The 51920-nt window shown below is 35.6% G+C and carries 55 protein-coding genes; 31 read left to right on the plus strand and 24 right to left on the minus strand.

Translation table 11 applies throughout. The annotated features are described in order from the left end of the window. Positions 1 to 226: 226 nt before the first annotated feature. Positions 227 to 448, minus strand: coding sequence for a hypothetical protein (locus HR057_RS09430; protein ID WP_173731177.1), 222 nt, complete (start codon positions 446 to 448; stop codon positions 227 to 229). A gap of 179 nt (positions 449 to 627) precedes the next feature. Between HR057_RS09430 and HR057_RS09435 the strand changes: the two genes are divergently transcribed. Then, a complete protein-coding gene (locus tag HR057_RS09435; RefSeq protein ID WP_173731178.1) occupies positions 628 to 1488 on the plus strand; it encodes a DUF5667 domain-containing protein in 861 nt (286 codons plus the stop codon). A 133-nt stretch (positions 1489 to 1621) separates the two neighbouring features. Here HR057_RS09435 and HR057_RS09440 read toward each other — a convergent pair whose 3' ends face one another. Beyond that, complete coding sequence (locus tag HR057_RS09440; RefSeq protein WP_173731179.1) at positions 1622 to 1768, minus strand: FbpB family small basic protein; 147 nt, start codon at positions 1766 to 1768, stop codon at positions 1622 to 1624. 313 nt (positions 1769 to 2081) lie between these two features. Continuing rightward, positions 2082 to 2291, minus strand: a complete 210-nt coding sequence (locus HR057_RS09445) for an alpha/beta-type small acid-soluble spore protein (protein ID WP_173731180.1) — start codon at positions 2289 to 2291, stop codon at positions 2082 to 2084. Positions 2292 to 2634: 343 nt separating this feature from the next. Here HR057_RS09445 and HR057_RS09450 point away from each other — a divergent pair, with 343 nt between their 5' ends. Together HR057_RS09450 and HR057_RS09455 are read left to right on the plus strand one after the other, a co-directional pair. Then, complete coding sequence (locus HR057_RS09450; protein ID WP_329955864.1) at positions 2635 to 2889, plus strand: hypothetical protein; 255 nt, start codon at positions 2635 to 2637, stop codon at positions 2887 to 2889. 109 nt (positions 2890 to 2998) lie between these two features. After that, positions 2999 to 3259: a metal-sensitive transcriptional regulator gene (locus HR057_RS09455; protein WP_173731181.1), complete on the plus strand. Its 261-nt coding sequence runs from the start codon at positions 2999 to 3001 to the stop codon at positions 3257 to 3259. A 117-nt stretch (positions 3260 to 3376) separates the two neighbouring features. On the opposite strand, the gene HR057_RS09460 is transcribed toward HR057_RS09455, so the two are convergent. The 5 genes from HR057_RS09460 to HR057_RS09480 all read right to left on the minus strand — a co-directional run bounded on the left by HR057_RS09460 (position 3377) and on the right by HR057_RS09480 (position 9119). Next, a complete protein-coding gene (locus tag HR057_RS09460) occupies positions 3377 to 3583 on the minus strand; it encodes a hypothetical protein (protein WP_173731182.1) in 207 nt (68 codons plus the stop codon). A 312-nt stretch (positions 3584 to 3895) separates the two neighbouring features. Continuing rightward, a complete protein-coding gene (locus HR057_RS09465; protein WP_173731183.1) occupies positions 3896 to 4954 on the minus strand; it encodes a YheC/YheD family protein in 1059 nt (352 codons plus the stop codon). Between the two features lie 326 nt (positions 4955 to 5280). After that, the gene (locus HR057_RS09470; protein WP_173731184.1) at positions 5281 to 6654 is read right to left on the minus strand and encodes a YheC/YheD family endospore coat-associated protein; all 1374 of its coding nucleotides are present in this window, start codon (positions 6652 to 6654) and stop codon (positions 5281 to 5283) included. 6 nt (positions 6655 to 6660) lie between these two features. Then, a complete protein-coding gene (locus HR057_RS09475; RefSeq protein ID WP_173731185.1) occupies positions 6661 to 7728 on the minus strand; it encodes a YheC/YheD family endospore coat-associated protein in 1068 nt (355 codons plus the stop codon). A 14-nt stretch (positions 7729 to 7742) separates the two neighbouring features. Then, complete coding sequence (locus HR057_RS09480) at positions 7743 to 9119, minus strand: YheC/YheD family endospore coat-associated protein (RefSeq protein ID WP_173731186.1); 1377 nt, start codon at positions 9117 to 9119, stop codon at positions 7743 to 7745. A 96-nt stretch (positions 9120 to 9215) separates the two neighbouring features. Between HR057_RS09480 and HR057_RS09485 the strand changes: the two genes are divergently transcribed. From HR057_RS09485 to HR057_RS09505, 5 genes are all read left to right on the plus strand, one after another. Continuing rightward, positions 9216 to 10352 (plus strand): DUF445 domain-containing protein, encoded by a 1137-nt coding sequence (locus tag HR057_RS09485; protein ID WP_173731187.1) that lies wholly within the window; start codon positions 9216 to 9218, stop codon positions 10350 to 10352. 46 nt (positions 10353 to 10398) lie between these two features. Beyond that, complete coding sequence (locus HR057_RS09490; RefSeq protein WP_173731188.1) at positions 10399 to 10755, plus strand: YlbF family regulator; 357 nt, start codon at positions 10399 to 10401, stop codon at positions 10753 to 10755. Positions 10756 to 11215: 460 nt separating this feature from the next. Next, a complete protein-coding gene (locus HR057_RS09495) occupies positions 11216 to 12079 on the plus strand; it encodes a Cof-type HAD-IIB family hydrolase (protein WP_173731189.1) in 864 nt (287 codons plus the stop codon). A gap of 364 nt (positions 12080 to 12443) precedes the next feature. Next, the gene (locus tag HR057_RS09500) at positions 12444 to 13946 is read left to right on the plus strand and encodes a coproporphyrinogen III oxidase (RefSeq protein ID WP_173731190.1); all 1503 of its coding nucleotides are present in this window, start codon (positions 12444 to 12446) and stop codon (positions 13944 to 13946) included. A gap of 128 nt (positions 13947 to 14074) precedes the next feature. Next, positions 14075 to 14848 (plus strand): enoyl-CoA hydratase, encoded by a 774-nt coding sequence (locus tag HR057_RS09505; RefSeq protein WP_173731191.1) that lies wholly within the window; start codon positions 14075 to 14077, stop codon positions 14846 to 14848. Positions 14849 to 14917: 69 nt separating this feature from the next. On the opposite strand, the gene HR057_RS09510 is transcribed toward HR057_RS09505, so the two are convergent. Continuing rightward, complete coding sequence (locus HR057_RS09510; protein WP_173731192.1) at positions 14918 to 15103, minus strand: YhzD family protein; 186 nt, start codon at positions 15101 to 15103, stop codon at positions 14918 to 14920. 110 nt (positions 15104 to 15213) lie between these two features. Next, positions 15214 to 15354, minus strand: coding sequence for a YuzL family protein (locus HR057_RS09515; protein WP_173731193.1), 141 nt, complete (start codon positions 15352 to 15354; stop codon positions 15214 to 15216). A 161-nt stretch (positions 15355 to 15515) separates the two neighbouring features. Between HR057_RS09515 and HR057_RS09520 the strand changes: the two genes are divergently transcribed. Together HR057_RS09520 and HR057_RS09525 are read left to right on the plus strand one after the other, a co-directional pair. Next, complete coding sequence (locus HR057_RS09520) at positions 15516 to 16757, plus strand: metallophosphoesterase family protein (RefSeq protein ID WP_173731194.1); 1242 nt, start codon at positions 15516 to 15518, stop codon at positions 16755 to 16757. Between the two features lie 25 nt (positions 16758 to 16782). Beyond that, positions 16783 to 19515, plus strand: a complete 2733-nt coding sequence (locus tag HR057_RS09525) for an ATP-binding protein (protein WP_173731195.1) — start codon at positions 16783 to 16785, stop codon at positions 19513 to 19515. Here the strand turns inward: HR057_RS09525 and HR057_RS09530 are convergent. Then, positions 19508 to 20746 carry a hydrolase gene (locus HR057_RS09530; RefSeq protein ID WP_173731196.1) on the minus strand — a complete coding sequence of 413 codons (1239 nt, stop codon included), beginning with the start codon at positions 20744 to 20746 and terminating at the stop codon, positions 19508 to 19510. The genes HR057_RS09525 and HR057_RS09530 overlap by 8 nt on opposite strands. Before the next feature lie 172 nt (positions 20747 to 20918). Here HR057_RS09530 and HR057_RS09535 point away from each other — a divergent pair, with 172 nt between their 5' ends. After that, positions 20919 to 21119 carry a sporulation YhaL family protein gene (locus tag HR057_RS09535; protein ID WP_173731197.1) on the plus strand — a complete coding sequence of 67 codons (201 nt, stop codon included), beginning with the start codon at positions 20919 to 20921 and terminating at the stop codon, positions 21117 to 21119. Between the two features lie 138 nt (positions 21120 to 21257). On the opposite strand, the gene HR057_RS09540 is transcribed toward HR057_RS09535, so the two are convergent. Further along, a complete protein-coding gene (locus HR057_RS09540; RefSeq protein ID WP_173731198.1) occupies positions 21258 to 22124 on the minus strand; it encodes a peptidylprolyl isomerase in 867 nt (288 codons plus the stop codon). Positions 22125 to 22535: 411 nt separating this feature from the next. On the opposite strand from HR057_RS09540, the gene HR057_RS09545 reads away from it, so the two are divergent. Further along, positions 22536 to 22625, plus strand: coding sequence for a YjcZ family sporulation protein (locus HR057_RS09545; RefSeq protein ID WP_173731199.1), 90 nt, complete (start codon positions 22536 to 22538; stop codon positions 22623 to 22625). An 83-nt stretch (positions 22626 to 22708) separates the two neighbouring features. Here the strand turns inward: HR057_RS09545 and HR057_RS09550 are convergent, their stop codons facing one another. Both HR057_RS09550 and HR057_RS09555 read right to left on the minus strand, forming a co-directional pair. Continuing rightward, complete coding sequence (locus tag HR057_RS09550) at positions 22709 to 22891, minus strand: hypothetical protein (RefSeq protein ID WP_173731200.1); 183 nt, start codon at positions 22889 to 22891, stop codon at positions 22709 to 22711. Between the two features lie 163 nt (positions 22892 to 23054). Then, on the minus strand, positions 23055 to 23588 hold the full coding sequence (locus HR057_RS09555) for a DUF3267 domain-containing protein (protein ID WP_173731201.1): 534 nt from the start codon (positions 23586 to 23588) through the stop codon (positions 23055 to 23057). A gap of 138 nt (positions 23589 to 23726) precedes the next feature. Here HR057_RS09555 and HR057_RS09560 point away from each other — a divergent pair, with 138 nt between their 5' ends. Next, a complete protein-coding gene (locus HR057_RS09560) occupies positions 23727 to 24071 on the plus strand; it encodes a DUF1878 family protein (RefSeq protein ID WP_173731202.1) in 345 nt (114 codons plus the stop codon). A 2-nt stretch (positions 24072 to 24073) separates the two neighbouring features. Here HR057_RS09560 and HR057_RS09565 read toward each other — a convergent pair whose 3' ends face one another. The 5 genes from HR057_RS09565 to HR057_RS09585 all read right to left on the minus strand — a co-directional run bounded on the left by HR057_RS09565 (position 24074) and on the right by HR057_RS09585 (position 27634). Continuing rightward, positions 24074 to 24676, minus strand: coding sequence for an HTH-type transcriptional regulator Hpr (locus HR057_RS09565; RefSeq protein WP_173731203.1), 603 nt, complete (start codon positions 24674 to 24676; stop codon positions 24074 to 24076). A gap of 206 nt (positions 24677 to 24882) precedes the next feature. After that, complete coding sequence (locus tag HR057_RS09570; protein ID WP_173731204.1) at positions 24883 to 25236, minus strand: YtxH domain-containing protein; 354 nt, start codon at positions 25234 to 25236, stop codon at positions 24883 to 24885. An 86-nt stretch (positions 25237 to 25322) separates the two neighbouring features. Continuing rightward, positions 25323 to 25865 (minus strand): tryptophan transporter, encoded by a 543-nt coding sequence (locus HR057_RS09575; protein ID WP_173731205.1) that lies wholly within the window; start codon positions 25863 to 25865, stop codon positions 25323 to 25325. Between the two features lie 113 nt (positions 25866 to 25978). Then, a complete protein-coding gene (gene serC / locus HR057_RS09580) occupies positions 25979 to 27061 on the minus strand; it encodes a 3-phosphoserine/phosphohydroxythreonine transaminase (protein WP_173731206.1) in 1083 nt (360 codons plus the stop codon). A 150-nt stretch (positions 27062 to 27211) separates the two neighbouring features. Next, positions 27212 to 27634 carry an HIT family protein gene (locus tag HR057_RS09585; protein WP_173731207.1) on the minus strand — a complete coding sequence of 141 codons (423 nt, stop codon included), beginning with the start codon at positions 27632 to 27634 and terminating at the stop codon, positions 27212 to 27214. Between the two features lie 796 nt (positions 27635 to 28430). On the opposite strand from HR057_RS09585, the gene HR057_RS09590 reads away from it, so the two are divergent. From HR057_RS09590 to HR057_RS09620, 7 genes are all read left to right on the plus strand, one after another. Next, on the plus strand, positions 28431 to 29171 hold the full coding sequence (locus HR057_RS09590; protein WP_173731208.1) for an ABC transporter ATP-binding protein: 741 nt from the start codon (positions 28431 to 28433) through the stop codon (positions 29169 to 29171). Then, on the plus strand, positions 29164 to 30390 hold the full coding sequence (locus HR057_RS09595) for an ABC transporter permease (protein WP_173731209.1): 1227 nt from the start codon (positions 29164 to 29166) through the stop codon (positions 30388 to 30390). The genes HR057_RS09590 and HR057_RS09595 overlap by 8 nt, the downstream gene beginning before the upstream one ends. Further along, a complete protein-coding gene (locus HR057_RS09600) occupies positions 30391 to 31056 on the plus strand; it encodes a site-2 protease family protein (RefSeq protein WP_173731210.1) in 666 nt (221 codons plus the stop codon). 452 nt (positions 31057 to 31508) lie between these two features. After that, positions 31509 to 32561 carry a uroporphyrinogen decarboxylase gene (hemE, locus tag HR057_RS09605; protein ID WP_173731211.1) on the plus strand — a complete coding sequence of 351 codons (1053 nt, stop codon included), beginning with the start codon at positions 31509 to 31511 and terminating at the stop codon, positions 32559 to 32561. Positions 32562 to 32688: 127 nt separating this feature from the next. Then, the gene (gene hemH, locus HR057_RS09610; RefSeq protein ID WP_173731212.1) at positions 32689 to 33636 is read left to right on the plus strand and encodes a ferrochelatase; all 948 of its coding nucleotides are present in this window, start codon (positions 32689 to 32691) and stop codon (positions 33634 to 33636) included. Continuing rightward, complete coding sequence (gene hemY / locus HR057_RS09615) at positions 33633 to 35057, plus strand: protoporphyrinogen oxidase (RefSeq protein ID WP_173731213.1); 1425 nt, start codon at positions 33633 to 33635, stop codon at positions 35055 to 35057. The genes hemH and hemY overlap by 4 nt, the downstream gene beginning before the upstream one ends. Positions 35058 to 35484: 427 nt before the next feature. Then, positions 35485 to 35856 (plus strand): hypothetical protein, encoded by a 372-nt coding sequence (locus HR057_RS09620; RefSeq protein WP_173731214.1) that lies wholly within the window; start codon positions 35485 to 35487, stop codon positions 35854 to 35856. A gap of 191 nt (positions 35857 to 36047) precedes the next feature. On the opposite strand, the gene yhfH is transcribed toward HR057_RS09620, so the two are convergent. After that, positions 36048 to 36182: a protein YhfH gene (gene yhfH / locus HR057_RS09625; protein ID WP_173731215.1), complete on the minus strand. Its 135-nt coding sequence runs from the start codon at positions 36180 to 36182 to the stop codon at positions 36048 to 36050. A gap of 154 nt (positions 36183 to 36336) precedes the next feature. Between yhfH and HR057_RS09630 the strand changes: the two genes are divergently transcribed. The 4 genes from HR057_RS09630 (at position 36337) to HR057_RS09645 (ending at position 40127) form a co-directional block, all read left to right on the plus strand. Then, entirely contained in the window at positions 36337 to 37065 is a 729-nt protein-coding gene (locus HR057_RS09630) for an MBL fold metallo-hydrolase (protein ID WP_173731216.1), read from the plus strand. A gap of 211 nt (positions 37066 to 37276) precedes the next feature. After that, on the plus strand, positions 37277 to 38287 hold the full coding sequence (locus tag HR057_RS09635) for an ABC transporter substrate-binding protein (protein ID WP_173731217.1): 1011 nt from the start codon (positions 37277 to 37279) through the stop codon (positions 38285 to 38287). Positions 38288 to 38338: 51 nt separating this feature from the next. Next, the gene (locus tag HR057_RS09640) at positions 38339 to 39358 is read left to right on the plus strand and encodes an ABC transporter permease (protein ID WP_173731218.1); all 1020 of its coding nucleotides are present in this window, start codon (positions 38339 to 38341) and stop codon (positions 39356 to 39358) included. Then, positions 39333 to 40127 carry an ABC transporter ATP-binding protein gene (locus tag HR057_RS09645; protein WP_173731219.1) on the plus strand — a complete coding sequence of 265 codons (795 nt, stop codon included), beginning with the start codon at positions 39333 to 39335 and terminating at the stop codon, positions 40125 to 40127. Before HR057_RS09640 ends, HR057_RS09645 begins: the two co-directional genes overlap by 26 nt. Before the next feature lie 613 nt (positions 40128 to 40740). Here HR057_RS09645 and HR057_RS09650 read toward each other — a convergent pair. Continuing rightward, complete coding sequence (locus HR057_RS09650) at positions 40741 to 41463, minus strand: hypothetical protein (RefSeq protein ID WP_230474414.1); 723 nt, start codon at positions 41461 to 41463, stop codon at positions 40741 to 40743. 257 nt (positions 41464 to 41720) lie between these two features. On the opposite strand from HR057_RS09650, the gene HR057_RS09655 reads away from it, so the two are divergent. From HR057_RS09655 to HR057_RS09665, 3 genes are all read left to right on the plus strand, one after another. Beyond that, complete coding sequence (locus HR057_RS09655; protein WP_173731220.1) at positions 41721 to 43367, plus strand: glycosyl hydrolase family 18 protein; 1647 nt, start codon at positions 41721 to 41723, stop codon at positions 43365 to 43367. 696 nt (positions 43368 to 44063) lie between these two features. Next, positions 44064 to 44795 (plus strand): AzlC family ABC transporter permease, encoded by a 732-nt coding sequence (locus HR057_RS09660; RefSeq protein ID WP_196237908.1) that lies wholly within the window; start codon positions 44064 to 44066, stop codon positions 44793 to 44795. Further along, entirely contained in the window at positions 44788 to 45093 is a 306-nt protein-coding gene (locus tag HR057_RS09665) for an AzlD domain-containing protein (protein WP_173731221.1), read from the plus strand. The genes HR057_RS09660 and HR057_RS09665 overlap by 8 nt, the downstream gene beginning before the upstream one ends. A gap of 94 nt (positions 45094 to 45187) precedes the next feature. Here the strand turns inward: HR057_RS09665 and HR057_RS09670 are convergent, their stop codons facing one another. Then, entirely contained in the window at positions 45188 to 45568 is a 381-nt protein-coding gene (locus tag HR057_RS09670; RefSeq protein ID WP_173731222.1) for a FixH family protein, read from the minus strand. Between the two features lie 35 nt (positions 45569 to 45603). Next, positions 45604 to 46191: an SCO family protein gene (locus tag HR057_RS09675; RefSeq protein WP_173731223.1), complete on the minus strand. Its 588-nt coding sequence runs from the start codon at positions 46189 to 46191 to the stop codon at positions 45604 to 45606. Between the two features lie 212 nt (positions 46192 to 46403). Between HR057_RS09675 and HR057_RS09680 the strand changes: the two genes are divergently transcribed. Together HR057_RS09680 and aceA are read left to right on the plus strand one after the other, a co-directional pair. Further along, the gene (locus HR057_RS09680) at positions 46404 to 47675 is read left to right on the plus strand and encodes a M48 family metallopeptidase (protein ID WP_374723538.1); all 1272 of its coding nucleotides are present in this window, start codon (positions 46404 to 46406) and stop codon (positions 47673 to 47675) included. Between the two features lie 356 nt (positions 47676 to 48031). Further along, positions 48032 to 49315, plus strand: a complete 1284-nt coding sequence (gene aceA, locus HR057_RS09685; protein WP_173731225.1) for an isocitrate lyase — start codon at positions 48032 to 48034, stop codon at positions 49313 to 49315. 134 nt (positions 49316 to 49449) lie between these two features. Here the strand turns inward: aceA and HR057_RS09690 are convergent, their stop codons facing one another. After that, a complete protein-coding gene (locus tag HR057_RS09690; RefSeq protein WP_173731226.1) occupies positions 49450 to 49689 on the minus strand; it encodes an IDEAL domain-containing protein in 240 nt (79 codons plus the stop codon). A 715-nt stretch (positions 49690 to 50404) separates the two neighbouring features. Here HR057_RS09690 and HR057_RS09695 point away from each other — a divergent pair. Both HR057_RS09695 and HR057_RS09700 read left to right on the plus strand, forming a co-directional pair. After that, positions 50405 to 50944 carry a competence protein ComK gene (locus HR057_RS09695; protein WP_173731227.1) on the plus strand — a complete coding sequence of 180 codons (540 nt, stop codon included), beginning with the start codon at positions 50405 to 50407 and terminating at the stop codon, positions 50942 to 50944. A 126-nt stretch (positions 50945 to 51070) separates the two neighbouring features. Continuing rightward, on the plus strand, positions 51071 to 51673 hold the full coding sequence (locus HR057_RS09700; protein ID WP_173731228.1) for a TVP38/TMEM64 family protein: 603 nt from the start codon (positions 51071 to 51073) through the stop codon (positions 51671 to 51673). Positions 51674 to 51920 lie beyond the last annotated feature (247 nt).

The raw sequence follows: 51920 nt of genomic DNA on the forward strand, positions 1-51920 counted from the left end.
TTAAAAAGATAGTTCTCTCCTGAACAGATCATTTCAAAAAAATTTTTAAAATTACATCTATTTCTCTTGGTTTTATTATAAAAGTTTTTTCGTATTCTTAAAAATACATTTTTTGAATAATGAGTATGCCCTAAGGTTATAGACAGAAAGAAAGAGGCTTGCCGAAAAGTGTTTTATAAAAAAATTAGCCTAGACACTTGATCGACAGCCTCGTTATTCGACAATGTTATAAATCATGTTGAAATTCTCTTTTTTCGTGCTTGGTGAGCCAATTTTTTATATCAGTCAAAATGGCAAATGCTAATAATGAATTAATGAGCCAAACGGTAATAAATTGGCCGTTTGTCCCCAGTTTGATCGTATCGTAATTTTTAATTTCCATGACAATAAAAGCTTCTACTAAAATCAACCCTAGTCCCAACAAAAGAGCAGACCCTGCACGAAACAATAAAATTCCTTCCTTCCTAAAATAGTAATATTCATCTTAATATTATCTGAATATTTTCATTTTAGCATAGATTGTCCATTTGTTAAGACTTTAATCGTAATTTTTTGAACGTGCGTCAAAAATCTCTTTTGATTTGCGAATGAATAAGTAAAATACTTAAAAGGGAGAGAGCAATACATATGAATAGTAAGAAGAAGTTTTCAAAAACACTTTCCAAATGTATGGTTGCCGCGATGTTAACCGTTCCATTTGGAGCTAGTGTTGCATCTGCGGAGCAAACGGCAGCGCAGGAAAATATAGTGAAAAGTGAAATAAAAACAGAAGTTTCCGAATCGGTTGTATTGCCTGGGGATTTATTTTACTTTGCTAAAATATTAACAGAAAAAATTAAACTTGCTTTAGCCAATGAAGATCTCGAAAAGGCGAAACTGTTAGTTCAATTTACACAAGACCGGTTACATGAAGCAGAGCTTCTGTTTAAAAATGGAGATGAAAAATTAGCTTATGAAACATTAAAAAAGGCCGTTGAATTGCAAAACAAAGCGCTTGATTATAGCGGACAAAGCGAGAGTGGAAATACTGTTGACCAATCTCTGGATAAAAAAGAACATGGGGCTAAAAAAGAAGATTTATCGAAAAAAACTAAACTGAAAAACAGTGCAGAAATAGAAGCTGCAAAAAAAGAACTGGAAGAAGCATTTTCGAATAATGTTCATGGTTTACTGAATGCGATGCAGCATGTAAAAAATCCGAAGGCACTGAAAGAACTTACAAAAAATCTTGAAAAGCAAGCAAAACAATATGAAAAAAACTATGGGAAACTTTTAAAAGAAGAAGTGAAGTATGAGAAAAAGGAAACAGATGAATCAAAAAAAGGTGCTCCCCACAAATTGAAACATGAAAAGAAGAAGCAGAAAGATGAAAGGAAGAAATTGAAAGAAGAACAAAAACAAGAAAGAAAACTAGCCCATGAAAAGAAAAAACTAGAGAAAAAACAAAAGAAGGAAGAAAGAAAACAAGAAAAAAAGAATGAGCGATAATTATGTCTGAAAAGACAAGTGCTTGAAAAAGGTCTGAAAAAAATAATAGCAAGCGGTGAAAATAATCATTTTTACCACTTGCTATTATTTATATTTATTAGAGAATCCTTTGATCATAAAGGATACCTTATAATTAACGTTTTGAAATGGCAGCAAGCAATTCTTTTTCATGTCTTTTTTCTAATTTTAGCTCAATGCGGTCCAATTCTTTTTCGTTTTTCAAAAGCTCGCGTTTATTTTCTTTTACTAACTCTTCGAATGGTAACATACGTTTTTTCATTGTCAACAATCCTCCATTTATTTTTACCACTTTCAGTGATAATAATTTTTTTTATAGTTTTATTATAAATTCTCTTTAATTCGACAATATATGATATAAATCACATTTTCAATACTTTTGTATATAATTTCACAATATCTTAACAATTTTCTGAAATATTCTGCTAATATAATACCAAAACTTGGATAGTTGAGGGGGTTAGGAGGAAAAAAGTTGATTGGATGGGAAGTTGTGTGGATTTTACCAATTTGGAAATAAAAGGTCCCAAGCGGGGATTGCTTGGGACCTTGAAGCCATTCATATGAAATTTTTATTAAAACTGACCGCGAGTTCCAGCTAATTGTTGTTGAGCCATAGATACTAGGCGTTTTGTAATTTCTCCACCAACAGATCCGTTAGCACGAGAAGTTGTGTCAGGACCAAGGTTTACACCAAATTCTTGAGCAATTTCATATTTCATTTGGTCAAGTGCTTGTTGAACACCAGGAACTAATAATTGGTTGCTGCTGTTGTTGTTTGGCATAATCATCCACTCCTTGAGAATGTTCTAGTTGTAATGGTAGGGTTAGTTGGATTTGCACCAACAGTATTCTTTACTGCCTTGAAGGCTAACCCTATATTTGTATTTGATACTTTGTTGTATTCTTAAGTTATCCAGTTCTTTTTGTTGTATGAGTAGTAATTTTTGGTATTTATTATAATATCTTTTAGAGAAATTTTATTAAGTGTATTTTATGAACTCTTTCAAGTCCTATACATTTTTCAAGTGGTAATTATTGGTGCCCTATCGTTGTAGTAGTTTAAAGAAGACATACGCATACTTACAGGTAACAAAATATTTTTTAAGTAATCAAAAGGAGACTAGTATGATGTATGTATGTCCTCTTTGCAACAAATTAGGGCAAAAAAATTATCAATGTCCAACCTGCCTGACAAGTCTTGAAGATTGTGGAAGGTTAATGGATTATTTTGATAATTATAGTCCGTATTTAGAAATTGACGGAACGAAGTTAGTTGATGGCTATCCGAACGATCAAAAAAACCACCAATGTCCCCATGTTTTTTATTGTCCGAACTGCTTGACAGAACAGGTTTATTTAATTGATGAAATAATCTTCTAATCCCATAATTTTTTATGAGAATAATGTGTAATGATTTCTTTTAATGGAAATATATTATATAATTTAAGTACATGGTGGGGTAATTTGATTTATAAGGATGGTGTACAAAATGGAATATCCGCAAGATATGAAAAATCGTCTTAGACGAGTTGAAGGACAAGTTCGTGGTATCATTCGCATGATGGAAGAAGATAAAGATTGTAAAGATGTGATTACACAATTATCTGCTGTCCGCGCTGCCATAGATCGAACAATCGGCTATGTCGTTGCTAAAAACCTTGAGCATTGCATCCGCATGCAAGCGGAAAAAGGAGAAAGTGCAGAAGAGGTTATAAATGAAGCAGTTAAATTAATTGTGAAAAGCAGATAAAATATAGACGCCGATGTTAAACTCATTTAAAAAATATGCCGCCCATTTTATACTAATGGTTTACAAAAATAGGCACAGGGCAAGAAGCCAAGTTCACAATGCCCTGTGCTTAACTTTTTATGTCAATTCCAAAGGCGGTTCTTCCTCAAGCATATTTCGATCGTCGTCGATCGGTTTTTCCACTCCTCTAGTGATGACCGTTCCACCAGCCATTCCTTCATTAATCATACGATCGACATCCATAAAATAACGGTCGCGTCCTTCATATTTTGAGTCTTTAGCTAATAATGCTTGAATTTCCTGTTCTCTGTCGTTGTGTTCCATTGATTAGTTCCTCCTCCTTTTCCCTTAATTTGCACATATGTAAATGAACTATGCATGACGAATGAAAAAGGATAGGGAAGTGGAAGGGACTAAAGAGCATTTTATTAAACCTTAAAGCGAGCTTAGGCGCTTATAAATGTGATTGTATCATTTTTTTGGCAGGTCATCACCACATGAATATCCACAGTTTTTGGGAATAATAGAAGTTAAGCTGATCGATGTTGAAGAAATTCTAAAATCGATCATTTTAGTCCACTGAAAAAACATGCTCTGTAATTGTAAGTGGTGATGGACGAAAAAAAGAGGCTATTTTTAAGCCCTTTTTGTATCATATTCGAGAAAAATTTCGACTAAATGATTCAAGCCTTTTTCATAAATATCCGGCTCGTCAAATTTCATCGGTTTGGAATTGACATCAAAGATGAAAAATCGGTTATCGACTGTTTTTCCAATATCCATTGAAAATTCTTTAACAGCTCCTGGACGAAATGCTCTTTCCAAAACTTTTCCTGTCCGTCTGGCCAACAATCGGATGTATTCGAGGTCTTTCTCGTTCGTCACTTGGTCTACTTCGAGTAAATTTCCTCCCTTTAAAACATGTGTAGTAATGCCATTTCTTTTGCTTTGACGGATACCTATTCCTGATACAATCCAATTATTTTTTACGTGATGAACGAGAACGCGATAATCATACGTTCGTTCATTTTGCTGCAGTAGATCTTTTTTTTGCTGGATAATATATTCTCTTTTTTCAAGTAGTGGAGTGATTTTTCGGTCCCAAATATTTTGGAAAAAAGTTGAACCGTATATTTGCCCATGACCTTTTAATTGGAAGCTATCATTGTCATTGATTGAAAGGACAAAAATTCCATTTCCTTTGCTGCCGTCATTTGGTTTTAAATAAAGGGAGCGAAAGTCTTTTATTCGTTGTTCGAGTTGTTCTTTTGATTGAACTTTTTCGGTAAAAGGAAGATGTTTTTTTAATTTTGCATCTTTGTGTAAAATCGAATAAATATCCCATTTTTTAAAAAAACTGCAATTAAACATTGGAATGCGTTTGTTTTTGCACCAAGATGAAAAAGCTTGAAATTGTTCTGTCTGTTCATCTTTACGGTATGGGATGCGATTATATACGACCGTTGGTGTACCGATATTGCTGACGTAAGCCCAGCTATTTTTCTTCTCATAAAAAATATAGCCGCCATTGATTTTGTTATTTTTTAATGATGATAATGTTAAAACGACGACAGTTCTTCCTTTTTCGGCTAATTTCCGGGAAAGGTCACGGAAAAGTTCAAAGTTTCCTGTAATCGGCGCATTTTTTCCTTCCGTCGTTAAAATACCAAAGTATGGGTGGTTATTTTTTTTCATTAAAAACCGGCAAGGATACCCCCAATTTATTCGTGAAGAAGGGCAGTAACCCAACGAAAGAGTGGGGGAGGAATTGCCGTCAGATACCGCATGGTACTTGAAATTCGTACCCAAGTATCTGATATTCCACCTTGCCCCCTCCTTTCCTCATAAATGAAAACTATTGTTTACCTAATTGTATGAGGTTTGTTTTAAGAAATTGTTCTGTTTTAAAGTTTGCTATTAAAAAAAATGACCGTTGCAAACGGGGTGTCTTTCCCCTTCGTTGTGCAACAGTCGCTTTTCATATGGGTGGAGAAAAAACAATCGGATCGGAATTCGCGATTTTATTTTGTTCGTTGTTGATTAAAAAGAACTTCAGGTTCATAAATTGCTTTTTTCGTTAAATAGACGGCATAAGAGATTGGCAATGCCCTTGATTGTTGATCGAGCTCTCTTAATTTCGGGTGTTTGAAAATAGATCTGCCAGGTTTTGAATTAGCTTCAAATAGCCAAATTCGTCCATTTTTATCAATACCGACATCATAACCAATTTCTCCAAGAGGCCCTTTTATTTCCTTTTCTAAAATGCTAGACATTTTAAGAACGGCTTGCTCCAGCTTTGGGGCAATGTCAGTAGGGAGCGGTGCTAGTTTAATAATTTCATCAATTGTTTTAACAGTGCCTCCGCTAGCAACATGGGTGGTCACACTGCCAATGCCAGCAACTTTTGCAGCCATAGCACTTACTTTCCAATGTCCGGATTCATCTTTGTTTGTATGGATTCTAAAATCAATCGGTTTATCTTCATATCGAATGAGCCCGATTCCTTGTTGGGCTAGAAGCCCTTTTAGATGGGTGGTTTTAAATTGATGCCTAAGAAGCGCTTCAAGTGATTTATATTTTCGCAAGTAATTTTGGTCATCTTGGCGGAAACGGCAATACCATGCGTTTTCATCTGCAGGTTTTATGATATGATGAATTCCTAATCCAAGGCTGCCGTTGATCGGTTTTACATAAATATGACTATATTTTTTAAAAAGGGCTTCGATTTCCTCCATCGTTGGATTTGCGATGGTTTCCGGCAAAAAGTGTGCAACTTCAGGATGGGCACTGAAAATTTGGTGGATTTCCCATTTATTGAAAAAGCCAGGATTAAACCAAGGTATTAAATACTCTTGTTGAAGTTTTGTTTTGATTGATTTTAAGACGGTATGACTTTCCGTTTTTCGATTTGGCAGGCGATCATAAACGACATTAGGAAAAGGGACTTCAAATTGCTTCCATCCGTCACTATTATGAAATAGACCTTTGATTCTTCCCGATTCCCAATTGATATGATTGGCTCCGAAGACAAATGTATAAGCACCGACTTTTCGCTCCATCGATAAGAGTTTTGCGAAAAATAGAGACCGATCTCCGATTGGTCTTAGCAACGTACCGGTAAAGCCTGCTGTGAAAATGCCGATTAACGGTCCGATATGAAGAATGCCTTCATGGGCGATGACATGGACTTTGTTTTCATATGGAATGGTTAGTTTATTCCAAAGAAGTTCACCAATTGAAATAGTGGCAAATTCTTTTGAACGCCTCACTTTGCATTGGCTTAATTCATGTCCGAACGCTATAGATTCAAATTGATTGCATTCGGAATATAACGGCTCAGGGAGCCAAACATCGTTTGTTTGTTCAGGAATTTTTTTTATAAAAAATAGAGTCACTAAATATCAGCTCCTTTGCAAATCCATCTGTTTACAGAATGTAAGCGGTGCAGAGTAAAGCTGTTCTGAGATTGCTGGATTCGTTAATAAAATCGTTTTATGTCCAGGTTTTGAATTCGTATCTAGCACCCAAACAGAGCCATCCTTTGCGACACCAATATCAATGCCTAATTCAAATAACGGACCAAAACTTTGTTCAAGTGTTTGCGGGAGATGTGTCACAATCGTTTCGATATCTTCAAGCAAGAGTTGCCGTTTTTTTCGGTCAACCGTTCGCAGAAAATTTTCGAATTTTTCGACGGTGCCGCCGCCATGTAGATTTGAAATGATATACCCTTCGATCCCTTTACGAATCCCCCGGCCTAGTTCTTGCCAATTGTTGTTTTCCGTTTTTTGCATGAATATGCGAATATCAAACGGACGCATTTCTTCGTCATGAAGCGGCAAATATTCTTGAACTAAGTAGGAATGGACGTTTAAAAGTTGTGTTAACCATTTTTTTAGATCGTCCTTTTTTGAAAATATTTTCCGAATGATTTTTTTATGACGGGCAGTTATAAGTTCAATTTTTCTTCCTTTCATGGAAAGAGCAATAATGCCTCTTCCTTGGGCGCCATTTTCTGGTTTCAAAATAATTTTTTTATGTTTTTTTAACACATTGAAAATATCGTCCGCACTTTCTGCTTTTATTGTTTCAGGAATATAATACTTTAGGATCGGATGGGAAGAGAGTTCGTTGTAAATTTTCCACTTGTTCGGAAGGCCATGGCCGATGAAAAAAATATCTTTCCGATTTTTCATCCATTGGACGATGGGACCGTATTTTTTTAGTACATCTTCTGAAGAATAAAAACAGCGGTCGTAAATATATGTTGGAATTGGAAAAATAGAATGATCCCAGTTCTCTGTTTCTGGATTGTATTTTTTTCCGTGAACAAGTTCGGTTTTTGGATCAATATCTGCAGGAGAAAAGCAAAAAACTTCAAAACCGAACAGCCTTCCTTTTTTCGCAATTTGTGTAAAGTATTCACGCTCAATATTTTTGTTTAAAGTTAAACAGCCAAAAGTAAGCATTGACTAGAACCTCCTTATACTTTCCAACCTGAAAGACTGTGGCAGTAGTTAATAATTGCTTTTGCTGAAGGTCTAATTTTAGGAAATATACTTTCAGGATCATGGTTTTTAGAAGGCTTTGTATTGATTTCGATAAGCCAAGGCTTCCCGTCTTTATCAAGCCCGATATCAACGCCTAGCTCTCCATAGATGCCTTCTGTATTTATATCAATCGTATTGACCGCTTCAAGCGCAAGTTCTTTTAGCAGTTGTTCAATTTGCTTCATCATCTTTCGATCAAAATGGTTTTGCAAAACTTCATTTAATTTGAATATTTCACCGCCTCTGGCAACATTCGATACAAATCCATGATTGGCACTTACCCGGGCTACCATTGAGGTGACCATCCACTCTGTATCACTTTTGCGATGGCAAAGAATGCGAAAATCGAGAGGCCGCCCTTCATAAAGGAAAAGATCGATGCCTTGTTGAATAATATATCGCTGTGTTTGCAATCGGGGCTTTATAGCTTCATATAAATGTTGAATAGTAGAATATTCTTTTGCAATATCACCTGAGAATGTTGAGTAATCTAGAAGAAAATGATCTTCTTTACTTGAAATTTTAAAAATGTTTTTGCCAAGACTCCCATGGACTGGTTTCAGAAATAATTGGGGATATTTATAAACCATTTCTTCAATCGTTCTTTTCCCATTTAAAAGTTTTGTTTCCGGTAAATACGGTAATAAATGTTCATAGTTGGACAAAACGTCATAAACATGCCATTTATGCAAATATCTTTCATTAAAATAAGGAATCCCGTTTTTTTTCAACATCGAAAAAAATTCCAATGCTTCTTTCGAGCGCTCCTTTAGTCTGGAATGAATGCGATTATGAACAACATGAGGGGTTGGCAGTTTCGCTTCAATCCAGCTTTTTGCCTCGTTTGAATACATAAAACCATTTACATGGGTTTGTTTAAAATTTTCCATTGTAAAAACGTATATAAATAGGTGCAGCTCTTTTGCGTAAGTTTGCATTTCATCTATAAATGTATGAATCGTACCAAAGCTATTATGATGGATTCGATCGGTTAAAATACCGATAAAAGGACCAAGTTCCCATATTCCTTGAGCTTCATCAATTTTTAAAGATATAGAAAAGCGTTCATTCGGTAAGAATAAGTATTCGAGAATAGAAGGAGAACATCGGATGATATCATTTTCTTGTACCCGCGATTCATGTATAATACAATCGGTAAAACGGCTTCCGCTTTTCAATATGACTTTTTGTCCATTTGTCACATTTGTTTGCTTCATGAAATTAGAACTAATTATAATAGTAGGATGAGAAGGAAAATCTTCACTTTCTTGCTCCTTAGGTACAATTTCTATGTTGAATATTTTTTTCATTATGAACCCTCACATCGCCCATAGGCACTCGCTGATATCGTAGCATATGAAAACTTCATCATTAGTGTGAGGAATTAAGGAAGGTTGTTAGTTGGAATGGATGTAATTTTGATGATTTTTATTATGGGAATAATCGGTGCATTGATCGGAGGTGTGACGAATCATCTTGCGATCAAAATGCTTTTTAGGCCTCTTCAACCGATTTATTTTTTGGGAAAGCGCCTGCCGTTTACGCCGGGACTTATCCCGAGACGGCGCAAAGATTTAGCCATATCCCTCGGACGCACGGTTGTGGACCATTTGCTTACAGCTGAAGGAATCCGAAAAAAACTGCATGAACCGGCGTTTGTAAATGAAATGGAATTATGGGCTAAATCAGAAGCAGGAAAATTTTTAGAAAGTGAAAAAACTGTTTCGCAATTTTTAGAACAATTTGGAATCACAGATGTTGAAAACAAAGTGAAAGAGAAAATTGAAACCTTTATTGAGGAAAAATACGAAGAGTTAATTGGACAAGCTAGATCAAAAACATTGGGGGAAACTTTGCCGAAAGAGCTGCTTGAAAAAATCGATTCACAAATTCCACAGTTTTCCGCATACATATTAAAGAAAGGAATCGATTACTTTGAAAGCGATGAAGGCCGCAATCGCTTGCGTACAATGATTCAAGATTTTTTAGATAATCTCGGTTCTTTAGGCAGCATGGTGCAAATGTTCATCAGCTATGATTCGTTGATTAACATGATCCATCCTGAGCTCATGAAATTTTTAAAACATAAAGGGACTGAAAATTTATTGACTCAACTAATTGACAATGAATGGAAAAAGGTAAAAAATTGGCCGGTTAGCAAAGTTGAAGAAAAAATTGGCCGTGAGAATCTGCTCGCATTTTTAAAGAAAAATATAACGGATCAGCTGCCTTACAAAAAATGGTTATCTTCTTCTATTAAAGAACTAACAGTACCATTTAAAGACAAAATCGTGGAAACATGGATTCCGAAAGCTGTAAAAATGATGGTAGACTTCGTTGATGACCGAATTGAAGACATGATGGAAAAGCTGCATGTATCTGAAATTGTACGCAAACAAGTGGAAGCATTCCCTGTTGAACGATTAGAAGTAATCGTACTGTCCATTTCGAGACGGGAATTTAAAATGATTACGTATTTAGGGGCTTTGCTTGGTGGATTGATCGGCATCGTTCAAGGACTTATCGTCTTTATCATCGGTTAATGGTTTTAGGCTTGTGCCACATATTGAACTTACTGGAGGGACAAAAATGGCAAATGTATATGATGCCGCTTATAATTTAGAGAAGGCAATTCGAGAGTCCGATGACTATAAAAATTTAAAGCAGTTCTATGAAAATGTGATGAATGATGAAACATCCAAGCGTTTATTTAATGAATTTCGCGAAACCCAATTTCAATTGCAGCAAAAGCAAATGATGGGGGAAGACTTAACAGATGCTGATGTGCAAAAAGCACAGATGCAATTTTCGCTCATTCAACAAAACGAAGCGATTTCCAAATTAATACAAGCCGAAGAACGTATGGGGATGATTTTGAGCGATTTAAATAGAGTCATGATGAAACCGTTGGAAGACCTATATGGCATGCCAGGCGGTTTCCAATAAAAATATCATTGTTTAGAATAAGGACGCCTTTTTGGTCGAATTTTTGACAGAAGGCGTCTTTTTATTTTGAATTCTTGAATTTCAATAATTTTGCATGCTTTTCAAGAGCTTGTCCTAAAAATACAGTACCTTGTAATTATGAACTTAATAAATAGTTTGACTTATAAATGAAAAATCCTGATAGGATTAGTAGTGTTACTGGTACTATCTAAACTTTGGTAATAAGTGAAAGTGGTTTGACTGTTAATTGGGATAGCTCAAAAAATATATAAGTAACAATGCGTATGCAGTTGTTTTGTCCATGCCGTTTAAAATAGCGTTTTCAGTATGGATGGACAACCTTAATTTAGTTCTAATTAAGTCTTTCAGTTCATAGGCATATCATAAAGCGGAACTTGCATGTACATCGTTACATAAGGAGCAAGTTACGCCAGACACCTCAAAACTAAGGGGGGCTTTTATGATATACCGGTTACTTGCAATAAACATTGATGGCACATTATTAAAATCCAATGGGAAATTATCAAGGGAAACGAAAGAGGCGATTGAATATGTCCGAAATAAAGACGTCTACATTACGTTAGTCACAAGCCGAAATTTTCCTTCTGCTAAAAAGGTTGCGAAAGCATTAAAATTGGACAGTTACTTAATTACCCATAGCGGTGCTTTCATTGCAAAAACTTTAGATGAGCCTTTATTTGAAAGCAGATTTACAGAAGAAAAAACGTTTAATATCGTTCAAGTGCTTGAAACCTACAACTGTTCGATTCGCCTCGTACATGAACGTTTTTCGATCGGAAACCGAGTGAAACAAAAAGGAAACTTAATGGGTAAAATTATTGCTAATTCTAATGACCCGCTTTTCTATCCAATCCAGTTTGTCCAAAGCTTAAGCGATCAGCTTGTTGATTTCCCGGTAGCCGCACCAAAAATAGAAGTTTATTTTTCAACGAAAGAGGAAATGTTGGAAGTTAAAGATATAATTAGCAAATCATTCCCAGAAGTAAATATTGTTGAAGCATATGATGTCATGTTTGAAATTACCCCTGGTGTTGCATCGAAAGAGCAAGGACTTCGAAGGCTTTCTGATCATCTTGGTATTGCGCTTGAAGAGACGGTCGTGATTGCCGATTCGATGAGCGATATTCCGATGATTGCAGCGGCAGGATTGGGTGTAGCGATGTGGAATTCTCCGTTTGAAGTAAAAAAAGCTGCAGATTGGGTCACAAGATCGAACGACCATGATGGTGTTGCTTATATGATTAAAGAACATTTTCGGAAACAACAACGGATCGAATTTTTACGAAAAATCACGAAACAATAATAAAATCTCATAAGGCGCTGTCTGGAAAGTCAATATTTTTTCTCTTACTTTTCAGACAGCTCTATTTTTGCCTCAAGTCAAGAGTTGTTTGTCACCAACGCGCAAAATTCCGATTATACATTTTTAAATTTAGATTGCCCCAAAACTTTCCTCCCATTTCCACTTTTTTCGAAGCCCAAAAACTAGTACACATCCCTCAACCGAAGGAGAAAAATGATAATGAAACAATGAATTTCTTAATAAGCCTTTACCTTTTTTTAACTTTCAAAAATTTGCTTTTTTTGTTTGACCGTCTTATCAATGTTCAGTAAACTTGAAGCAGTGTGAATTTTTTAGTTTGTTATAAAAGCAGGTGAAAATTCAATTGAATATCCTGATTAAAGGATTAGATGAAACATTTGAATACCAGTTGCAGCTCATTGCAAACTTATTTTTCGAACAATGCACGCTCAACGTGAATGAATTGGATCAACCGGACTTAATCGGGTTTTTCACGATAAATGACGACGAAAAGATTGTCGTTTCAACGAAATTGGTGGATTTAAAAACAGACCAAGAGTACATCATCCATCATGAGAAAAAGAGCCAATTTACATCCGGTACAAAAGAATGGGAGAAAGAAAGAAGACATGCTGCTAGTTATGCTTTTTTATCAGCGCTCCAACAGTTAACCGGCATTGTTCAAAAATGGGGAACATTAACAGGCATTCGTCCGACGAAATTACTTCACAACCAATTAAAGCAAAAGATTACAAAAGAAGAAGCCCATTCGTTTTTAAAAACGAACTATATGATTCATCAGGAAAAAATCGATCTTATGCAAACGATAGTAGATACTCAGCTCCGTGCGATTCCTGATCTTTTTTCACTTCAAGATGAAGTCAGCATTTATATTGGAATTCCGTATTGTCCGACGAAATGTGCGTACTGCACGTTTCCAGCCTACGCGATTCAAGGAAGGCAAAGTTCTGTTTCTTCGTTTTTAAGCGGCCTCCATTATGAAATTCGTGAAATTGGAAAATGGTTGAAAGAAAACGGGATTAACATAACAACCGTTTATTTTGGCGGAGGAACACCGACAAGCATCACTGCTGAGGAAATGGATGTTCTTTATGATGAATTGTACAATGCTTTTCCAAATATGGAAAGTGTCCGCGAAGTGACTGTCGAAGCAGGTCGTCCGGATACGATTACAGTGGACAAGCTAAACGTTCTGAAAAAGTGGAACATTGACCGGATCAGCATCAACCCGCAATCGTATATTCAAGAAACGTTAAAAGCGATTGGGCGCCATCATACGGTGGAAGAAACGGTTGAAAAATTTAAACTCGCACGAGAGATGGGCATGAACAATATAAATATGGATTTAATTATCGGTCTTCCTGGAGAAGGGCTTAAGGAATTCGAATACACATTAAGTGAAACAGAAAAGCTCATGCCGGAATCGCTCACCATTCATACTCTTTCATTTAAACGGGCTTCAGAAATGACACAAAATAAAGAGAAATATAAAGTAGCAGACCGCCTGGAAGTTGAGCGCATGATGAATTTAGCATCCAAGTGGACGAAAGATAACAACTACACCCCGTATTATTTGTACAGGCAAAAAAATATATTAGGTAATCTGGAAAATATCGGTTACTCACAGCCTGGCCGTGAAAGTTTATACAATATTATCATCATGGAAGAGCAGCAGACGATCATCGGACTAGGCTGCGGCGCTGCCAGCAAATTGGTTCATCCTGAAACGAGAAAAATTACGAGATTTGCAAACCCGAAAGATCCAAAAACTTATAATGAGCGATTTATGCATTATACAACAGAAAAAATAAGATTGTTGACAGAGCTGTATAAACGAAAAATGTAGGAAGAATTACAATATTTATTCGTGATTTTTCAAAAATAAAAAAGGAATTATTTCTTTAATGAGGAATAAATCAAGTAGTGAAAATCCGCATCGGCGTTGACTGAAAAATAATTTAAGGAGTGTTCGGAATGTCCCAATCTGTTAAATTAACGGTGGATGGGTGTATAGCCACATTACAATTGAATCGTCCTGATTGTTTAAATGCGATGGATATCGAAATGCTGCAAAGCCTGTTAGAAAAACTGAAAGAAGTTGGAAATCTTGATGCTCCAATTTTAATTATTACGGGAAATGAAAAAGTTTTTTCATCTGGCGGAGATCTTCAAGCTTTATTACAAGACACAGACGAAGATAGTTTTGACCGGGCAATGAATATCATTAATGAAATGACAATGACTCTTTATACTTTGCCAAAATTAGTGATTAGCGCTATTTCAGGGCCTGCTGAAGGACTTGGATTCAGTTTCGCATTAGCAGCCGATTATGTGATCGCTGACAAAAGTGCGAGACTTTGCATGAATTATATTAACATCGGTTTAATCCCAGATGGTGGCGGGCATTTCTTCTTGAAACAAAGAATAGGAGAAAGAAGAGCGAAGGAAGTTATTTGGGAAGGAAAAATATATCAACCGGAAGAGGCATTGAATATCGGATTCATCAATGAAGTGACAGAGGAGCAAGCATACAGTCGAGCGAAAGCAAAAGCTGATGAATGGTTGAAAAAGCCAATTGGAGCGATGATTAAAACGAAAAAAATAATGGCTGACAGCAGCCGTCAGCATTTATTGGAAATTTTAAGAATGGAAAAACTAGGTCAAATTAAAATGAGAGAATCGCTTGATCATAAAGAAGGGCTTCAAGCAATGCTTGAAAAAAGAACACTAGAGTATTCAGGGAATTAATTGGAGAAGAAAAAAATAGGGTAGGAGTGGGAGTTGTGAGAGCAACTCCCTAATTTTTTGAAATGAATGTTATGAATGAAATAATAACAATTTGCCAGATGGTGAAACACAGCGATGGGTTTTTTCTAAATATTGCTGTTCACTTAGTTTTGCTTCCGCGATTTGTTTTGCTTCATTGTCGTTTTGCGCATCGAATCGTTCTTCCAAGAGCTTTTCTCCATTTTTCTCAAACACAGTTAATACATACTGCTTCATGAAAGCCCCTCCTTTATGACAATTCAAAAAATTCTTTCTATGTAAATGATAAAGTAAATGAATAAGATTGGCAAAAGAAAAGAGCGCTAAAGGTTGCGCTCTTTCTAAGGTTATTCTTTTTTGAACTGTTGATTTGTGTTTGATTGAAAAGCTTGTTCTACCAATTCTTTATGCTGTCCAGGGTTCATTTTTCCTCTAACACTAGCTGCGGCTTTCGCATTTTTACTTGGATTTGCTTTTATTTTAGCCATCGTTTTACCTCCTATGTGAAATGGGTGCAAAGATCAGTTTTCTATGTTAAGGCAGCGCCTCTTCTTGATAGCATGTCCTAAATTTGCGGAGTTATGATATTACGATCACTCGTTCGCTGTGGTAAAATAAGGGTAAGTATCAAGTAGAAAGATGTGGTTTCATGGAAAAAATAAAATTTATTCATGCAGCAGACCTGCATTTGGACAGTCCGTTCAAAGGTTTAAATCGTTTGCCAAAACCTTTATTTGACAAATTGAAAGAAAGTACATTTATTTCTTTTTTTAATATGATTGAAATTGCGCTTCGTGAACAAGTTGATTTTGTATGTATTGCTGGTGACTTGTTTGATGAAGAAATGCGAAGTTTAAAAGCGCAAATTAGTTTGCGGAATGGTTTTGAAAAATTAGCTCAAAGCGGAATTTCCGTTTTTGTCGTGCATGGAAATCATGATCATTTGGGTGGAAGTTGGGCACAACTTTCATGGCCGGAAAATGTTTATTTTTTTCCGAACCATGTAGAAGTCATGCCATTTATAAAAAATGGGAAAAAACTTGCTCATATTTATGGGTTTAGTTATGGAAAGCGTCAAGTAACTGAAAATATGGTCAAATATTATGAAAAGAAAGAAGGCGCCCCATACCATATCGCGATGTTGCATGGCAACTTGCAAGGTAAAGTAGATCACGATCCATACGCACCGTTTACGGTTTCTGAATTGGTCGATAAAAATTTCGATTATTGGGCGCTTGGACATATTCATAAGCAGCAAATATTACATAAAAATCCTTACATCGTTTATCCGGGCAATCTTCAAGGGAGACACTCGAAAGAAAGCGGAGAAAAAGGCTGTTTTATTGTTGAAATGGACAATGTCCATACAAATTGCCGGTTTGTTCCATGTGCATCTGTCGTTTGGGAAGAGTGGAAAATATCCATTGACAACTTTTCTACAATCGATGAATTTATTCGAGACGTCCATCGTAAGAAAGAAACATATCGTAATAGCGACAATGGAAGAAGGAACGCAACGATTTTAACGATTGAATTGTGCGACTCAGGTGCAATTTATAAAGAACTCCAAGACGAATCTTTATTAAAAGAATTGTGTGATATTTTGAATGAAGGCGAAGATGTTGAAGAACATTCCATTTGGATAGGAGCTATTCGCAACGAAACAACTGAGCAGTATGATCGTCAAATTTTAAAAAGTGAATCTCATTTTATTGGCGATTTAATCAAACGGATTGATGAATACGGAGACAATCAATATGAAGAAGCTCTAGCACAACTGTTAGAAAATCGAAAAGCAAGTATTTATTTAGAAGCGTTAAAAGATGATAAACAAGAAGTTTTGCAGCAAGCAGAACGGCTGCTCTTCAATGAATTATTAAAAGAAATGTAAGCGGTATGCGAGGTGATCGAACGTTATGCACATCCAATCACTCCATTTATACGGTTTTGGAAAATTTGAAAATACAGTCATAGAAATTGATTCTTCCCGTCCTTTAGCAGTTTTTTATGGCCAAAATGAAGCGGGCAAATCAACAATAATGGCATTCATCCATGCAATTTTTTTCGGTTTTCCAACAAGAAATCAAAATGAAAACCGTTATGAACCGAAAACAGGTGCAAAATTTGGAGGAAAAATTACGCTCATGCTACCTGATAGACAAGTTTTAACAATCGAACGGGTAGCTGGCCGATCGGGCGGTGAAGTGGCTGTCTATGATGAAAAAGGAAATGTTTACGGTGAAGAAATGTTGCAATCTTTGTTTCGAGGGATAGACCGAAATCTTTATCAAGCCGTTTTTTCATTTGGGATGAAAGGTTTGCAGTCGATTGAAAAAATAACAGCGTCGGATTTGAGTCATTATTTGTTTGCAGCAGGAGCGACAGGCGGTGAAACGCTCTTTGAACTTGAAAAAAAATTATCGAAAAAGTTGGAGGAACTATATAAACCAAAAGGCCGAAGTCCTCTTCTAAATGAAAAACTAACAGAATTAGAAGCACTCCGCAACCAATTAAAAAATTGGGATGGAAAAATAGAACAATACAATCAACTTGTGGCAGAAAAAGATGAATTAACGAAAAGAGCAATGGAACTAGAAGAAAAAACAAGCGAATTGCAAAGGCTTGTAAAAGAATATGAGAAAAAGCTAATGTTAAAACCTCATGTTGAAGAGCGCAGAAAATGGCAGATTAAGATGAAAAAAATCGGTGATTATGAACCTTTTCCTGTTAATGGCCTTGAGAGATTGCGTGAATTGCAGCATGAACTGAGACCATTAAAAAGCCAAGAGCAATTATTAAAAGAAAAAATGGCATCACTGAAAGAAGAGCTTCAGTCAATGGAAGTATGTAAGGAAATTCTTGCTCTTGAGCCGAAATTACGCACCTTAAAGGAAAAAGAAAAATTGTATGAAACGAAGCTCATTGAAAAAGAAAAAATTGAATTGTCTCTAAAAGTTGAACAAAAAGAGATTGATAGCCTTTTTGAAAAATTGGGACCGAACCTTTCAGAAGAAAAAATTCGTGAAGTTGATACAAGTATAGCCTCAAAAGAACGTCTAAAACAACTAACAGCGAAATTAGATCGATTGTTAGAACAAAAAAAATTGTTAGATGAACAATTTAATAAAACAAAAGCAGACCTTGAATTGGCAGAAAAAACAGTGGAAACAGTAAAGCGGGAACATGAAAAAGTACGAAAAAATTCTTTGGTTGTTGTGGTCCTAATGGCAGCAGTCATTGCTGCTCTTTTTAGCTTTTCGTTTATGAATGATCAAACTTTATTATTAATTGCATGTATCATTGTTGCTGGTGGATTTTTCATTTATCAATTTATGATGAATAGTGGAAAAAACCAGAAACTTGTAAAAGAGCAAACGGTATTTAAGCAAAAAGAAAAAATGTTTGAAGAAACCGTCAAGCAATTTGAAAAATGGGAAGTCGAGTATCGTAGAGCTGAACAAGAATTGTCTGCTTTTTGTGTAAACAATCATTTACCTAAAAATTGGAGTTCTTCTCTCATTGCCAATGCTTTTGATACGATTGAAGAATTGAAACGAAGAATTCGAGCGAAGGAGCATTTACTGCAAGAATTAAAACTGTTAGAAAATGCAATATCCGCTTTTGTTGAGGAAGTTAAAGAGTTAACAGAAATTTTTCAAATAAAAGTCGATTCCGCTCCCGATGCACTTCATCGAATGATGGAAATTGCGGAAGCTGAACGTGAAAAAGAAAGGCAATTGTCCCAACTTCATTCTAAACGTGAAGAATATAGCGAAGAAGAATCGTTATTAAAGCAAAAAATTTTATATATTGAATCTGAAATTCGCGGTCTTTTTTCATCTGCTCATGTAGACGATGAAGATGCGTTCCGATGGAAAGGCGCAAATTATGAAGAATATCTTCTTGTAAAAGGGAAACTAGAGGAGCTTAATAGTTATCTTCAATCTGTATTAAAAGCCGGTGAGGAGCATTACATAGATGAAATCGAAAACGAAAGCCTTGATTATGAAACAATGATTGAAAAAATAGATGAAAAAATTCATGAATATACTTTGGAATTGAAGCGAATTCACTCAAGACGGGCGGAAGTTGTTCTTGAAATTAAGAATTTAGAAGAAGGAACAGCCCACTCTGAACTTGTGCACCGTTTTGAAGCATTGAAAGATGAGTTTCAAAAAAATGCAAAACAGTGGGCTGTCTATAAAGTTGCGAAAGATTTAATTGAACGGACCAAATCGTATTACCGAAAAGTGCGGCTGCCGCAAGTGATTGAAACGGCGCAAAACTATTTTTCTTTTTTAACCTTTGAAACATATCCGATCATTTATGCACCAACGGAACAAAACGGTTTTGTTGTTGAACGAAACGACGGCATTCGTTTTATGCCTCAGGAATTGAGCCAAGCAACAACAGAACAGCTTTATTTATCGCTGCGCCTGTCTTTGGCTCATCGTTTTGATACAGAAAGAGCTTTGCCGCTATTAATTGATGATAGTTTTGTAAATTTTGATATCGAAAGAGCAAAGCGGGCTATTCAACTCATCCGGAATATATCAGAAGAGCGGCAAATTTTATTTTTTACATGCCATCAACATCTTGTGGATCTTTTTAATCAGGAGGAAATGATTCCTCTCCAATCAACTATTTAATTTTCTCTGTATTTTCATAGCGGCTGTCGAGAAAATCTACGAAATGGATAATATAGCCTTCCATCGTTTGCGGGCTTTTCACACAAGATCCCCATTCCGGCAAGCCGTGATGACAGAGGATGCAATGATGCATATGGTGAATATCTTCCAAAGAAATTTTAATATTCTCGGTTTCTATAATTTTTGTAAGGAGCAAAACACCATAAGGTATATGGCCAACCATGACTCCGAGTTCATCCATTGTAATGCCGGTCGCTTTTCGATTTTCTACTGAAGAGTGATCGGCTGTTGGAAATAGAAATTTAAAATCTTCAAATGTTTTACCGGCATGGTGGTATTCTAAGAGTTTGCCGATATCATGAAAAAGAATACTTACCATTAACAAATCATAATTTGGATGTTGCCCTTTATGTTTTGCCATTCCAAAAACAATCGAATACAGATGATCGATCGTATCTTTCCAAGTAAATGGACGGGAATTCCCCCCGGGATTATCTGACATTAAATCAGACCAAAGCTCATCTTTATGTGCTTTTTCAATACGGTGGATGAGTTTTAAAATTGCTTGGAAAGGATTATCTTCAAATTTAACAATAAAGCGTGCGATTCGCATGAGACCGACGGTATGTTTAAGGAGCCCGCCTAAGTAATTATGATGATGCCCTTTTGCCGCAGGCCGAATTCTAAATTGATCCCAAAACCGGTCCATGGCGGCAAGGGCAATTTCTTTAAACGGTGATTTTAGCTCAAAAAGATAGCTAAACAGTTCAACGGTTAATGCTTCGATATTTTGTTTTGTACAAGCGATCAGTGAAAAAGGATCTATATCACCTTCAGAAGGCTTGATTCGATGTATCGTAATCGACTTATGGCCACGGTAATCTTCAACTCTCCCGCTTACTTGAAATAACGTGTGCTCTTCAAAAAGCGGCAAATATCTTTCTAGAGCGCCGTCATTATCCCACATTTTAGCATTTACAACACCAATATTATTGCTGAATTTCATCTTTAAATATTGTTTATCTGTTTTTGTTTTTTCAACTGTATATTCATTTAAAAGAAGTTGGACATTGACATCACTTCCGCGAACTTCTTCTTCAATATTAAAATCATTTCTTCCTTCCGCCCAGACAGGAGGGGGATATTTGCTTAAAATAGCTGCCTGTTCTTCTTCTGTAATATTTATTTTCACAGGAATAAAATCATAAAAGTACGTTTTTACAAATTCCATGGACGTCCTCCGTAATAAACAATTGGTTATACGTAATTATAACGCAAATGAAAGTTGTTTTGTTATGAATTGCATTTTCATCTTTGGAGAATAAATACATTTCTTCATCATATTTTATAGTAAAGCTTGTCTTTTAAAGGTGCGTCTATTTAATCCAAAAGGGGGGAACCTAATGCTTTCATTGCCATTATGGGTTTATTTCGTTATTGCAGGAATTATTTTCAGCGCATTTATGCTCATAAAAACTGCGAAAGAAGAGAGGGACATTGATATGGAATTTATAGAAAAAGAAGGCGAAATTTATATTAAGAGGATGGAAGCTGAAAGGGAACGTAGAAAAAAGGCAAAAGCGGCAGCAAACAAAACAAACTGAAAAGGGTTGTCTATCTTTTCAAAAAAGCAAAAAAAACATCGAATGGAGAATCGCTAAGCTCTCCACTCGATGTGTTTCTTTTTTTCTGAAATTCGGGGGCAGAAGCCCAAAATTTCAGTGGCTATCCAACTGGCAGCCTTATTCTTGTAGGAAGTCGAAAGTTCTTTTTAAATCCTCATCTTTTACTTTGACGTTTGCAGCTTTTAACTCTTCTTTAATTTTTTCTTGGACAACGGTTGGATCTTCAGCAGCTTTTTCATCTGCTAGCTGTCTTTTTATTTCTTCTTTCATTTCTTCATATGGCAATAATTCTTTTTTGTCCGTCAACTTAATAATGTGGTATCCAAATTCAGTTTTAACTAGATCGCTTATTTCTCCAACGTTCAGCTTATAAGCGGCCTCTTCAAAAGGTTTAGTCATAACGCCTGTACCGAAAAACCCTAGGTCACCGCCATTTGCGGCTGAACCAGGATCTTCGGAATACTCTTTGGCAAGCTTTGCAAAATCTTCTCCGTTTTTAACTTTTTGTAAAACTTCTTTTGCTAATTTTTCATCTTTAATTAAAATATGACTTGCCTTAATTTCCGGTTTCATCTCTTCATATTTCTTTTTGATTTCTGCTTCAGGAATATCAAAATAAGAAGCAAGTGCTTTATCTTGGACTAACTGAATACGAACGGTTTCCTTTAGAGCTTCATCATCTTGGATGCCGTTAGAAGCAAGGAAGAAGTCAAACTGGTCACCATATTTTTCTTTAAGATCTTTGATTTCTGCCTCTACTTCTTCATCAGTGACTGGATATTTTTTAGAAAGAATTTGATCAAGAACTAACTGGTGAAGGACAATTTGTCCATATTGCTTTTTAAGTTCTTCATATAAATCATTTTGGGTAATTGTTCCGGCAGATGTTTCGGCAACAATTTCCGAACCTCCACTATTTCCGCTGCAGCCGGCTAAGCCGACAATTGCAGCAGCTGCTGTGACAGATAAAATCAATTTTTTCATTTAAAATCGGCAAGGGATTCTGTTTCTACTGCGCGAAAGACGCAGAGACTTGCGGGGAATTGTTATCAGATACGGATGGGTGTTTAATTCAAGAAATTTTTACATAATTTCATGTATCTGAAACGTCTACCTTGCCTCCTCCTTTCTAGCATTTTGATTACAAATAATGGGTAAAACGGATTCTTGAATAGGAACCGTTTTTAATTATTAGCCTTTTTTCATTCATAGACAGGGTTCTATAATGAGTAAAAATTAAGATGCAAGTCCTGCTTTTAATCGCCAAAAATGGAACACTCGAAGTTACTATATCATATTTTTCCTTTGTATAAAACAAATAATAAGCAAAAGCCCATTCGTCCACATCGGCATTTGCATAGAATAGTGTAAAGTCTACAAGGAGGTGTGGATGTAATGGGTAAACCATTTCACCATGGTAATAGCTTTACTTTAATTGTTGTATTATTCATTTTATTAATTATTGTTGGTGCTGCTTGGTGCTAATACAATCACAGGGGAAAAGGCCGGCATAAAAATATGAAACATATAAATGAAAACAAGGCTTCCGTTTATGCAGGAAGCCTTGTTCAATATACATAAAGGATTTCAATATATGTTGAGATGAGTAAAATTGTAATAAGAACATTAATTGTTCGGAAAACATAAGGTTGGCGGTCTTCAGGAATCTCTTTTTCCAAACACATCGTATTTGTCATGGAATTAATAAGATATAAAAAGAAAACTGCAAATAAAATAAAAGGAAATGTCATGTTCTTGAGATTCCTCCTTAAAAAAACAATACAAAATTAAAAAACTTACATGTACATAACAATATCAAAAAATACAATAAAAAGATAGCAATAATTAATAGAAGGGTTGTCCAACCAATCACTGATTGCGATATAGTTTAGGAAGCAGATGATAGACTTACCTTTAGCCGTGATAATTTCTTTGGATTAAAATATCAATGGAATTTTTATTATGTTCGATCACGCATTTTTTCGGTGCTTTTAGTAATATTTTTACAAAAATAATGTCAGTGACAGATAATCCAATATTGATAGCTGCAAGAATTAATAGATAATGCATGTACATTGGAATAAAATAACTGCAAAAAATTAAAGGACATGTTATAAAAATAGTTGGTCCTAGCATTGACCAAATTATTACATTTTTAGAAATCGAATGAGTAAATTCAAATTTAATAAAAGAAAAAATGTTTATTTTACCTTTTTTGCCTGCTAACCAAATGGGTATCATATGAGAAATGCCATGAATAGGAAGTAACAATACAATGCAAAATAAAAATAAATGGAAATAATTATCGTTAAGTTGAACGTTTTTATTTATAATACTAAATGGAACATACAAGATTATAAAGGATGAAAGCATTGTAAGAATGGAAACGGTGATCAATCTCGAATTACCTAAATCTCGAGATAGATTAATTGTTTTCCAACAATACATGAAGGACACCTCTTAAAAATATGAAAAAATATATATCTTTCGTATACTTCATTTAATTTATTATGACTCATTGGAAAAATCAATACTTCATTTGCAATTATCATTGCTATAATTTCAATAGTGAGGAAGAATAAGGAAATGGAAGAAATAGAGAAACGATTAAAAAAGATAGAATATTACCAGCGTTTGTTGTTGGAAATGATGCGGGGCCACCGTTTTCCTCTACACGAGTTGATTATGAGAAAAGACTTAACAGAAGAAGATGTGGAGGAATTTTTTAGCTTATGTGAAGAATTAAATCATAAATGGAAACAACAAAAAGAGGAGGGGTTTGTTTATTTTTCACCACTCCTCAATGAATTCATGGAAAAACTAAATCCAAAATTGGAACCTATAGAGACAATCGATGCATGTTTAGGACAAAATGTCTTTCGTCCTTTAATGGAAGTCTTAAAAAATACGTTAGATTCAATTGTTAAATAACATTAAAAATTAACTGGTTCTTTATCGGCATCTTGAGGTGCACTTGCAATATCTTTTTTAATGAGTCGGCCATTTTCTTCCATAATTTCTTGATTTAAGTTTTCGAATGATCTTTCGAATATTTGCATGAAATCATCGCCGTAAATATTACGAACGATGCACATGAATTCAACCATTTCTGGAAACTTTCCATAAAGATCCCTAAGCGGTAGAGCTGCCCGATACGCATCATACTTAACAGGATCGTAAGTTTCCATTAATTGCAATAAAATTTGTTCCCCTTCTTCCGTTAACTCGACATACGTATTACGCTTATCATCTTCTTTTTTTGAGAATTTTAAATAGCCGCGTTCTTCTAATTTTTTGGAAAAATTAAAAGCTGTCGAAACGTGCATCACACCAAATTTTGCAATTTCCGAAATGGATGCTCCTTTTAAATGATAGGCGATCCAAAGAATATGATGTTCATTAATATTAAGATCAAACGGTTTGATCCATTGCTGCCAATCTTTTTCTATAGACTTCCATAACGCTTTGCTAAGTTGGGCAATTTTTTGGCTGAATAAAATGGCCTCTTTCATTGGATATTGGTTGTCTCTGTTCATTCCTACTCACCTACTTTCAAAAAAAGTTTTCTAGTAATCTAATTTTATTATTCTATTATGCCAAGAATTAAAAAAAAGATAAAGAGAATTTTTTGCTTAAATTCTGAAAATTATTTAAATTATTTTGCAGATTTGCTACATTTTTCAAAAAGAAAAAGCTTTCTTTATGTTATTAATTATATTTGATTAGGGAAAGTTTTAAAGTTTTATTTTTTTACCATTTTTTCTAATTGTTCCAATGTTGATTCGATATTTTTTAATTCATCATAAATTTTTGCTTTGTTCGGTTCGATGTCTTTTTTCCATGCTTCAATCGATGTTTGAATATCTTTCGTAACATCTTTTAGGATCGATGCACTTTCTTTAGAAACTTCAATGATTTGATTTTTAACTTCGTTAGATTCTGTTTTTAAGGTTATAAGAGCATCTTTTACTTTTTGGCTATTGGCATATAGTGTACGTTTTAAGTCTTGACCGCTTTTTGGTGCTGTTAAAAGAGCAATTGTTGAGCCGGCGATGCCTCCAACAAGAATGCCGAAAAGCAGTGATTTTGTTTTCATTGTAAACTTCAACTCCTTGAAAGACGTTACTGTCCAATTACAAAAAATGTCTTGCACCACGAGAGATGATGCAAGACATTTTCTTTTTAGCCTTTAAAGCTATTACTTTCGGGTGCTGTAATTTTGGACCGTTTCAAAATTGCTTGGACAATTGGATAAATAACAATCATAACGATTGTATTGACCGCTCCAGCAGGCAATACAACAGTTGTAAATAAAGCTGTGAAAGAAGCGCCGCCAGGCAAACCGAACAGAATTAGAGCTGATCCAAGAAAGACCGTTCCACTAATAATTGTGCCGATTGCTGTTAGTACCGCAGCACTTACAACTGATTGATTAAATTTCCTAATGGCCAAAAACAGTCCGAAGAATATTAAGGCTGTGATTGGTTTATCAATCATATTCGCTATTTGTCCGCCTGGAAACCCAGTTGTTAACGCGGATACAATCCCGGTTCCGATTGCTAAAACAATAACATTTTTTATATTTGGGAATAACATAATCCCTAAAAACATCATTGTTAATAGCATATCTGGCTTCATTCCGAATAAGATTGGCGGAACAACAGCGTGCAGCACAGCACCAATACCTACTAACATTGCTAAAGAAACTAGCACTTTCGTATTCATTTCTCATCTCTCCTCAACTACACTATTCTTTCCAACAGTGTCCTCGTGACCTGTTGCGAAAGTATTATTGAATATTATATCAGAGAATTATTAATATTTAAAGAGCACTATTATTAATGTTTTTCTTTAAATGAAATCATATAATCGCGTAAAGCTTCGCATGCTTCAAGTGGTACCGCATTGTAAATAGATGCGCGGCATCCGCCGACAGAACGGTGTCCGTTAAGGCCGACAAAACCTGCTTCTTTCGCTCCTGCTAAAAATTCTTTTGTAAGTTCTTCATTAGGTAATGTAAATGTTACATTCATGAAGGAACGGCTGCCAGGGAGCGCATGGGCATTGTAGAAGCCGTTGCTTTCGTCAATAACATTGTACAAAATGGAAGCTTTTTGTTCGTTCCGCTTTTGAACTTCGTTTACACCACCGATTTCTTTTACCCAATTTAATACGAGTGACAACATGTAAATGCTAAAAGTTGGCGGTGTGTTATAAAGTGAATTGCTGTCAGCATGTGTTTTGTAATTGAGCATTGTTGGCAAGTTTTCAGGAATTCGTTCCAACAAATCTTTTCTCAAAATAACAGCTGTTACCCCAGATGGGCCAAGATTTTTTTGTGCACCGGCATAAATTAATGCAAATTTTTCAATATCAATCGGACGGCTCAAAATATCGCTGGACATATCAGCAATTAAATCAACGTTCTCGAAAGAAGGGAAGTCCTGCCACTGTGTACCGAAAATTGTATTATTGGACGTAATATGCAAATAAGCCGCATTTTCACTAAGTTGAATCTCGTCAAAGTTTGGAATGGAGCGATAGTTAGATTCTTTCGTAGAAGCGGCAATATGAGTTTGACCTACTTTTTTCGCTTCTTTTAAAGCTTTTTCTGACCAAGAACCTGTTAATACATAGTTAGCAATTTGCCCTTCTGCTAAGAAATTCATTGGTACCATTGAAAATTGAAGGCTGGCGCCGCCTTGTAAAAATAGCACATCATAATTTTCAGGAATGTTTAATAATTCACAAAGTAATGCCTTTGCTTCTTGGTGGACAGCATCGTACTCCTTGCTGCGGTGGCTAAGCTCCATGACGGACATGCCAGATCCTTTAAAGTCGATCAGTTCTGCTTGTGCTTTTTCGAGTACTTCAAGCGGCAAAGCAGATGGGCCAGCGTTAAAGTTATAAGCTCGTTTCAAAGTAAAATCCTCCTCAATCGTTATTCTCGTTTTTAATAATACTATCCTATCACGTTTTCGATTTTTATCGTATAAATTTTTTTTAATTCGACGAACTTTCTGATATTAAATAAAAAATACGGTAGTCAGGGGACTACCAAAAAGGGTTGCTTAAACGATTCCACTCGCGATTGTTTCAGCTAAATTTTGCAAATCTTCTCTTGTGTAATTGTTTGCATTTGATTTCCAAACTGCACCATAGCCATCGCCTTTCCCATAACGAGGAATCAAATGCAAGTGTAAGTGAAATACTTCTTGACCTGCTTTTCTGCCGGAATTTGAAACAAGATTTAAATCTTCAATATGTAATTGACTTTTCATAGCATTTACAATTTTAGGCACAACTGAAAAAAGCTTTTCAGCACTTTCTTGCGGCAAATCAAAAAGGTTTTCATAATGAGCTTTAGGAATGACTAATGTATGCCCTTTTGTAATTTGAGAAATATCTAAAAATGCCAATACATGTTCATCTTCATAAACTTTCGAAGCTGGAATTTCCCCATTAATAATTTTGCAAAAAATGCAGTCTGACAATTTAATCCAACCTTTCCAATGAAAATTTTTCTAGTTTTTATTATAGCGAAATTAGCAATTTAAAATCAAAAAAGAACATGTGTACTCTTGCAATTTTGATTGGGGGTTTGCATTCTGTGTTGCATGTGCAGCTCTATTTCAAAAAGAAGAAAAGTTTGTCTGTAGTAGGGGGAGTTTTATGGGACAAAAAAGAACTCATTGATAAAGGGGATGGTGGTGTTTTTTAAGAAATAGCTAGTGCCAAAAGAGCGGTTTTACTTGATCCACACTAAAATGACAGAGTTCTTTTACGTCCCGCATATCGGGAAAAAAAGAACAGGGTGTCTTTTGAACACCCTGTATGGTGAAGAGGAGTTTGTTGCTTTTTCAAAAACCTTTTACTTGTCTTTCACAGACACCCCATTTTCTAATGGATTGGTCTTTAAATCAGAATATGCCGATCGTAGACACCCCATTTTTAGAAAATTGGTTAGGTTTTACTTCTTTAAGCAACGTCTAGAGCAGCTAGGTTATCTTTCACAGACACCCCATTTCGGATTAGAATGACGCTTCTTCATCACCACTTACGTAGTTCAACGTCATCATCTCCCTTACTGGTTGACTGCCTTCTTGATCTCCTCTTCGGTTATTAGATTGTCCACTAATGTTTTTTATATACACATTTAAAAAAATTTGTTCCCCATTTCCGTAGTTGGATGGATCGTGCTTTAATAAACTTGTCGATGCCAATCGGTGTTTTGTACATGAAAAATTTGTTAAAATGTAAGTAATTCAAGAGCTAGAAAGGAAAGAAGAAATGGCAAAACTACTCGAAATTCATCATTTAACTGGGGGCTATACAAAAAATCCGGTCATTGATGACGTTACTTTTCATGTAAAATCTGGTGAAATCGTAGCGTTGATCGGGTTAAATGGGGCCGGGAAAAGTACGACGATAAAGCATATTATCGGCTTAATGGAGCCAAAAAAAGGAACCATCCTTATAAACGGAAAAACATTAGCTGAAGACCGGGATGCATACAGGAAGCAATTTACATATATTCCGGAAACACCAATTTTATATGATGAATTAACTTTATATGAGCATTTGCAATTGAGTGCGATGGCTTACGGCCTTGATCAAAAACTGTTTGAAGAAAGGCTTGAACCATTATTAAAAGAATTCCGGATGGAAAAGCGTTTAAAATGGTATCCCGTTCATTTTTCAAAAGGGATGCGGCAAAAAGTTATGATTATGTGCGCATTTCTTGTGCAGCCGTCTCTTTATATTGTTGATGAACCATTTGTCGGTTTGGACCCAGTTGGCATTCAATCTTTTCTTGATATGATGGATAAGTCGAGAAAAAATGGTGCAGGCATTTTAATGTCAACTCACATCTTAACAACAGCTGAAAAATATTGTGACCGTTTTGTCATCCTTCATCAAGGGAAAGTAAAAGCGCAAGGGACATTGGAAGAATTACGCGAACAATTTCAACTGAAAGATGCTTCATTAGATGATCTTTATTTACAATTAACGAGGGATGTTCATGATTGATGCGAACAAATTATGGAAAGAGCGGTTTCAATATTATTTGAAGGATACAAGGCGGTATTTACGGCTTATTTTCAATGATCATTTAAAATTTGTATTGCTTTTTGCGGTTGGAGGAGGCGCTTATTATTACCAAAATTGGCTAAAAACGCTTCCTGAAGATTTTCCAGCTGCCTTCATCATTGCTTTCATCATAGCGATTTTTCTTACGAAAAGCCCGATTCGCACATTTTTGAAAGAAGCGGATTTAGTGTTTTTGTTGCCGGTGGAAACAAAATTAAAACCATATTTTATTAAATCAATTATTTATTCATATATGCTTCAATTTTACATACTTCTTGTTATTTTAGCAGTGTTGGGTCCATTATATTTGTCCCAGCAGGATGCTAGCATAAATCACTTTATCTTTATTGCTATTTTAGTGTTTGTCATAAAAGCTGTAAATTTAATTGCAAGATGGTTTGTACAAATTTCAGCTGATGAGCGCCTCTTGAAATTTGACCAAGCAGCAAGGTTCATAATAAACTTTGCGTTTGTTTATGTTGCCCTTATAGGGGATTCTTTCCTTATTACAGCGGGGTGTGTATTGCTTTTTATCATGTATGTTTTTTATGCTTACTCAATGAAAAAAGGAAAAGGGGTCAAATGGGAACTTTTAGTTGAGCTTGAAGCGAAGCGGATGATGACTTTTTATCGAATTGCCAATATGTTTACAGATGTGCCAAAATTAAAAGAACAAGTAAAACCAAGAAATTGGTTAAATTGGATGGCAAATAGACTTCCTTTTTCACAGAGTTCAGCCTTTTCACTCCTTTATTTACGAACCTTTCAACGTTCAAGCGATTATTTAGGTGTTTATGTGAGGCTGATCGTAATCGGCGGGCTTCTATTATATTTCTTGCCAATATCTTTTGGCAAAATGTTCGTTGTGTTGTTCTTTTTGTATTTGTCTGGGTTTCAATTGCTGCCGCTTTATAGGCATCATGCTATGAAGATTTGGATTCATCTTTATCCGATTTCATCCGAACAAAGGCGGGTAAATTTTTTACAACTAATATTTCGATTACAAGTATTTAAAAGTGTCGTTTTAGCACTTGTCGTCCTTATAACAGGAGATTTTTTATTAAGTTGTATTGTACTAGGTGCAGGAATCATTTTTTCTTACCTGTTTACGTTTCGATATGTAAATAAAAAATTAATTAGTCAGGAAGGATCATTTTAAATGGAGCGTTTTTTAGCATTTCCGTTGCAAGATATACCTTTGTTAGTCATTGTGCTTGCCATTGCTTTTTCTGTGCACGAGTTTGCCCATGCCTATGTTGCCTTCCGCTTTGGAGATCCGACTGCGAAAAATCAAGGCAGATTGACTTTATCTCCACTCGCGCATCTTGATATTTTTGGAACGCTTTTAATTTTTATTGCAGGTTTCGGTTGGGCCAAGCCGGTTCCGGTCAATCGCTTTTATTTTAAAAGGCCACGCTTGGCCGGCTTTCTCGTTTCACTTGCCGGACCTCTTAGCAATTTATTACTTGTCTTTATCGGTTTTTTGTTATGGTACGCTTTAGATATAAGCGGTGTTTTAAACTTATTAAATGAAAGTATTGGCCATACGCTTTATCGATTTTTTAATTTGTTTATTTTATTGAACATTGTATTATTTATTTTTAATTTGCTTCCATTTCCGCCGCTAGATGGCTATCGGATCCTTGAGGATTTAGCTTCGCCAAATTTACGCGCGAAGCTAGTCCAATATGAAAATTACGGAATTTTAATTTTTTTAATTTTAGTTATAACTCCATTAGACCAATATACAATCACGCCATTATTTCATAAAGTGATCCCATTTGTATTTACCACGATTGAAAGCATGTTCTTAAAGCTGTATTAAGGATTAAACATAAAATAAGCACTCTTTTCGCACAATGTTGAAAAGAGTGCTTTTTGTTATTTTTCGCATTTGGTTTAAGATGTGGGAAAATAAGGTGTCTTTTTCGGATCTTAAGTCACAAATGTCTAATGAGCAAGCTTTAATGCATAGGGGTTGGTAATACAAGTTTGTTAGGGAACTTTTGTAGACTTTCTTGGGAATCACGCTTTCATTAGGAGAGGAAAGAAAATGTGTCGCTTTTTTGTCAATTAATATTTATTCATTTTCGCTTATAATGGAATTTGATTGGACTTTTTTGACAAGCTTTCATTAAAGTGCTATGTGAGTGAATTTGACATCATTAGGCAAAATTCGTGCCCTCCTAAATAGTGATTATGGTATAATTTTCTGTATTGTGGGTGTTTCTGTTTGAAAAACTATGTATAGGGAATGTGGAAAGTGAGGACTGAGCAATGAGTAATCATCGCAATTTTAATGATACTTTTTTAAAAGCGTCAAGAGGGGAAAAAACCCCATATGTTCCATGTTGGTATATGCGCCAAGCTGGGCGTTCTCAGCCGGAATACCGCGCTTTAAAAGAAAAATATTCTTTATTCGAAATTACCCATCAGCCAGAGCTCTGTGCTTATGTGACGAGATTACCGGTCGAGCAATATCAAGTTGATGCTGCCATCCTATATAAAGATATAATGACTCCGCTTCCAGCGATTGGAGTAAATGTAGAAATTAAAGGTGGGATTGGTCCGGTTATCGATAATCCAGTTCGTACGATGGAAGATGTTGAAAGACTTGGTGAAATTAATCCTGCTGAGGATATTCCATATGTATTAGATACGATTAAACTTCTTGTGAATGAGCAATTGAATGTGCCTCTTATCGGATTTGCCGGAGCGCCTTTTACACTGGCAAGTTATATGATTGAGGGCGGTCCATCGAAAAATTATAATAAAACGAAAGCGTTAATGCACGGAAATCCTGAAGTTTGGTTCAAATTGATGGACAAACTTGGTACGATGACGATTACATATGTGAAAGCACAAATTGATGCTGGTGCGAAAGCGATTCAAATTTTTGATTCATGGGTAGGGGCACTTAATGCTCATGATTACCGACGCTTTATTAAACCAGTGATGACTCGGATTTTTTCAGAATTACGCGAGAAAAATGTTCCTCTCATTATGTTTGGTGTTGGTGCCAGCCATCTTATCCATGAGTGGAATGATCTTGATCTTGATGTCATTGGCCTTGATTGGCGCCTTTCAATTGCAGAAGCAAGAAACATGGGCATTACAAAAACACTTCAAGGCAATCTCGACCCAGCTATTCTTCTTGCGCCATGGCCGGTTATTGAAGAAAGAGTGAAAGAAATTTTGGATCAAGGAATGGCTCAGCCAGGTTATATTTTCAATCTTGGCCACGGTGTATTCCCGGATATTCAAGTTGATACTTTAAAGAAATTGACTGCATTTATTCATGAATATTCAAGTGAAAAACTAGGACAATAAATAAACGTCATTTTATGATGCGGCGGGCTTACGGAAAAGAGGAAATACCCTACAATGTAACGTTAGTGCATTGGAAAGGGCATGCGACTTTCTGAAGCCCTGCTTAATATTTGTTTGAGGTGAGGCAATGACGAAAAAGAAAATGGGGTTACTTGTGATGGCTTATGGAACCCCTTATAAAGAAGAAGACATCGAGCGCTATTATACACATATCCGCCGAGGCCGGAAACCGACAGAGGAAATGTTGGAAGATTTGCGGGAACGGTATCAGGCGATTGGTGGAATTTCTCCGCTTGCTAAAATTACTCAAAAGCAAGCACAATTATTGGAAGCAAAACTAAATGAAATGAGCGAACAATTTGAATTTCAAATGTACTTAGGGTTAAAGCATATTGAACCATTTATTGAAGATGCGGTTCAACAAATGAATGCCGATGGAATCGAAGAAGCGATCGGCATCGTACTTGCCCCGCATTATTCTACATTTAGCGTAAAATCTTACAATGGTCGTGCCAAAGAGGAAGCAGAAAAGCTAGGCGGACCTACGATTCATTTTATCAATTCATGGTATAAAGAGCCGTTGTTTTTAAAGTTTTGGGCAGATCAAGTGAAAGAAGTTTTTAGCAAAATGACGGAAGAGGAAAGAGAAAAAGCGGTTTTAATCGTTTCGGCTCATAGCCTTCCTGAAAAAATCTTACAAACGGGTGATCCTTATCCTGACGAGTTGCAGGAAACAGCGCAAGCGATTGCTGAATTAGCAGGTGTACAAAATTATGAAATCGGTTGGCAAAGTGCAGGGAATACCCCAGAGCCTTGGCTTGGACCTGATGTTCAAGATTTAACGAAAGATCTTTTTGTACAAAAAGGATATCGATCATTTGTTTTCGCACCTGTCGGCTTTGTCGCTGACCATTTGGAAGTATTGTACGATAATGATATTGAGTGCAAACGAGTGACAGACCAATTAGGAGCCAATTATTATCGTCTCGAGATGCCAAATACAAATCCGCTGTTTATAGAAGCTTTATGTAATGTTGTTACGAAAAAATTAAAAGAAGTGGGCGAGACAATGTGAGTGAACATTTGAAAAAAGTTGCTATTATCGGCGGCGGGATTGCAGGTATTACAGCTGCTTATTATTTGCAAAAAGAAGCAAAGGAGAAAGGCTTGCCTATTGAGTCGGTATTGATTGAAGCCTCTCCCCGTTTGGGAGGGAAAATTCAAACTTACACAGAAAATGGTTATGTCATTGAAAAAGGGCCTGATTCGTTTTTAGCAAGAAAATTGAGTGCATCAAGGCTTGCGGAGGAAGCGGGGTTAAAAGATCAATTGGTCCATAATGGAGCAGGAAAGTCTTATATTCTTGTGAAAGATCAATTGCATTCCATGCCTGGCGGCGCAATTATGGGAATCCCGACGAAAATTACTCCATTTATAACTTCTGGCTTATTTAGTCCATTAGGAAAGCTACGGGCTGGAGGAGATTTTATTCTTCCGCGTTCAAAAGTGGCTGGAGACCAATCATTGGGCCAATTTTTTCGAAGAAGATTTGGAAATGAAGTTGTCGACCATTTAATAGAACCGCTTCTTTCTGGTATTTATGCTGGCGATATTGACCAAATGAGCTTGCTTGCAACTTTTCCACAATTTTATGAAGTGGAACAAAAATACCGCAGCCTCATTTTAGGGATGAAAAAAGCAACGCCAAAGCGCAAGCCTCAAGAAAAAGGTCAACCTGCCAAAAAGAGTCCTGGCATGTTTTTATCTTTAAAAGGCGGTTTGGAGTCTCTTGTGCGTGCAATTGAAGCAAAACTTGCGCCAGGAACAGTTATCAAAGGGGTTGCAGTTGAGAACGTAAAACGCGTGGATGGCCATTACGTAGTGCAATTATCATCAGGAGAAGAACGGACTTTTGATAGCATCATTGTAAGTGTTCCGCATAAGCAAACAGCTAAAATTTTTTCGGACTATTCGTTTTTTGAACCATTTAAAGAGATACCATCAACATCTGTTGCTAATGTTGCTATGGCTTTTCCTGCATCAGCTGTTAAGCGTGATATTGACGGCACAGGTTTTATTATTTCTCGCGATAGCGGTTATTCCATGACGGCTGTTACATGGACTCATAAAAAATGGCCACATTCAGCCCCGAGCGGCAAAGCGTTATTAAGATGTTATGTTGGGCGACCAGGAGACGAAGAAATTGTCAGCCGCTCCGATGAGGAAATTGTTCAAACAGTCCTCCATGAATTAAATAAAACGATGAATATTGATGCAGAACCGGAACTAACTGTCATTACTAGGTGGCATGATGCCATGCCGCAATATACGGTTGGGCATAAAGATCGAATGAAAACAATCACTACAAAAATGGCTTCTGAATTGCCTGGAGTGTTTTTAGCAGGAGCTTCTTATGAAGGCTTAGGAGTACCGGATTGTATTGATCAAGGGGAAAAAGCGGTCAAAAAAGTTTTGGAGTATTTATCCGAACGATAAGCGGTATCGGCCATTTTTCATTACTGCAAGTTTGTTAAAAGTATAGAGGTTGGGATAACTTTCTTAGAAATGAAAAAGGAGAATTTGAGTTTGCTCGAATTCTCTTTTTGTTTATTAACAAGTTTTGCATAGTTTTTTTACAAAAGACTCTGTTTAAGGCAAATGTTGATATCGATGCCTTTCCAAAATCTTGTTTTTAGACAATATGTTAAAACATTTAGAGACATGTTAATGGAAATCGCCAAATTCCCACATACAAAAATAAGTTTATCAATGGGTGAAACGCTATATTTGAATCATTCCTACTCAGTTAGTGGTGTTTTGCAACTTTCCACATACGTTCAATATGTAGTCCTAGCTGTTTTCAACCTTCCAACAATAATATTGAATAGATATGATTAGCATAAAGGAAAAGAGGGGTTTATACATGGAGACGGAAGAAATCCGAGAATTGTCCATTAAATCATTAGAGTCAACTTTAAATAAATTTTCAAATGCTTTTAAAAGTATGACAGAAAAAGGTTCAAACACAACCCTTGTGAAAAAAAGATTAACCGCTGTAAAAATTGGTTTAGAAAGCTTAAAAGGTACTTGGTTCGGGGAAGATTTTTGCTATAACGAAGATATCATATTGACTTCTAAAAATGTTCTACAAAGTATGATCCCGTCAATTGAAAAACAAATAGCTAAGGCAAAAGAAGGAAGTTCTCAAAAGACATTAAATGAGCGTCGTTTAATTGCCATAAAACTGGCAATCGAATCTTTGGAGAACCGTCTTATAAAAGATGGTGGTTCTTAAATTTTTTTTGTTCCAGAGTTGAGGTGTTACATAAAAAAGTTTTGAAAGAAACACGAATGATTATGGCTTCTATTTATTTTCTTAAGTTCTATACCGCTTTGCAAAAAAAAAAAACAGCTTATTTCAAGCTGTAAAAAATGGGGTAGAAGTGTTTGACATGAAGGCAATTACCTTATTAAAACAAGAAATTATTATTCCTCTGCTTTACTAAGGCAATGATCGCATTGATTTAAATAAGATTCTGCTTGTTCATCAATAATGTCACCGCAATCAACACATTGTTTAGGCGGTAAGGTTTTGAAAAATTCTGTTGGGCTCTGTACCATTGCTATCCCTCCGATATGTGACGTTAATGTAATTGTATTATAACAGAGATTATTCGTCAATAACTGTTTTAATACAATTTTTGTCCGTTTTGTGAAAAAAATTCCAATTTGATAAAATTGGATTGAATCGGTGCTTTAAAAGGAGTTGAAATGCATGAAATTAACGGTTGTTGGATTTTGGGGAGGTTTTCCACAAGCAAATGGAGCATCTTCTGGCTACCTTTTGCAAGACAATGGGTTTTCATTATTAATTGATTGTGGCAGTGCAGTGTTGTCAAAAGTGCAGCAGTATGTACATGTAATGGATCTTGATGCAGTTATTCTTTCACATTATCACCATGACCATATAGCCGATATCGGACCGCTGCAATATGCAAGAATGATTCATACAATGCTAGGAAAAAAACAAAAGGAACTTCCAATTTATGGGCATATGGCAGATCAAGAAAATTTTGAACGGCTGACGCGCTTGCCTTATACAAAAGGTTACGCATATAATCCTGAGGAATCTCTAAAACTAGGTCCTTTTACCATTTCGTTTTTAAAAACTAAGCATCCCGTCGTTTGTTACGCAATGCGAATAACAAACGGTGAAAAAACAATTTGTTATACGGCAGATTCAAGTTTTTTGCCGGAATTTATTGATTTTGCCAAAGATAGTGACCTTTTAATTTGCGAGTGTAATTTATACAGTGGGCAAAATGGAGAAAATGCAGGCCATATGACATGCGATGAAGCAGGATTTATTGCAAAGGAAGCTCGTGTAAAAAAGCTGTTATTAACACATCTACCACATTTTGGAGAGCATCAAGAATTAGTGGAAAAAGCGCAAGCTATCTACGATGGACCGGTTGAGTTGGCAAAAGAAGGCTGGACTTTTTAATTAAATATTTTTTGCATATTCCACAAACTGATTGAATATTCTAAAAATAATCAGATTTGTGGAATTTTTATGGAAAATAATATTTTAAAATATTAAAAAACTCAAAATTTGCGTAAAGTAAGGATTGAAGTTTTCAAATATTTCTGTATAATTTATTACATAAAAGAATAAAAGTATTGAAGGATAAAAAGAAATGAGGGGGATATTTTTTATGAATTGGAAAAAGGCAGTTGGGAGTTCGCTGCTTAGCTTGATGCTGCTCGCAGGTTGCGGCGGTGGAGGCAATTCAACTGGAAATGGAAATGATCAAGCTAGCGAACCTCAAGGAGAAGAGCAAAAAACTTTTAAAGTAGGTATTACTCAAATTGTAGAACATCCATCTCTAGATGCAGCTACAAATGGCTTTAAAAAAGCGTTGGAAGATGCAGGTTTAACAGTTGAGTATGATGTGCAAATTGCTCAAGGGGATCAAAGCAATAACCAAACGATTGCAAATAATTTCGTTGGTGAACAAGTTGATTTAATCTTTGCAAACTCAACACCAAGTGCTCAAGCTGTTTTAAATGCTACAAAAGATATTCCGATTGTATTTACATCTGTTACAGACCCTGTAGGTGCTGAACTTGTTGAAGCGATGGACAAGCCAGGTCCGAACATTACAGGTACAACTGATACACATCCAGATGCAATTCCGAATACAGTAAAATTTATTGATCAATATTTCGATGGCAAAAAAGTCGGCATGATTTACAATGCAGGGGAACAAAACTCAGTTGCACAGGTGGAACTTGTGAAAAAAGCGATGGAAGGCACTGACCTTCAAGTGATTGAAGTTCCTGTAGCAACATCTGCTGAAGTAAAACAAGCTGCTGAATCTCTTGTTGGTGCTGCTGATTATATTTACATAATCACAGACAATACTGTTGTTTCCGCGTTAGAAAGTGTCGTTTCTGTTGCTAACGAAAATGATATTCCATTATTCGTTGGGGAATTGGATTCTGTAGCTCGTGGCGGGTTTGCAGCTTATGGATTTGATTATTATGACATTGGTTATGAAGCTGGACAAATGGCTGCTCAAATTTTAAAAGGAGAAAAAACAGCAGCTGACTTGCCTGTTCAATATCCTCAAAATTTAAAGCTAGTTATTAATAAGACTGCAGCTAAAGAAATGGGGATTGAACTCAATCCTGAATGGGATGGAATAGCTGAATATATCGAATAATTTTTCAGCGTCGAAATTTTTAAAAGATTTAGTCAGAGAGGATGAACGTTTATGTTCATAGCGATATTTGGCTCCATAGAATCAGGGATAATATATGCAATAATGGCTCTCGGTGTTTACCTCTCTTTCCGGATTTTAGATTTTCCAGATTTAACGGTTGATGGCAGCTTTGTAACAGGGGCGGCAGTTACTGCCGTCCTTATTGTTAACGGAGCAAATCCGTTTATGGCAACAATGGTTGCTTTGTTAGCTGGTTTCTTAGCTGGATGTATCACCGGTTTATTGCATACGAAGGGAAAAATTAATGCGCTGTTGTCGGGTATTTTAATGATGATTGCTTTGTATTCGATTAACTTGCGGATCATGGGCAAATCAAATGTTCCATTATTAAACCAAGAAACAGCTTTAACGAAGTTGACAAATTTTTGGAAGTCATTAGGTATTGATGATGCCATAAATCAGTTTATGACAAGTATTGGCTTAAGCAGTATGGTGCCTAAAACATGGTCAGTTTTATTTTTTATGGCGCTTGTTACCCTCATCATAAAGTTCCTTACTGATTGGTTCTTGAAAACGGAAATTGGCTTAGCTCTCCGTGCTGTTGGTGACAATAAAAAAATGATTTCCAGCTTTTCCGCAAATACTGATACGTTAACGATCGTAGGACTTGGTATTTCCAATGCATTTGTTGCTTTTTCCGGAGCTTTGATTGCACAATACAACTCTTTCAGTGACGTAGGTATGGGTATCGGTATGATTGTAATCGGGCTTGCCTCTGTCATTATCGGTGAAGCTTTATTTGGAACAAAAACAATTGCCCGAACAACGTTAGCAGTGATCGGCGGAGCAATCATTTACAGAATTGTTTTGGCTCTTGCTTTGAAAGTGAAGTTTTTGGAAACAGGTGACATGAAGTTAATTACAGCTACAATTGTTGTCCTTGCCCTCACAATTCCAAAAATCATTGATGTTCAAAAAGAAAAGATGAGGAAACAAAAACGAAAGCAAGAGCAACTTCGTATGACAACCGAGGGGGGCGAACATCATGTTGCATCTAAAGCAGATTTTTAAAGTATTTAATGAAGGTACATTAGATGAAAAAATCGCTCTCAACAATATTAATTTATCTCTAGCTCCTGGCGATTTTGTCACAGTGATTGGCAGTAATGGCGCTGGGAAGTCGACATTAATGAATATGATCTCAGGGGCATTAACACCAGATGTCGGATCCGTCATCATTGATGGCAATGATGTGACAAATTTGCCTGAATATAAGAGGGCGAAATACATTGGTCGCGTTTTCCAAGATCCGATGGCTGGTACGGCACCAACGATGACGATTGAAGAAAACTTAGCGATGGCTTATTCTCGGGCAACACGCCGGACTTTACGCAAAGGTGTTACGAAAAAACGCCGTGAATTATTCAAAGAACAATTGGCGACTTTGCATATGGGACTAGAAAACCGCCTAAATGCGAAAGTAGGCCTTTTATCTGGCGGTGAGCGGCAAGCATTGTCGTTACTTATGGCAACGTTCACCGAACCGAAAATTTTATTATTGGATGAACATACCGCTGCTCTTGACCCATCTCGAGCTGAGCTCATTACAAATATTACGAAAGAAATTGTTGAAAGATTACATCTGACAACATTAATGGTCACTCATAATATGCAGCAAGCCATTGATTTGGGGAATCGTTTAATTATGATGGATAAAGGGCAGATCATTTTCCAAGCCGATGGGGAAGAAAAACAAAAATTAACGATTGAAGATTTACTCAACGAGTTTAGACGAATTCGAGGAACTGGCATGGCAAGTGACCGTGCATTGCTAGGATGATAGAAAGATTGTTAGGATTGAATGTTTAATTCTTTCTTATTAAATTAATAGTTGATACTTATATTGTTTTCAATCCTTTCTTACCAGTAACAGCAAATAGGAAATTGGATTGATGCAACTTCCGAATTTCCATCTTTTATGTAGACCAGTAAACATAGATTCAGAAGATTATTGAAAGGAAAACTAGCATTTCTACATGTTGTAGAGATGCTTTTTTTTCTTATTTGGAGGATAAAAAAATTACATCGCTAGCAGCAATTGAAGGGGACTTTTATCCTTCAATTACGATAAAACGAATCGAGAATTGGCAAGTTTTTGGTTTGAGGATAATTGGGGAATACAGAGATTTTGAATGAATGGAATTCATGGGATTTTGTCGATTGGAAGTGAAAAGTTTTTTAGGCAAAAAGACTCCCGCCCCGATGATTGAAAATAGCAGGTCCTATTGTTTAAGCGGGAGATGAATCGCCTTTGGACAAAATATTTTTGCTATTTTATTGACTAACATCAAAATGTTCGTTCCCGAATCCTAGTATTGGCCATTAGATTCGGAGGAGGTGAAAGTTAGGGTAGACCATTAACTTTGAAGAAATGTAATAAAATAGGAAAGCTGTTAGAACATATGTGGATATAGTTTTATCATAGCATCGGAAATTGTATCTGCCATTTCCCGAGCTTGCTTTTCTATTGCATCATATACTTCAATATCCTTCTGGTAATCCATATTCATCATAAAGACAGCTTCTTGTTTTGTTAATTCCAAGTGGAGGTAAAACATTTCCTTTACAACGTTTTCAGGCAAAAATGGGTTGACGCTGCTTAAAAACTTTGCAATCTGATCAGCATTCATATACCACTTATTTTCTGCATTCTTTGCAGCTTCCATATCACCAGCTAAAACAGATTTTACTAAATCAGCAGCAAACAAAAGATGTTCCTTAATTAAATTGGAATAGGTCGTAGCAGCAAGGTCCCCGTACAGTTTGCGAACCATATTTCCCATATCTGTTGCGTTTTGTAGAAGCCGTATAATAACAAAGTCAACATCCGGTAATTTAAAGATTAGGCTGATGATGGCCATTCTTGTCCAAGCTACGTGCTCTTCCCAAAGGCTGCGCATATCATTTCTATAATAGACTTCTGCCTGACTAATACAATGATTCATTTGCCTAGAATGGTAAAAAGTACTTGAAACTGGTATTGGGGTGGGCTGCCACCGATGCAAATAATACGGATTTGCGTCGAGGTTTGCAGCGAAAAAATCTCCGCTCGTTTTATGATACTTCTGTGCTATCCTCCAGGAATGATCTCCCAATTGTAATGAATAGGTGTACATTAATTTTTGACACTCCTCTTAAATGTTAGTGTAGTCTGTTTCTATTGTATTCACATCTGTTTTATTGGGTGAGTTTTAGAAGTTAATTCATAGAGATACCTCGAAATTAATATTCTCTGTTTATCTCAAGGGAGCTTATTTTTGGAGCCTTTTCTTTACATTTTTGTCATAAATAATCTTTGAATAATATGTTTCTATCGTTTATTGTTATAGATAGGGAAAATAATAGAGTAATAGGAAGAAGAAAGGACAGGAAAATGAAAAAATTTACAATCTTTTTATCTGTCATAGTACTATTTGCGTTATTACCTCTAACGTCGGGTGCTACGCCAAGTAAAAAATTTAATATGACCTATTTATTTATGAGCAGTGCCACAGATCCGATTAAACATGTAGATATGACAAATGGAGCGCTCGATCAAGTTTCTCCTAAATATTTTCAAGTGTTAGATGATGGGCAGCTAAAAGTAGACGTTCCGTCCAATGCAAAAACTGTTATTGCAGAATTGCACAAACGCGGGATTAAGGTTGTTCCATTCTTGGCAAACAATTGGGCTAAAGGTGAAAAAGTGTTTGCGGATAGCGAACAAATTGCTTCTCAAATCGTAAAGACAATGAATGAATTAAATGTAGATGGAATCAATATTGATATTGAAGGGTTAGGACCTAGTCATAGAGATAGCTTTACTAATTTTATAAAAACATTGGATAGTAAATTACCAGCAGGCAAGACGCTTTCCATTGCGGTTGCTCCAAACCCATGGGGAACAGACAAAGGCTGGCAAGGATTTTATGATTATAAAGCTTTAGCTCAATATGCAGATTATCTATTTGTGATGACGTATGATGAGCGTGGAGGCGGTTCTAAAAACCACGGACCAGTGGCAAGTCTTTCGTTCATCGAGAAATCTATTAATTATGCGCTAAAAAATGTAGCTCCTGAAAAAATAGTTTTAGGGATTCCGTTTTATGGCCGTGTTTGGAATATGGAAGATGTAAATGATACGCTTAATCAAAATGCTAACCCAGTTTTAGGTGAATCAATTTCATTAAACAAGATTCCTAGTTTATTAAACACATATGATGTTACAGTTGTTTATGACAAGAGTACTGAAAGTGTGAAAGGTACATTTACGATTAAACAAGGTGATCCTCAATTTCAATTGAAATCTTGGCAACCGCCATTAAAGCCGGGAACATATGAAGTTTGGTTTGAAAATGAAACATCTTTGAAAGCCAAGCTTGATTTAGTGCGGAAATACAATTTGAAAGGTGTCGGTAGTTGGAGTTTAGGTCAAGAGGATCCAGCAATTTGGAAAGAGTTTCGTTTATGGCTTGACGGGCTTGATTTTGTTGATGTAGGGGCCACTCACTGGGCTATGGAATCGATTGCGTTTGTAAAAGAGAAGGGCTGGATGCTTGGGAAAGGTTCGCTCAAAACTTTTAAACCTAACGATTCATTGACTCGTGCGGAAACAGCGGCGATTTTAACACGTGTGTTGAACATCCAGTTGAAAGAAGAAACAGCTTCTCCATTTACAGATATTGGTCGAACCTATCAATGGGCTAGTACAAATATTGAAATCGTCAGACAACATGGGGTTATGAATGGATTAAGTGCAACGACTTTTGGTCCTGGAAAAGCTTTATCAAGAGAGGAAATGGCAGCGATCCTTGACCGTATCATTGGAGGCCAATTATCCGATGACGTAGAGGAACCTGCCCCTGTTTCCTTTAAGGATCAAAATACAATTGCAAGCTGGGCTTATCCAGCTGTAGTTCGCATGAGCAGCTATAAAGTCTTTTCAGGATATGAAGATGGCACATTTAAACCGAAAAAAGAAATTAGCCGTGCCGAAATGGCAGCATTGTTATCAAGAATAGCAAACTATTTTCAAAAATAAGAAGTAATATTTTTAAGAGAATCAGTTGAATTAAAAGGACCACACATTTTACATAAGTCTATTAAGTGTGGTCCTTTTTTTCTTTTTATTTGTTTATGAATACGGGATTGTCCCAAAATCTTATTTTGGGGGAAAATGTGACGTTCTCATAATTTTAACTACACTATTTTGGCATTGTATTTTAACGTTTTTACTCTTCGGACAATCCCATAATATCTTTTTATTTTTTTATTTTTTTATGTGCAAAAACTTTTCGTTGAGGAAGAGCAATTGCTTTTTTTGAGAGGATGAAATCTTAGAAAAGTTACATGAAAGAAACAATTAGAAAGTCCCGAGTACAAGTACATATCGGTGAACTTAAAGCAATAGAAATAGTAATCGATGAATTCACCCACTTATTTGAACTCTATGAAATTTAGGAAGAGAACAAAAAATATAAAAAATGTAGAAGTAGATTGTTTGATGGAATCCTAAATCGGTGATGGGCTCACAGTTTCTAAAGTTGCAGCACCATCTGCGGTGTGGTGCCAGACCCTTCTGATGTACCGTCTCCTGTACCGTCTCCTGTACCGTCTCCGGCACCGTGCCAGACCCCTCTACAGACCCCTCTGCGGTACCTTCTGCCGCAGCCGAAATAAAAAGATTGAAAAAAATTCAGTTTTCTAAGAAAATAATGAAAAAGAGAGGGGGAGAAAGTTGCGGGCAGTAACTGTTATATCGGAAAAAAATCATTTGAATTTTAAGGCCGGCTTACAAGATGGTATTACGATTGGGATTGGCTATTTGCCGGTTGCGTTAACATTTGGTTTGTTGGCGAAGTCGACTGGTTTAAGTCTTGGTGAAACCATTTTAATGAGTATGATCGTTTATGCGGGTGCTGCTCAATATATTTCATTGAATTTAATTGCTTTAGGTACGGGGCCAATTGCAATTATTATCACAACTTTTATAGTAAATATCAGACATTTTTTAATGACAGCTTCATTGAATGAAAAAGTTGAAAAAGATCATCCTTTTATAAAAGCTATATATGCTTTTGGAATAACTGATGAGACGTTCTCTCTTGCGGCTACAAAAGAGGGAAGAGTGTCGACGTCTTATATGTTTGGTTTGACCATTGTTGCTTATGGAAGTTGGGTCATTAATTCAGGGATTGGACATTTTGTCGGTGCCAGTTTACCAGAAGTTTTACAAGAAAGCATGGCGATCGCTCTTTATGCGATGTTTATCGGTTTATTAGTACCTCCATTAAAAAAAGAGAGGAAAATCGTTTATTTAGCCGTCTTTGCAGCGCTTTTAAACTGTATTTTTACATATATTTTTCCACCTGACTGGTCAGGCTGGGCCATTGTTATTTCAACTTTATTATCTGCAGTAGGTGTGGAAATGTTGGCAAAAGCGTCAAAGGGTGTGAATCAAAATGGATAAGACGGTAGTTCTAATGATCATTGGGATGGGAATTGTAACTTACCTTCCGCGGATGCTTCCGCTTGTAGTATTAAACGGGAAAAAGATGCCTCCGTTTTTGCAAGAAGTATTAAGAAATGTACCTTTTGCTGCCCTTGGCGCATTAATTATCCCGGGTATCTTTTTTATAAATGAAAATATTTGGTTTGGAGTCATCGGAGCAATTGCTGCATTTCTTGTCGCTTTTATGGGTGCCAGTGTCATCGTTGTTGTCATGAGCTCTATTGCAGTACTGACTGTTTTTTCATTATTTTTATAAAAAAAGAAAGGGTGCCTCCCATAAAAACACAATTTTGTTTGTGTTAGAGGCAACCCTTGTCAAACTATTGTAAAATTGTATTACAACATTACGATTATTGCGTTACAGTGAATTCATATTTTTCCATTAAGTGCATGTCCATTGCATCTGCATGGTAGTACACATAATAAGTTCCTGGTTCAGAAATTGTAGTTTCCGCAGAATAAACTCCGCCGCTTTGTGATGTCGCTTCTATTGTTGTATGCTCTTCATCAGCTTTTTCATTCATCCAATATTCAAAGCTTACTTTAGCATCATCTACTTCCTTTTCACCAGCAGTAATTTTTACTTCAAAAGTAATTGGCTCATTCACTTTTACGACTTCAGAAGACATTGAAAAAGTTGCTTCAGGAAAAACAAATTCTTCTTCCTCTGCTGATTGGCAGCCAATTAGAAAAAAAGGAAGCAAGATCAGAGCAAATAATTTTTTTATCATGTACTTTCCTTCTTTCTATATATTTTACTTTCCATTCAGTTTATTTCATTTTTTATTCGCTTATAAACTCTATCCGTATCAAAACCTTCTCCCATTGGGAATGACTCGATTAATTTGTTGTTCTCATTAAGCATATACGTGAAAGTTGTATGGACAAAATTGCCTGTACCAGGATCGCGGTACATAAATTGGAATGTATCTGCTAGTTTTTTAGTGTCTTCCTCTGTACCCCTTAAGAAATACCAACCTGACTTGTCATCAGTTATGTTAAACCGCTCTGCATAATATCTTAATTTCTCAGCAGTATCTCTTCTAGGATCAATCGTAACTGTAACAAATTCCACTTTATCTCCAAAAATTCCATCTTCTTCAAGTTTTTTGCGCAATAAATTCATTCGTAAAGAAGTGGTTGGGCATACATCTGGGCAATTGACATACATAAATTCAATTAAACGAATTTTTGGAGGCAAATCAGCAAAACTATATTCTCCACCAAAGGCTGTTTCCATCACGACATCTTCTGGTAGTTCCATACTGCCAGGTCTGACGACAGTTAAATATAAAATTCCAGCAGAAATTCCTAGTACAGCTAAAGTAATAAATGTTATATATATTTTTTTCATTTTTTTACACCTCAACTATTTAATCATTCATAAACCATAATACTATAAGAGAGTAAAACAATACAGGACGTGGTATCAGAAAATCGGTAAAATTATTTGAACATTTAACTATTAAAATATTTCAATCCCATTAAAAATCAGTTCTAAATTCACATTTTATTACTAAAATAATGATATAATTGGACAAATTAAAAAAAGAAAGGAGAGGGGTTTTGTTGAACAAGTTCGCCAAATGGCTTTTATTTGGCTACTTCATTTATGCCGCCCTTGTTGTTTTTTATTTTCTTGCCATAAACGATTCTTCAAATTTGCCGGAAATTTATCGAGGGTCCGCTGCAGATCCACATACATTTATGAATGACCGGCAACTTGAATTGACATACGAATACTCTAAAATCAGGCATATTATTTTCTTTTTATTAACGCCATTTGATTGGATTCTTTATTTAACCATTTTATCAATTGGCCTTTCTGCAAAATTTCGTCAATGGGCTGAGTCGTCTAGTAAATATTCGTTTTTTCAAAAGGCCATTTATGTGTTTTGGCTGTCCTTCGTAAGTTTTATTATTCTCTTGCCGATAGACTTTTTTACATACCAGCTTTCAAAGTCATATGGGATTTCAACTTCTACATTTGCCATTTGGATGAAGGATCAGCTTATTGACTTTTGGCTCGATTATATATTCTTACTGCTTCTTGCCATAGTTGTTTTTCAGTTAATACGCAAAAACGAAAAGCGTTGGTGGTTCTATGCATGGATCATTTCCATTCCATTTACAATTTTTTTAATGTTTATTCAGCCTGTTATCATAGATCCTCTCTATAATGATTTTTATCCATTGAAAAATAAAGATCTTGAAGAAAAAATACTGGATTTGGCTAGCCAGGCCAATATACCAGCAGAGCATGTGTATGAAGTAAATATGTCCGAAAAAACAAATGCATTAAATGCCTATGTAACAGGGATTGGCCGAAATTCTAGAATTGTTTTATGGGATACAACATTATCAAAGTTAAGTGATGATGAAGTACTGTTTATCATGGCGCATGAAATTGCCCATTATGTAAAAAAACATATATATGCAGGAATTGCTGCTTATTTAATCATATCGCTCTTTGGATTATATATTGCTTCAAAAATTTACAACTGGTCCATTAAAAAACATTGGCGCACACTTAAAATCAATAGCTTAAATGATATTGCCTCTCTCCCTTTATTGCTTGTGATCATATCATTCCTTACATTTGCATCAAGCCCTTTAAGCAACTCTTTTTCCAGATATTTAGAACATTCTGCTGATGTTTACGCTATTGAAATGACAAAAGACAAAGATGCAGCAATAAGAAGTTTTCAAAAATTGACTATTGCAGGCTTGAGTGAAGTAAATCCACCAGCAATAGTAAAATGGCTCCGGTACACACATCCAACAATGCTTGAAAGGTTAATTTTTATTGAAAATTATGAAGTGGAAAAAGAAAAATAATTAGAAAAAATGCCCCTTTTAAAGAAAAGTAAAAAATTTTCGAAAAAGGGGTTTCTTTTTTGGAATGACTGTTATATAATACAAACAGAAAAACACATCAGTGATATATAACAAAAAAAGAGAGAAAAATATTTTTATAGAAGGGAAGTGGAATTTACCCAAAATATAGAAGCTCAACAGCAACATTGGTGGGTAAAAAGTTTCCAAACCGTGAATGTAAAGAAATTTAGGAGTTTATGGGGACAGTTTGGCGGTTGATATGCTAATTATATGGGGCTTTATTGAACGGTAAACAAAGGGTTTTTAATTAATTTTAATTTTTAAAATAGAATTTATTCAGAGAGGGGAAATTGGGGATGACAAATCAAGAAAGAATTAAACAATTAGAAGAAAGCTGGAAAAACGAAAGCCGTTGGAAAGGAATTACAAGACCTTATTCTGCAGAGGACGTAATCCGTCTCCGCGGTTCCATTGATATAGAGTATACGCTCGCAAAATTAGGGGCTGAGAGATTATGGAAATTATTAAATGAAGAAGATTATATTAATGCTCTTGGTGCATTAACAGGAAACCAAGCTGTACAACAAGTAAAAGCTGGATTAAAAGCTATCTATTTAAGTGGTTGGCAAGTAGCAGCTGACGCAAACTTAGCTGGACAAATGTACCCAGACCAAAGCTTGTATCCTGCAAACTCTGTACCACACGTAGTAAAACGCATCAATCAAGCATTACAACGTGCTGATCAAATCCAATCAACTGAAGGTAAAGGGGACACTTACTGGTTTGCTCCAATTGTTGCCGATGCTGAAGCAGGATTTGGCGGTGCATTAAACGTATTCGAATTAATGAAAGCAATGATTGAAGCAGGTGCAGCTGGTGTTCACTTCGAAGACCAATTGTCTTCTGAGAAAAAATGCGGCCATTTAGGCGGTAAAGTATTGTTGCCTACACAAACAGCTGTAAGAAACTTAATTTCAGCTCGTTTAGCAGCTGACGTAATGGGCGTGCCTACAATTTTAATCGCTCGTACAGATGCTGACGCAGCTGATATGATTACTAGCGATATCGATGACAATGATAAACCATTCTTAACTGGCGAAAGAACACCAGAAGGTTTCTATCGTACAAGAGCTGGACTTGAACAAGCAATTTCTCGTGGTTTAGCATATGCTCCATACGCTGATTTAATTTGGTGCGAAACTTCAACACCAGATCTTGAGCAAGCTCAAAAATTTGCTGATGCTATTCATGCAAAATTCCCAGGCAAAATGCTTGCTTATAACTGCTCACCTTCATTCAACTGGAAAGCGAAGCTTGACGATAAAACAATCGAAAACTTCCAAAAAGAACTTGCAAAAATGGGCTATAAGTTCCAATTCGTTACACTTGCAGGTTTCCATGCACTCAACTACAGCATGTTCCAGTTGGCTAAAGGCTACAAACAACGTGGTATGGCAGCTTATTCTGAACTACAACAAGCTGAATTTGCTGCAGAAGTTGACGGATATACTGCAACGAAACATCAACGCGAAGTTGGTACTGGCTATTTTGATGAAATTTCTCAAATCGTATCAGGTGGTACTTCTTCAACAACAGCGATGAAAGGTTCTACAGAAGAAGCTCAGTTTGTTACAAAGTAATTTTTAAGTTGTCAACTATCATCCTCCTGAACATAGATCATTTGGATGCTGTATCAAAAGTGTGTATACACTATTGATACAGCTTTTTTAATTATGTTTGAGATATAATGAAAGGGACTATTAAGTCCCTTTTATCAAACTTCCATTTTAATCAATTCTTTATATTGTTCTGTTAAATGATAGAATTGATTACGATCCCTTGCATCTAACGCCTCATTAATTTGTTTTTTCAGTAAATTTTTTTTGTAGTTATAAAGAGCCTCATCAATAATCATTTGAATGTACACGTCAAGAACAAAGTTTTTCTCATCAGTTCTACTTACCTCTAAAGCGTTATGATCCCTCTGACTGGCGAATGACTTCTTATTATTCATAACATCATCACCCCTGACGCTCTTTTTATTATTATATGAGGGTAGGGCTGAATTTTCAACTAATTTTAACTATTCAGAAAATATTTTTTTAAATTGTGGCGAAAAAGTAATTTTCAACTTTTAAAGGGCTTTCATAGACAACAGAAATATTTTGATTCAAAAGTTTTTAGCAATATATAACAACCATTCTTTTAATTTTATAATAGGTGAAGTGAAGAAAATAAACATATTAAACTCGAAAGAATGGACTTGTATAAAATGGATCAAAAAACAGGGAATAGAAATAAACGTTAAGATCTTTAATTCACTTTTTCTTTTTTTGAAATTAATAAGCAAATGTGCGATCTTTTCAAAAGATTGAGCGATCGTTGCTAATTTAATAGGTAATTGCCTCTATGTAGGATGATAATTTTTATATTAATATAATAATAAAATTAAAAAATATTATTTTGGAAAATAGATAAAGTTGTTTAATGATAAAAAATATAGTTAAACCTTTATTCTTTAAGTGGTATATACGCTAAATTTGATTTAAATAAACATATTTATCTAGAAAATTTATTAATGAACACAAAAATTAAAAACTAAGATAAGTAAATGAAGAAAATTTTCTAAAAATTTTAGAATATTATATAAAAATTTTAATTTTTGTGTTAATATAATATCGTGCTGGTCAATTATTTAGAACAAAATTAAAAAGATATGAGGTGAATTTATGAAACGAAACAGAGAAACAATGGATTTTATTGTGGATTTTGAGGTAAATCCTTACACGATGGCGATCATCGGTGAAAAAATGGATAATGACCAGATTGTTTATTCTCGAATTTTAGAAGTTGAAAGAGAATTTTTTGTAAAAATGAAACCTAGTATGGTTATGGATAAGAGTTGTAAATACTTTGGAAGCAGTTTGCGTGGCAGGCAAGAAGGAACAAAACAACTTATTGGCAGTACGTATAAAGCTCCTATAGCAGTAGATCCGTCAAGCGACATTTATATGTTTCCTACTGTATCTCCATATAAAGACAATTGCGCATGGCTTTCCCATTCCTACATATTAAATTTTCAATCAGCTGGTCCGGATAAAACGCTTGTTACTTTTACTAATCACAAAACAATTATTTTAGATGTTTCAAAAGGTTCTTTTGAAAATCAACTTAACAGAACAGCCCAATACAGATTCCTCTTATCAAAAAGAATTTCAATGACAAAATCAAATAAAAAACAAACGAGAGATCATTTTTACGACGATTAATAATTGGTATACATATCATATTCCTCGCAAATCGTTATGGGAATTTTAAATTTGGTGTAGTAAACTTTTGTAGGGGAAAAGTAAAATATATAAAAATCTAAACAAATACGCGAGGGATATCCGTAGATGTATTTTGAAACATTAAAAGGTTTATTCACACTAGAAAACATTTTAAAAGTTCTTGAAGAGTATGCAGCATTAGGCCCATTGCCGGGAATCTTGCTTCCAATGATTGAAGCAATTTTACCTGTATTTCCATTGATATTATTCGTAATGGCTAATGCTGCAGCTTTTGGATTATGGAAAGGGTTTATTATTTCATGGATAGGTGCAACATTAGGTGCATTTATAGTGTTTTTCACTGTCCGAAAATTAGGACGCCAAAGATTTTTTAATTTTTTAACGAAACACCAAAAAGTGAAAAAGCTAATGAATTGGATTGAACGCCACGGTTTTGGGTTCATATTTATTTTGCTTTGTTTTCCATTTTCTCCTTCATCATTAATTAACCTCGTGGCTGGATTATCAAGAGTAAGCACTCAGCAGTTTGTTTTAGCCGTCATCTTTGGAAAGTTAGTCATGATTTTTACAATTTCTTTTATAGGTTATGATTTAAAATCTCTCGTACAGCAACCTAATAAAACAATTTTTGTTTTAATACTAATGTTCTTACTTTGGTATATTGGTAAAAAAATTGAAAGGAGAATACATACAGAAAAAATTGATTAAACGAAAAAGTATTGACGAAAGGAGGGGAACCTGATATATTTATTTTTGCTGTCAGTTATTGTAGAAAAATAACTAAAAATCGCAAATAAAAATTTAAAAAAGTTATTGACTTCTACGAAAACTGATGATATTATAATATTCGTCGCTGTTGAGAAAATAAACAGCATGATCTTTGAAAACTAAACAAAATGTCAAGCGTGCGGTTGAATGTTTTATTCAACGGCCAAGTCAATTTTGAGTAAGGATT

Origin of the sequence: Calidifontibacillus erzurumensis (assembly GCF_013303125.1) — a bacterium.
Classification (GTDB): domain Bacteria; phylum Bacillota; class Bacilli; order Bacillales; family Bacillaceae_J; genus Calidifontibacillus; species Calidifontibacillus erzurumensis.

What these genes read in the sequence shown, in the direction of transcription:
- HR057_RS09690 (WP_173731226.1), bottom strand. Translation starts at nt 49,689, where the DNA reads ATGAATAATAAGAAGTCATTCGCCAGTCAGAGGGATCATAACGCTTTA.
- HR057_RS09620 (WP_173731214.1), top strand. Translation starts at nt 35,485, where the DNA reads ATGGAGACGGAAGAAATCCGAGAATTGTCCATTAAATCATTAGAGTCA.
- HR057_RS09665 (WP_173731221.1), top strand. Translation starts at nt 44,788, where the DNA reads ATGGATAAGACGGTAGTTCTAATGATCATTGGGATGGGAATTGTAACT.
- HR057_RS09640 (WP_173731218.1), top strand. Translation starts at nt 38,339, where the DNA reads ATGTTCATAGCGATATTTGGCTCCATAGAATCAGGGATAATATATGCA.
- HR057_RS09505 (WP_173731191.1), top strand. Translation starts at nt 14,075, where the DNA reads ATGTCCCAATCTGTTAAATTAACGGTGGATGGGTGTATAGCCACATTA.
- HR057_RS09590 (WP_173731208.1), top strand. Translation starts at nt 28,431, where the DNA reads ATGGCAAAACTACTCGAAATTCATCATTTAACTGGGGGCTATACAAAA.
- HR057_RS09485 (WP_173731187.1), top strand. Translation starts at nt 9,216, where the DNA reads ATGGATGTAATTTTGATGATTTTTATTATGGGAATAATCGGTGCATTG.
- HR057_RS09510 (WP_173731192.1), bottom strand. Translation starts at nt 15,103, where the DNA reads ATGAAGCAGTATGTATTAACTGTGTTTGAGAAAAATGGAGAAAAGCTC.
- hemE (WP_173731211.1), top strand. Translation starts at nt 31,509, where the DNA reads ATGAGTAATCATCGCAATTTTAATGATACTTTTTTAAAAGCGTCAAGA.
- HR057_RS09535 (WP_173731197.1), top strand. Translation starts at nt 20,919, where the DNA reads ATGCTTTCATTGCCATTATGGGTTTATTTCGTTATTGCAGGAATTATT.
- aceA (WP_173731225.1), top strand. Translation starts at nt 48,032, where the DNA reads ATGACAAATCAAGAAAGAATTAAACAATTAGAAGAAAGCTGGAAAAAC.
- HR057_RS09520 (WP_173731194.1), top strand. Translation starts at nt 15,516, where the DNA reads ATGGAAAAAATAAAATTTATTCATGCAGCAGACCTGCATTTGGACAGT.
- HR057_RS09670 (WP_173731222.1), bottom strand. Translation starts at nt 45,568, where the DNA reads ATGATAAAAAAATTATTTGCTCTGATCTTGCTTCCTTTTTTTCTAATT.
- HR057_RS09655 (WP_173731220.1), top strand. Translation starts at nt 41,721, where the DNA reads ATGAAAAAATTTACAATCTTTTTATCTGTCATAGTACTATTTGCGTTA.
- HR057_RS09575 (WP_173731205.1), bottom strand. Translation starts at nt 25,865, where the DNA reads ATGAATACGAAAGTGCTAGTTTCTTTAGCAATGTTAGTAGGTATTGGT.
- HR057_RS09650 (WP_230474414.1), bottom strand. Translation starts at nt 41,463, where the DNA reads ATGTACACCTATTCATTACAATTGGGAGATCATTCCTGGAGGATAGCA.
- HR057_RS09440 (WP_173731179.1), bottom strand. Translation starts at nt 1,768, where the DNA reads ATGAAAAAACGTATGTTACCATTCGAAGAGTTAGTAAAAGAAAATAAA.
- HR057_RS09455 (WP_173731181.1), top strand. Translation starts at nt 2,999, where the DNA reads ATGGAATATCCGCAAGATATGAAAAATCGTCTTAGACGAGTTGAAGGA.
- HR057_RS09645 (WP_173731219.1), top strand. Translation starts at nt 39,333, where the DNA reads ATGTTGCATCTAAAGCAGATTTTTAAAGTATTTAATGAAGGTACATTA.
- yhfH (WP_173731215.1), bottom strand. Translation starts at nt 36,182, where the DNA reads ATGGTACAGAGCCCAACAGAATTTTTCAAAACCTTACCGCCTAAACAA.
- HR057_RS09555 (WP_173731201.1), bottom strand. Translation starts at nt 23,588, where the DNA reads ATGTATTGTTGGAAAACAATTAATCTATCTCGAGATTTAGGTAATTCG.
- HR057_RS09480 (WP_173731186.1), bottom strand. Translation starts at nt 9,119, where the DNA reads ATGAAAAAAATATTCAACATAGAAATTGTACCTAAGGAGCAAGAAAGT.
- HR057_RS09525 (WP_173731195.1), top strand. Translation starts at nt 16,783, where the DNA reads ATGCACATCCAATCACTCCATTTATACGGTTTTGGAAAATTTGAAAAT.
- HR057_RS09435 (WP_173731178.1), top strand. Translation starts at nt 628, where the DNA reads ATGAATAGTAAGAAGAAGTTTTCAAAAACACTTTCCAAATGTATGGTT.
- HR057_RS09460 (WP_173731182.1), bottom strand. Translation starts at nt 3,583, where the DNA reads ATGGAACACAACGACAGAGAACAGGAAATTCAAGCATTATTAGCTAAA.
- HR057_RS09495 (WP_173731189.1), top strand. Translation starts at nt 11,216, where the DNA reads ATGATATACCGGTTACTTGCAATAAACATTGATGGCACATTATTAAAA.
- HR057_RS09540 (WP_173731198.1), bottom strand. Translation starts at nt 22,124, where the DNA reads ATGAAAAAATTGATTTTATCTGTCACAGCAGCTGCTGCAATTGTCGGC.
- HR057_RS09565 (WP_173731203.1), bottom strand. Translation starts at nt 24,676, where the DNA reads ATGAACAGAGACAACCAATATCCAATGAAAGAGGCCATTTTATTCAGC.
- HR057_RS09630 (WP_173731216.1), top strand. Translation starts at nt 36,337, where the DNA reads ATGAAATTAACGGTTGTTGGATTTTGGGGAGGTTTTCCACAAGCAAAT.
- HR057_RS09675 (WP_173731223.1), bottom strand. Translation starts at nt 46,191, where the DNA reads ATGAAAAAAATATATATAACATTTATTACTTTAGCTGTACTAGGAATT.
- HR057_RS09570 (WP_173731204.1), bottom strand. Translation starts at nt 25,236, where the DNA reads ATGAAAACAAAATCACTGCTTTTCGGCATTCTTGTTGGAGGCATCGCC.
- hemH (WP_173731212.1), top strand. Translation starts at nt 32,689, where the DNA reads ATGACGAAAAAGAAAATGGGGTTACTTGTGATGGCTTATGGAACCCCT.
- HR057_RS09490 (WP_173731188.1), top strand. Translation starts at nt 10,399, where the DNA reads ATGGCAAATGTATATGATGCCGCTTATAATTTAGAGAAGGCAATTCGA.
- HR057_RS09695 (WP_173731227.1), top strand. Translation starts at nt 50,405, where the DNA reads ATGAAACGAAACAGAGAAACAATGGATTTTATTGTGGATTTTGAGGTA.
- HR057_RS09600 (WP_173731210.1), top strand. Translation starts at nt 30,391, where the DNA reads ATGGAGCGTTTTTTAGCATTTCCGTTGCAAGATATACCTTTGTTAGTC.
- HR057_RS09545 (WP_173731199.1), top strand. Translation starts at nt 22,536, where the DNA reads ATGGGTAAACCATTTCACCATGGTAATAGCTTTACTTTAATTGTTGTA.
- HR057_RS09445 (WP_173731180.1), bottom strand. Translation starts at nt 2,291, where the DNA reads ATGCCAAACAACAACAGCAGCAACCAATTATTAGTTCCTGGTGTTCAA.
- HR057_RS09530 (WP_173731196.1), bottom strand. Translation starts at nt 20,746, where the DNA reads ATGGAATTTGTAAAAACGTACTTTTATGATTTTATTCCTGTGAAAATA.
- HR057_RS09515 (WP_173731193.1), bottom strand. Translation starts at nt 15,354, where the DNA reads ATGGCTAAAATAAAAGCAAATCCAAGTAAAAATGCGAAAGCCGCAGCT.
- HR057_RS09595 (WP_173731209.1), top strand. Translation starts at nt 29,164, where the DNA reads ATGATTGATGCGAACAAATTATGGAAAGAGCGGTTTCAATATTATTTG.
- HR057_RS09550 (WP_173731200.1), bottom strand. Translation starts at nt 22,891, where the DNA reads ATGACATTTCCTTTTATTTTATTTGCAGTTTTCTTTTTATATCTTATT.
- HR057_RS09700 (WP_173731228.1), top strand. Translation starts at nt 51,071, where the DNA reads ATGTATTTTGAAACATTAAAAGGTTTATTCACACTAGAAAACATTTTA.
- HR057_RS09635 (WP_173731217.1), top strand. Translation starts at nt 37,277, where the DNA reads ATGAATTGGAAAAAGGCAGTTGGGAGTTCGCTGCTTAGCTTGATGCTG.
- HR057_RS09475 (WP_173731185.1), bottom strand. Translation starts at nt 7,728, where the DNA reads ATGCTTACTTTTGGCTGTTTAACTTTAAACAAAAATATTGAGCGTGAA.
- HR057_RS09465 (WP_173731183.1), bottom strand. Translation starts at nt 4,954, where the DNA reads ATGAAAAAAAATAACCACCCATACTTTGGTATTTTAACGACGGAAGGA.
- HR057_RS09450 (WP_329955864.1), top strand. Translation starts at nt 2,635, where the DNA reads ATGATGTATGTATGTCCTCTTTGCAACAAATTAGGGCAAAAAAATTAT.
- HR057_RS09560 (WP_173731202.1), top strand. Translation starts at nt 23,727, where the DNA reads ATGGAAGAAATAGAGAAACGATTAAAAAAGATAGAATATTACCAGCGT.